A 50,211-nucleotide genomic window follows, 5' to 3' on the forward strand; every position below is an offset into this window, starting at 1 on the left:
CGGAAAACGACCAGGATCTCTACCAGTGGATCTCGGGCCAGCGCCCCGCGCCCGAGACCCACGCCCCGATGATCTCGGAAATCACGCGCGTCGCCGCAAACGGTTGATCGCACGGCAGGAATCCGCCCCGCGGCCGCCGCCGGGCGGATCCGTGCGTTTTGCGCCTTGGTAAGCTTGGTTAACCAACCCTCGGAAATCACTAGAATTTTCCGGGTCTTCTACTCGGTTTAACCCGATATTTGCGTTTATACCCGAAAGCTCCGTTGCAAGAAAAACAGGCGGAGACTGAAATGAGCATTCATTCGTCACTGAATCAGGGGCCGGCACAGGGCTTCATAACGAGTTACCTGGATGCGTTGAGCCTGGTGGAACGACTCCACCGCCTCCTGCTCGACGTGATCAAGGACGAATTCGAGCGGTTGGGCATCATCGACGTGAACGCGGTGCAAGCCTTGCTGCTCTTCAACATCGGCGACAACGAGGTGACGGCCGGTGAACTGAAAAGCCGTGGCTACTACCAGGGCTCGAACGTCAGCTACAATCTCAAGAAACTGGTCGAGATGGGCTACATGCACCACCAGCGGTGCGAAATCGACCGACGCTCGGTCCGCGTGCGCCTGACCCAGCGGGGGAGGGAAATCCGCGACATCGTCGGTGATCTCTTTTCCCGCCACGCGGACGGTCTGCAGGGCAAGGGCGTGCTTTCGGTCGATGGCATCGACGAGATTACCACCGCCCTGCGCCGCGTCGAACGCTACTGGACCGACCAGATCCGCTACATCTACTGAGGCGCCGGGCCGGGCGATACAGCCCGGACGGCGCCCTGGTGGGACGGCGGGCGGGGCGATCTGCACCTGCGGCGCAGGAGCGGCGCCCAGACGTCCCGGCCTCTATCTGGACGACACGGCCAGCACCTGCAATTCGCGCTTCAGCTTGCGCACCATCGCCGCCTCGAAGGCCTCGAAACCCAGCGCGGTCTCGACAAAGGCATCCGGCCCAGCGATGACATAGGCGCGATAGTACGAGGCCAGCGCACCGATCCCGTTCGCATCGCCGGAGGCCCCGATCACCAGCCCGTTGATCGTGATCCCGCCCGGGCGGCTGTCCTGCGGTCTTGGCCCGGTGTTCGACTTGCCGTCGCCCGACAGGTCCAGCACCTGGCGCCAGCAAACCTCCTGTTCGGCCAACAGCGCCGCACCAAACCTCTTGGCTGCCCCTATCGCGGTGGACTGACCCAGCTGCCCCCGCTGCGTCCCCCGCAACAGCGCCGCCAGATCGGCCACATCCGCCGGCCCTTCGATCCGCCGCCAGGGCGCCACCAAACGCTGAGATCCCGGCCCGCTCCATTCGAAAACGGCCAAGGCCACTGGCGCCTCGGGCATCGCCAGCAAGGCGCCCATGACCTCCGGGTCCTCCAGCGCGCCGGCCAGCCCGTCCAATTGCAGCCGGTATTCCTCCGCGTCGACCGATCCCGACACGTCCAGCCCCAGGGCCAGCGCCTGGCGGCAGGCCGCCTCGGCGCCCGCGCCCCAGATCAGTAGCGCCGCAAGGCCAAGCAGCCGGGTCATCCCGGTCCAGGCCCGACATAGGGCAAACCGCCGACGATCCGGTTCTGGACCTCGCGATACAGCTTGCGGATCATCGCCCGTTCGAATCCCTCGTAGCCCTCTGCGGTCTCGATGAAGGCCCCCGGCCCGTGCAGCACCTCGAACTCGTAGTGGTCCACCACAGAGGGGTCGGCCCCCAGCACCGCCAGCGCATTGACCGTGATCCGCTCGAACGGGAAATGCTTGTAGGCCAGTCCGGGCCAGAACCCGTCATTGGTGATCCCGTCGCCGGACACGTCGATCACCTGCCGCTCGCAGGCGGGCGCCTCCTGCATCAGCGTGGCGCCAAAGCCCAGCGCATAGCCCAGCGCCGTCGGGAACCGCCGGTAAGACCGCTGCACGGTCCGCAACCGCGCGGCCACCGCCGCGATATCGCCCGCGCTCTGCAGCAGAACCCAGTCCTGCACCACCACCGATTGCCGCCGCCCGCTCCACTCGTAGACGGCCAGTGCAACGCTGCCGCCCTGCTGCAGGATCGCGCCCTGCACGTCCGGACTGGTCAGCGCCGCGGCCAGGCCGTCGCGCTGCAGCCGGTATTCCGCCTCGTCCACGGAAGAGGAGACATCCAGCGCCAGCAGCAGCGCCAGCCGGCAGGCGGCCTCGGCCCCCGCCGGCACCAGCGCCGCCAGCGCGGCAGCGATCATGCAGCCAAGGCGGCTCACCAGTGACCCGTGTTGCCCATGCTGGCCCAGGGTTCCTGCGGGGCCAGCGCCTCGCCTTCCTGCAACAGTTCAATCGAGATGTTGTCGGGCGAACGGACAAAGGCCATGTGCCCGTCGCGCGGCGGCCGGTTGATCGTCACGCCCGCGTCCATCAGCGACTGGCACATCTCGTAGATGTTGGGCACCGTGTAGGCGAGGTGACCGAAATGACGACCGTCCGAGGGCAGACCGTCATCTCCGTCCCAGTTATAGGTCAGTTCCAGATCCGCGTGGCCATCCGCCTGGTCGGGCGGGCACAGGAAGACCAGCGTGAACCGGCCCTTCTCGTTCTCGCTCCGGCGGCGCTCGACCAGCCCCAGCATCTTGTAAAAGGCGATCGACGCGTCGAGGTCCTTCACCCGGACCATCGTGTGCAGATACTTGATTCCCATTTTGTCCCTTCCGGCCCGCCCGCGCGGACCGTCTTTCAGAATACCGATTTCAGACCCAGCCGCAGATCCGTGCCGCGGGTCTCGTAGATGGTATAATTGGAACTCCGGTCGCGGAAGGAAACCCCGATTTCCGGGGCAAAGCCGTAGAGATCGTAGTTCGGCAACAGCAGGTCCAGCGAAACGGTCAGTTCCTCGTCCCGCCGCGGCTCGATCCAGAAGGTGGTCGGCCCCATGTCGAAATCCGTCACTTCCCAGGCCAGGGTCAGCCGTGGCAACACGCCCTTGACCGGCTTGCCCAGGCGATAGCTCAGCGCCGCGCGCGCGCTTTCCCGCGCCACCAGCCGAGAGTCCGAAGCCGTGTCGGTCACCAGCAGGTCCAGCCCCAGCGTCGACCGGCCATAGGCCCGTGTCAGCGTCAGGCCCAGTTCGCGGGTCTGTGCATCCCGCACCGCCGCATCGTGCCGCTCCTCGACCTCGTAGCCATAGCGCAGCGCCCCGATCAACCCCGGCGCAATCGTCTGGCCATAGCTCAGGTCCAGTCGCGCGGCATCGGCGAAAAGCTGTCCGCCCAGCCAGTGCCGCGTCACCGACAGCTGCGATTTTCCCAGCCAACTGCCATCCTGCCCACGCGCCTCGTAACCCAGGCTCAGCGCCAGCGCATCCTGCCTGTAATCCGCGTCCCTGATCCCCGGCACCTTGTCGCGCGCCTCCTGGGAAAACCGCACGCGCTGGAACTCTGTCGAAAGGCCAAGGTTCAGCCGCCGGGTCTCGCTCAGCGGGACACGGCGGACATAGTCGGCGCCCAGGACATAGCGTTCCCCGGACAGCGGCACCGCCGAAGGATTGACGAAAGGCAGCCCGGCAAAGGTAAATCGGTTGGTCCTGGGGGCGCCGTTGAGGTTGTCCGACGGTTCGACCGACAGATCCAGCGACAGCCGCCAGGGCGTCAGCCGCCGCAACTGGCGGAAATCGCGGACCGCCACCGCCTTCAGCTGATCATCCGGCGCCATCTGCGCGGCACGCCGCAGCCAGAGCTGCGCAACACCTGGCCGCCCGCCAGAGGCGCGGGCCTGCGCCATCAGCATCGCGGAAAAGAACCGCTCGCGCTCGTCATTCGTGCCGCCAAAGACGAGGCGCGCAGCCTCCGCCGCCTCGGCGCTGCGGCCAAGCTGCGACAGGGCGCGGGATTTCATCATCAGCGCGTCGGTATCGCCGGGCGCGCCCAGCAGCACGCCCTCGGCCAGCACCAGCGCCAGTTCCGCCTGTCCGGCCATCAGGGCACGCGCCGCGGCGCCGCGCGCCTCGTCCACGCTCATCCGGACCGCCTCGGCCCCGGCCGGGGCCGACATCAAGGCCATCCCACCGGCTAGGATGGCCGGTCGCAAGGCGCGCATCAGGTGGGCCACCAGGCGCATGGGTCAGGGGCGCGTTGCGATGAAACCGCCGGTCTCGCGAATATCCTCGGTGAGGAACTCGCCCGTCGCCGGGTCGATGCCCACCGGGCCCTGTCCTTCGATCACCACGATGCCGACAACCTCCTCGCCGTCAGGCCCCGCGAAAAGCCCCGACCAGGTGCCCGTCTGGGTCACTTCGCCGTCCGAGCGTATGGCGCTGGCATCGGAAGAGTTGATCGTCCAGGTGTCGAAGTTGATCTCGGCCGTGGCCAGCGACAGGAAATCCGCACCGCTCAGCGCGGCAATGTTCACGCCGTTGGCATCAAAGAACTCGCGGCTGACGATAACGCCTTCGACGGCGCCGGAGATGTCCGGATCCTCGACGTCGACCTCGATCCGCGCCAGGCCGGACACGTACTGGATTTCCGTATCCGGTGAGCCATCGACGACAACGGTGCGGACCGCGGCGTATTCGCCTGTGAAGACATAGGAATCCGTCCCCTTCGGCAGTGCGCCGCTGCCTTCAAGCCGCTGCGCCGCAGCCCCGCCAAAGCCGAACGACAGGTAGCGGTCCGTGCCGACGGCGCCCACCTGGCTAAAGCCGCTGGGCGAGCGGCGGAACACCGCGAAATACTGCGACGTGCCCGAAGGCCCTGCCGTGTTGCGGTAGGCGTCGAACCCGGTGCCGCCGGGATTGAGAATGGCGCTGAGGCGCGTGTCCTTGCTGTAGACGTTCGCACCGGCCACGGCCTTGTCGCTGTCGAAGGGCAGCTCGTTGAAGACCAGCTCGCCGGTGTCCGGGTCGAATGTCATCTCGTCGACGCGCAGATCTTCCGAGGCGTCATCCAGCTCGCTCGTGTACAGGTTGTCGGGATCGGGATCCGCGTCGGGATCGGTGCCACCGCCGGTCCCGGGATCGGGTTCTGGCACCAGCGGCTGCGCCCCGGTTCCGATTCCCGACCCGCCGTCGCCGGTCAACGTCGCGCCGTCACACGCGGCAAGGACGCCCGCGAGAGCGAGCGCTGCAATAATGCGATACATGGGACTGCCTCAGGTCTTGCCTTTTATTTTGTCCACAGCGTGCGTGTCACGGTTGAAAAAGTCAATCTTGGCTTGGCGAAGCGGCTGGATGTGCGGCATAATCGCCCCACAGCGGGGATTTCTGGAATGGCTGACAGGCCCCACGCTCAGGGGCGATTGCCCGGGCCACCTGTCGGCGTGCTTTCAGATCGGCAACCGGAAAGGTATGCCCGTGCACGTCACCTGTCCGATGTATCGGGGCACGGCGCGCACGGTTTTTGCTGCGCCGCATGGCGCCAATGAATTTAAGACGCGAGGCAGCTAGGGCCATGACCGGCGAGACCACAGGCACGAGAACGGCAGGGCCGACCCTGATCGTCGAGGACAACGCCTTTCTCTCGACAGAGCTTTTCGAGGCACTGCAAGAGGCCGGGCTGAACCCGCTGCCGCCGGTCAGCCACTACACCGCCGCGCTGTCCAGCCTGTCGCAGGACACCCCGCGCCTCTGCGTGCTCGACCTCGACCTTGGCCGCCAGATGAGCTCGAACGTGGTCATCGGCGAAGAGGGACGGCGCCTGCTCGCCATCCTGCACGCGCGCGGCTGCCGAACCGCCGTCTACAGTGCCTATGTGTCGAACCCGCTGGGCCTGCGCGACATCGCCCCGGACGTCGAGGTGCTCAGCAAGAGCCAGCCGGTCGAGGAACTGGTCCGCGTGCTGCGCAACCTCTCCGGGCTCGAACCCGCGCCGGCCTGATCATCCCGCGCCCATCCGCGAGATCGTGACACAGAGCCCCTCGGGGCGATAATCCATCACCACAGTGGCCTGCAACTGGCGGCCCAGGATCGTGCCCAGCAGGAAGGCGCCAAAGCCGGTCCGCCCGGGCGGCACCACCTCAGGGCCGCCGGTTTCGCGCCATGTCATCCGCGACAGCCCCTCGCCGCTGGTCACGACATCCAGCACCACCCGGCCATCCGGCACGCTCCATGCCCCGTATTTGACCGCATTCGTGCCCAGTTCGTGCAGGGCCAGGCCGATGGCCTGCGCCTCCTCGGGCGGCAGGGCCACATCCTCTCCCTGGTAGGTGAACCTCTCGTCGCTCAGATCCACAAAGGCGGCCAGGCTGGACTGCGCCAGCCCGCGCAGGCCCTGCCAGTCCCAGCCCCCGTCCGACAACAGCTCGAACGTCCGCCCCATCGAGGCCAGACGCTGCGACAGGCGGCTGGCCAGTTCGGTCTTGTCGCCCGACCGTTGCGCGGTGAACCGCGTCACCGCCCGCACCACCGCCAGCATGTTCTTGACCCGGTGCTGCAGCTCGGCGGTCAGCAGGTCCTTCTGCTCCTCCAGCGCCCGTTCCGAGGTCACGTCACGCACCGCGATGCCCGCCGCCGTCACCTCTCCGTCGCGCAACACCGGAAAGATATCGCCGACCAGCCGCCGATTCTGCGCGGCCGTAATCTCGATCCCCTCCAGCGGCGCGGCGCCGTCCAGGACCGCCTCGATCCGCGCCGCGAAATCACCGATCTGCACCGGCACCGGGGTATCCCCCGGCGCAAGGCGCAGCGCGTCCGGGTCCAGCCCGAACAGCTCGGCCAGGAACCTGTTGCCGCGCAGCCAGCGCATGTCCTTGCCGATCATCCCCAGCCCGACAGGCACACCATCGTAGATTGCCTGCAACTCGGCATTCTGTTGTTCCAGCTGGGCAGAGGACTCCAGCAGTTCGCGGTTGAAGGCCTGCAGCTTGCTGTTGATCAGCTCCAGCTCCCCCCGGCTGATCCGAAGTTCCCGGTTCGAGGATTGCAGTTCCTCGTTCAGCGCCAGCAGTTCCCGGTTGGCGCTGCTCAGCGCCATCTCGGCGCTTTCGGTCCGCCATTGCAGCCGGTCCAGCCGCCGCTGCCAGGGCACAGTGCCCACCCGCTCCAGGACCGGCAGATCGCCGTCCACGCCGTCGCACAGCACCACCAGATAGCGACCGGCCTGCTCCGCCGAAGCCGTCACGCGAACCTCTCCCTTGGCGTCCGCTCCTTCACCGGCACTGGTGCGTACCGCGATTTCGCGCCCCTCGTCGCGCACCTCCGCCAGGGCCTCCATCGCCGCGCGGGCGCGGGCCGGGTCGCGCAGATCCTGCAGCCCATAGGCCACGCCTGGCCGCACCGGCGAAAGAAAGGCCCGCATCGGCGCAGACACATGAATGAACCGCCCGGTATCATCGACCGAGGCAAAGACCGTCCCCAGCATCTGCAAAACGCCACGTTCGGCCAGCGCCGTTTCGGTCAGCCGCTCGCCGGGCCGGTGGCCGCGCATGGCAGAGACCCGCGCCCCGCCGTGGGTTTTCCGGCGCCGGAACAGCAGGCCGTCCTCGCCCAGCGGCTCGTATCCCTCCGGGTCCAGCAGCGGGGCCATTTGCGGCAAGACCGCAAGAAACCCGTCTGCCTGCAGGCCATAGTCGAACCGGGCCAGCGCCACCTCCGCCTTTTCGGGGCGGCCCAACAGGGCGGGCCGCAGGCAGACCACCAGGTCCAGCCAGCCAAAGGGCGCATCCGCATAGAGGTCGTGCTCTGCAAAGACGCAGAGTTCGCGCAAGGCGAGGTCGACCGTGTAGCCGCCGTCGCCGCGCCGCAGGAAACGCGCCCGGCGGCCCGGATCCAGCGCCGCCGCCGCTTCGGCCCCATAGTCGCCCGACCGGGCCTTTCGCAGGGCCAGAGCGTCCGTGTCAGTGCCGAATATCTTCCAGGGGCGCCGGTCCTGCCGCTCTGTCGTCAGCTCGATGATCCTCATGGCAAGCTGGTAGACCAGGTCACCCTGCCCGCAGCCGGGCACCCAGACACGAAATCCCGCCTGCTTGCGCTGCAACAACGGGATCAGCACCAGGTCCCGCAGCCGGTCAATCACCACGGCGTCGGAAACCTCCTGCGCGGTGCCCTGCATGACGTCCCGCGCCAGGCGTTGCCGCTCTGCCGGATCGCGGCGCAACTGGGCCAGGTAGACCTCGGGCGCCAGCCCGCCCTCGATCGCCATGCGGCGCAACATCCGGGCTGCAAGCAGCGCGGGCCTCGGCCGGTCCGCAAAACCCAGCAACCGCGCGGCCCGGTCCAGCTGTTCGTTGCTTGGCCCGTCGCCGGCGGCCTGGGCAACCCGCGCCTGGTGGATCGCCGTCACGACCCCGGGCGCGTCCTCTGCCGTCACCTCCCGATCCGCCAGCGTGGCAGAGCCAACCGCCAGCACGACGCCCCCCGCAGCCTGCAGGGCCCGCGCCCCCAGGGTCGGCAGCGTCACGCCGCCGGGCAACAGCACCGCGATCCCCGCCGGTTCGCTCTCCGCCAGGCTCGACAGGCAGTCATCCAGCGGCGAGGCATCCTCCGGCACCAGCCGCAGGACACCGCCCGCCACCCGCGCGCCCTGCCCCCCCGGCACGACCAGCACCCGGTCCGCAACCGGCGCCAGCCCATCCTCGGCCATGTCCACGGGCACCCGGGCCACGACACGCAGCGCGTCCAGCAGCTCTGTGTCGGCGGGCGTCCGGCGCATCGGCAGCACCACCCAGCACAGGCCGCTGCCCGGGCGGATCGCTGCCACGCAGGCGACCAGCGCCTCGCGCGCATCCGGCGGCGCGCAAATCGCGGCGATCATCATCCCTGGCGGCCTCCGGTCCCTGCCTCGATACCCCGCTGGCAGCTTGGCACAGCCGCCCCGATCCCGCCAAGCGTCCCGCTTCCGCCGCCCCGCGAAATACCCTATGCCAAGGGGACCGCTTTCCCGGAGGGACACCATGCAGCAATACCTCGACGCACTCCGCACGGTCCTCGACCACGGCGAAGAGTCAACCGACCGCACTGGCACCGGCACCCGCAGCTATTTCGGCCTGCAATGCCGCTATCCCCTGGCACAGGGCTTTCCGCTGGTCACGACCAAGAAACTGCACCTGCGCTCGATCATCCACGAGCTGCTCTGGTTCCTCTCCGGCGACACCAACATCACCTACCTCAAGGACAACGGCGTCTCGATCTGGGACGAATGGGCGGATGAGAACGGCGACCTCGGCCCGGTCTACGGCCACCAGTGGCGCCACTGGCCCGGATACAAGGGCGAGATCGACCAGATCCAGACCCTGCTGCACCAGATCCGCACCACCCCGGATTCGCGCCGCATGATCGTCTCGGCCTGGAACCCGGCGGATGTGCCCGAGATGGCGCTGCCGCCCTGCCACACGCTCTGGCAGGTCCGCATCATCGGGCGCAAACTGCACCTGCAGCTCTACCAGCGCTCGGCCGACATGTTCCTCGGCGTGCCCTTCAACATAGCCTCCTACGCGCTGCTGCAGGTCATGCTGGCCCATGTCACCGGCTACGAGCCCGGCGATTTCGTCCATTCCATCGGCGACGCGCATATCTATTCCAACCACATGGAGCAGGTGGCGGAACAGCTCTCACGCACGCCCCGCCCCCTGCCCCGGTTGGAGATCGCGCGCGAGGTGACCGACCTCTTCGATTTCCGGTACGAGGATTTCTCCTTCCCCGGCTACGACCCCCTGCCCGCCATCAAGGCCCCCGTGGCCGTCTGAGGTTTTCATGATCACGCTCATCGCCGCCCACGACCGCAACCGCGCCATCGGCAAGGACGGGGACATCCCCTGGCACCTCCCCGAGGACCTCGCCATGTTCAAGCGCGAGACCCTGGGCGGCGCCATCATCATGGGCCGCAAGACCTGGGACAGCCTGCCGTTCAAGCCCCTCCCCAAGCGCCTGAACATCGTCGTCTCCCGCGATACCTCGCTGCACGAGCATGTCGTGGGTTCAGTCGAAGAGGGGATCGCCCTGGCGCAGTCGCTTGGCTATTTCCGCATCTACGGAATCGGCGGTCAAAAGATCTACGAGGCCATGCTGCCGCTGGCGCATCGGCTGTTGATTACCGAGGTGGATTTGGAGGTCGAAGGGGCGGATGCGTGGTTTCCGGAGATTGGGGAGGGGTGGCGGGAGGTAAGCAGATCAGCTTTGGCTGTTGGAAACACGTCAATTTCGTTCATTGAGCGCATCTTAAATTTATGAACAAACAGCTTGTCCAGGATACCAGCGGAACATCAAGCCGCCAACCCACGAATAGATTAGGTCGGCGCGTTTCTTGCAGAGGGGCATCATTGGCTCTGCTTCTTGCTCTGTCATTTTCAGCAAATGATGCCGCCGCTCTTGGTGAGAGCTTACTCAAGCATGAGTTTTTCTTCTATGCGGCCAAGTTCATTTGCTCGTCCAAGGCCATTCCTGAACCTGAAAGCCGTTGCTCACTTGGCCAAGGCACCAAGCTGATCCGCCGAAACACGCTCTTCGGCTTCAGACCTGGAAAAGCAACATGCCGAAACTTTCTCCTCATCGACGATCAAGAGTCTTTGGAAAGAAAGAACAGCCGCCAGATGCGCTACAATGACCGGTATGCATCAGATGTTTTCCGGACATATGTGCGCACCAGCTACTCTTTCTTCCAACTCAGGCGACCCCGACACTATGCGACCATTGCGCATATCGGAAATGACGTAGACTTAGATCAACTTGTAAATCGTGACACCAGATCTTTTCAAACAGATCTGTTGGAGTACGTGAAAGAATCAGACCGGCAAACCGGCTGGGAAGCTCATACTGCAACACTCGGAGCAAAGCTATTTTCCCCGGGAAACGCGCTTGTGTTCGCCAGTTCGACAGACTGTGACGGTTTCACAATTCTTAACTTTCGGGTCAACGAGCAAAACACCAAAGCGAAAGCCGATAAGTGACAAGCGCCATCAATCCCCCAAGGCGCGGAACAAGGCCGAAGGCCGCCGCGCCAGCGTCATGCTAAAAGCATGCCTCCGGCATGACCCGCCCCGTCCCGCCAAAGGCGGGCCAATCATAGGCCGCGCACCTTTGGTGCGACGGGCGGCGCTTTGTCGACGCATGCGCAAACCTCCAAGGTCCTTCGGATGTGTCACGATAAACCGCACCCGCTCTACCCTTAGCGGCGCCACCCCGCAGGTCGGCGCTCCTGCGTCTCCGCACAAGGCTCGGACGGTCCCGCCTCACCAACCCCGTCCCGGGCTTGACCCGGGACGTCGCCCCACAGGCGCCCCCCAAAAAACACCGCGATTAACCAAATCTCCCGCAACGTCAGCCAAACCCCGGCCCGCGTTTTGTACAAAATGCTGAATTCGACGTACGAAACGTACAAAACGTACAAACCAGGCGCCCCAGGGCCGCCACTCCGCATCCCGCATCACCGCAAGATATGGTAGGCTCCCCCGGTTGCCTCCCCCAAGGCACGGTGCCTTAACCCTATCGCGCGCCCCGTTTACCCGGGCGGGACGCTCTGCCATAATCGCCGCCAACCAATCAGAACAAACCGAGCACGCATATGGCCGACGATCTCCTCCATTCCGCCGCAGAACCCGAGTATGACGCCTCCTCCATCGAGGTGCTCGAGGGGCTGGAACCCGTGCGCAAACGCCCCGGGATGTATATCGGCGGCACCGACGACCGCGCCCTGCATCACCTCGTGGCCGAGGTTCTGGACAACTCGATGGACGAGGCGGTGGCCGGCCATGCCAACCGGATCGAGGTCACGCTGCATTCGGATTTCTCCATTGAAATCAGGGACAACGGTCGTGGTATCCCGATCGACCCGCACCCCAAGTTCCCCGGCAAATCCGCGCTCGAGGTGATCCTCTGCACCCTGCACGCGGGCGGCAAGTTCTCGGGCAAGGCCTATGAGACCTCCGGCGGTCTGCACGGTGTCGGCGCCTCTGTCGTCAACGCCCTGTCGGATTCGATGGTGGTCCAGGTCGCCCGCAACAAGGAGCTGTACGAACAGCGTTTCTCGCGCGGGATTCCCCTTGGCCCGGTTGCGAAAATCGGCCAGGCCCCGAACCGCCGCGGCACCACGGTGATCTTTCACGCGGACGAAGAAATCTTTGGTTCTCATAGGTTTAAGCCCTCCCGCCTGTTCAAGATGGTGCGGTCCAAGGCCTACCTTTTCAGCGGCGTCGAGATCCGCTGGAAGACCGAGATCGAGGACGGCGACACGCCCACCGAGGCCACCTTCCACTTCCCCGGCGGCCTGTCGGACTACCTGGTGGAAACGCTGGGCAGCGCCTCGACCTACGCCGACAAACCCTTTTCCGGCATCGTGGATTTCAAGGAGAAATTCGGCACGCCGGGCAAGGTCGAATGGGCGATCAACTGGACCCCCTCGCGCGACGGGTTCATCCAGAGCTACTGTAACACCGTCCCCACCCCCGAGGGCGGCACACATGAGGCCGGGTTCTGGGCCGCGATCCTCAAGGGGATCCGTGCCTACGGCGAGCTGGTGAACAACAAAAAAGCCAGCCAGATCAACAGGGACGACCTGATCACCGGCGGCTGCGCGCTGGTCTCCTGCTTTATCCGCGAGCCGGAATTCGTCGGCCAGACAAAGGACCGCCTCGCCACGACCGAGGCGCAGCGGCTGGTGGAAAACTCCGTCCGCGACCACTTTGACAACTGGTTGGCCTCGGACACCAAATCCGCCGGGGCGATCCTCGATTTCCTTGTCCTGCGGGCCGAGGAACGGCTGCGCCGCCGGCAGGAAAAGGAAACCGCCCGGAAAAGCGCGACCAAGAAACTGCGCCTGCCGGGCAAGCTGACCGACTGCACCAACAAGAACCGCGAAGGGACAGAGATCTTCATCGTCGAAGGCGATTCGGCCGGAGGCTCTGCCAAGGGCGCCCGTTTCCGCGAGACGCAGGCGCTCTTGCCGCTCAAGGGCAAGATCCTGAACGTGCTCGGCGCGGCCTCGAACAAGCTGTCCTCCAACGCCGAGATCCGTGATCTCTGCGAGGCGCTTGGCGTCGGATTGGGCCCCAAGTTCAACGTCGACGACCTTCGCTATGACAAGATCATCATCATGACCGACGCGGACGTCGACGGCGCCCATATCGCGGCGCTCCTGATGACCTTTTTCTACACCCAGATGCGCCCGCTGATCGACCAGGGACACCTATATCTCGCCTGCCCGCCGCTCTACCGGCTGACGCAGGGCGCGAAACGGCTATACGTGGCCGACGATGCCGCCAAGGAGGCGGCGCTGGCCAAGGGGCTGGGCGGAAAGGGAAAGATCGACGTCCAGCGTTTCAAGGGCCTGGGCGAGATGGACGCCAAGGACCTGAAAGAAACCACGATGGACCCGGCGACAAGGACCCTGATCCGCGTGACCATCGACGAGGACGAACCGGGCGAAACCGGCGATCTGGTGGAACGCCTGATGGGCAAGAAGCCGGAGCTGCGCTTCCAGTATATTCAGGAGAATGCGCGGTTTGTGGAAGAGTTGGATGTTTGATGCGCGTAGCAGCCGCTATTTTTACCTGTTTCTATCGGGGGTTTATTGTCGGCCTCATCCACACGAATTGGTCTGAATTTCGAACCTTAAAGCCAAACGAATGGGGGGGACTTTCTAGCTGGAACTGTAGGCCCCCTTGCATTCGCTTGGTTGGTTTTCAGCGTTATCATGCAAGGCAGTGAGCTTGAAAACTCCAGGACAGTGCTCCAACACCAAGCACAAGAGCTTGCTTCTTCAGCACGAGCCCATCGAGATCAAGCTCAGGCCGCCAGTGATAGCATTGCACAACAGAATCGCGTTTACACCGCATCACTCTGGTTAAAAACAAGAAATCTAGAAGTAGTCATAGCGGAGAAGCTAGAGATACTGAGCAAATTTCTTGACAATCAGGAGCCACGCTCACCGCTGCTAAGCTCTGATTTTAGGGAGCTTCTGGAGAGTATGCGCGTCTCTATATTGAAGCCCTATGGGATCAAAAACTCAACTACAAAAACCCCCAAAGATGAATACAAGGATATCAAGAGAGCTTTTCAAGAGAGCTTCCCGATACCGGACTTGGAAAAGTATTCGAATGATGAGCGAAAATCTGCCCTGGCGTATAGCCTTGACAGGCGGGCTACCGCTCTTCTTGAAAAAGTCCTGACAGAACAAGAAAAGTCCGAAACCAGAAAAAGAAAAGACGAAGCCAAGAATCCGGAAACAACACCGGAAGCAAGAAGTAGATTAAGCTAAACTTGAAACCTACCAAACCGACACAGCGCCAGAGCCGACGCGTGCGGTGGCTCAACCACGATTGATCGGCGGCGATTTATCCCCGAGTTCGCGCGCGAAATCCGAGCACAGGACAAACGGCAACGTAGAGCCGCCGCGTGGGCGCGCGTCGGCTCTGGCGCGGCGGGCCTGCGGCCCTTGTTCCGCGCCCTGTTCTGCTGCTCGCAAGTAACCCGTCTGGGCAAACCACTCAGCCTTCCCCAACTATATTTCCCTCTCACCCATCCAACCCCTTGCATGTCGCCCCCGCCCGCACACATCATGAATTGCATCCTGCAAGATGCCTCATCGGTGACATCGCCCTGACATGTGTCAGGCAACCCTGCCCCCTCTGAGCGTCCACCCGCCCGGCATTCCGCCGCGCGGTGTCGAAAGAGGTACTCCCATGTCCAAGGAAAAGAACCGCGGCAACCGCGAAGCGAAGAAACCCAAGAAGGAAAAGGTCAAGGTGCTGGCCACCTCGAACAGCAACGCCGGCAAGGACCCGGTGATCGGCGGCAAGGCTGTGAGCGGCGGGCCCAGCGGCAGATCCGGCGGCAAGGCCGCGCGCGCGCACTGAGCGGCGCGAAACCCACCGGGTGCGTGTCCCCACGCACCCGTCACGAACACTGCGGACCCTGGATTCCACCACGCCCTGTTCGGGACACCTCCCCATCCTGACGGACGGTCATTTGCCGCTGCCGCCGATTACGTCGACACGACCGAAGCCCGACAGGCCCAGGGCAGGCCATTGCTGCTTGCCAAGCGACCCGCCCCCGGCCAATCTCACATCATGCGCATTGCCCTCTTTGCCCTTTTGATCCTGACAGCCTGCGGCCGCTCGGCCACGCCGAACGAAACCGCTTTTCTGCGGGCCTTTCACGGCGACGACATCGACCCGAAACGAATCCGCTTGATCGATGGCAACCCGGCAGGCGCCGTGACCTATGACATCCCCGTCCGTCCCCGCACCACCTGCCAGGAACGCATCTGGCCCCCGATCACCAAGACCCGCACGGTGACGGTATCACCGGCGGCCACCGTGCTGTTCAACAAGGTGCTGCTGCGGGATGACGTGTACAGGGAAGACTTCCTGGCCGGCTACCCTGACCGGATCGACCTGTTCGATGCGATGCTCTTTGCCCATGAGGCGACCCATGTCTGGCAGTGGCAGAACCGCAAGCTGACCGGCTACCACCCGCTCAAGGCGGCGCAGGAACACAGTGCCTCGAAAGACCCTTATCTTTTCGACACCGAGGCAACGCGCGATTTCCTGTCCTTCGGCTATGAACAGCAGGGCAGCATCGTCGAGGAATACGTCTGTTGCCGCCTGCTGGACCCGAACGCGCCCCGCACCGCACGGCTGCGGGGAATGATCGGGAAATACATGCCCGTAGACCGGTTGGACGCGGCGATTGACCGGCCCACCGTGATTCTGCCCTGGAAAGGGGCGCAGACGACGGGCATCTGCCGCAGGACCGGCGGCTAGTCCTGCTCGATCCGTTGCAGTTCCAACAGGTAGGCGACCAGATCCACCACCGGCTGAGATGTCAGGATCGGCTGGCCCGCCTGTGTCTTCATCGGAACGTCGAATGACCGTTCGAAGAAATCGCCGAAGACCGGCATCGGTGAGCCATGCGCCACCAGCGGATCACGTCCGTCGATCCGCTGGACGACCCGCGCCAGGGGAAAGACGCCTCCATTCTGGATCGTAAGTTCGGTCAGGTTGGTGGGTGGGATCGTCAGGACACCGGCCATCGGCCCGTCCCCCTTGCCTTCCAACCCGTGGCAGGTGGCGCAATGGGTGTAGAAATGCGCGCGTCCGATGTCGGCGTCCTGGGCGAAGGCGGGCGCGGCCATCAGGCTCAGCAGGGCAAGGCGGGCGATCATGGCGTATCCTCCTGGTCAGCAATGCCGCGACTGTGCCACAGCGCGACAGGCAGGAACATGACGCTGGTCAATATGGGCAAGGCGTTGCCCCGCCCTATCTGGATGCCAAACGGAGGGTAGCGATGCGGATGATCCTGGTGATGATGCTGGTCTGGGCCGGGGTGGCACAGGCCCAGGACACGGACCTTGAACTGGTGCTGCTGGCGGATGCCTCGGGCAGCATCGACCAGCGGGAAATCCAGTTTCAGCGACAGGGTTACGCAGAGGCGATCACCGACCCCGAGGTGCTGACCGCCATCGCGAACACCGCTTACGGACATATCGCCGTGACCTACGTGGAATGGGCCGCGAACCAGGCCGTCGTTGCCGACTGGACGCTGATCGACGGGCCAGAGAGCGCTGCGGGATTCGCCGCAGAGTTGATGGGCAAGCCACGCCAGGCCTACGGGCGCAACGCGATCGGCGCCGCGCTGGACGAGGCGCTGCGCCTGATGGACAGCAATGAATTCGACGGCTGGCGGCGGGTGATCGACTTTTCCGGCGACAGCGTAAATTCCTACTCCGGCCCGCCAATTGCCGAGGCCCGCGAAAGGGTTCTGGCCGCCGGTGTCACGATCAACGCCCTGCCGATCCTGCGCCCGGGCGATCCGGGCCGCGCGCATGGCGGACTCGAGGCGCTGTATTCCGAACGTATCATCGGCGGGCCAGGCGCTTTTGTCGTCACCGCCGAAAGCCGCGAGAGTTTTGCCGAAGCGGTCAAGCGCAAGCTGATCCTCGAAATCTCGGGCAGCATGCCGGGCGGAGCATTTGCCCGGCGCTGACCGGCGACCCTAGCTGACCGCCGTCAAATGTGCCGCCGGGTGGCCCGCCTCCTGCGGCCAGGCAATCGGCTCGCCATCGCGGCGCAATTCGGCATACCCTCGTCCGAACCGGCGCGGATGCGAAACCAGTTGCAGGCTTTGGCCGTCGAAATCGCGAAAGCCCATCTGTGCACTGCGGTTGTCCTGTTCCAAGCGATCGCGCAGCAGGTGCAGGGCAATGGCCTGCCCCAGGCGCAGATCCTGGATGTTCTCGGCCGGGAAATATCCGCCGGTGACGCACCGCATCAGCCCGATATTCGCCGCCAGACGGTCGGTCTGATCCTCCAGCGCCAGCACGGGGCCGCCCTGCCCCACTGCCTGCAACTGGGTCCGCCGCGACGTGTCGAAGACGGCCTTGACCAGCGTGGCCAGAACGCCCGCGACAACCGCATGGGCGCCCAGGTCGGAGGGTGTCAAATGCTGACGCTCGGGGCCGGCCAAGGGCAGGAAGAGCGACGCCTCGAACCGCTGCGGCCCGCGCCGCGCGCGGTTCGCCCGGCTGACCCAGTGAACCAGGTTGGGGGCGGCACTCACCAGTTCCTCTGCCGCCGCACGATGGGCATCGCTTTCCGGGGCAGAGACGCCCTCTTCGCTGCCCAACCAGACGGTCATCCGCGCCGCCGTGACCGCCGGGCGCGGCATCCGGCCCTTTTCCGAGACCTGGGCACGGGCAAACCGGCTGGCAAGCGCCTCGCCCTCTGCCATCAGCGCAAAGAGGCGCGACCCGGTCCACGTGCCGGGCAGACCCGGTGCCATGTTCGTCCCCCGTGCCAACGCAACCAGCGTGGCGTTGTGAAAGGGACGCGCGGGCGGCGTTCGGTGCAGCGTCTCGGCGCGATCCCCCAGGCTGGGGTCCTGCTGCGAGCGCACCGCCGCCCAGGGCAGGCGCAGACCGGCCTGGCTGTGCTCGGCACACCAGCCGATCCATTCCGACATCGCCGCCTCTTCGGTCGGCCAGACACCGGCCTCGCGCTTGGGATGCGGCTCCATGTGGTCACTGTCCCAGAATGCCGAAAGAACCGGACCGCCACCGCGCAGGACAACACCGCCCCGCAAGAGTGTTTCCAGCGTCAGCTGGAAATCCGCGTTGCAGCGAAGGGCCCGGCGCTGGCTGGCCCCCATCTGGCCCGGTTGCACGTCCGGCGATCTGTCCGGTCCTGTCCCGGCAAGCGGCACGCGCGCATCGAACCAGCTGAGATTGCGCAACTCGCAGAGCAGTTCATGCATCGTGAACCGGGTGGCCCCGTCGATCCTGACGGCGCAATGCGGGTCCTGCAGCGCCTCGGCGCGTAGATCCTGAACCAGCCCCAGGGCAAAGAGCTCCGCCATGTCGGCGGCCAGCTCCGGCGCCGACAGGTCGGGCGGCACGGGCATCGCGATCCGGTCCCGAAGCGACCTGCCCCGACCGTCCCCGTCGATCACACCGAACCTTGTCGCGGTCCCGTTGCGTTTCATGGTCTTTCCCCCAGCCCGAAGCATACTGTTGCACGACTTGACCGTACGTTAACCCGACCATGCACATGCCCCCGTGAACGGATCGCAAATGCTGCGCAATTCGCGCGTGAAACACGCATGAAAACCCGCTGAAAACTCGCGACGTGCTTATCCGGTTGGCGTGAATTCTGCGCAAACCCGACAGGCACCGATCCCACTTCCTTGACCGGTGAGTGAAAAAGACCTTTGCTGACCCGGCGGATTTCGCGTGCAGGATCAGGGGGATCGACATGGGACACAGCTGGACGGATGCCAGAGAGCACACGTTTCGCGATGCCTGTCTTGACTGGTCACGCCTCATCGGGCTGCGCCGCGACATGCTGCCGCCGATGCGCCCGGACCGCGGGCCCGATTACGCGCCGCTTTTTGTGCATCTGCACTCGACCGATGACATGCAGGCCGCGCGCCGCCGTCTGCGCGATCTCGTCGGGCAGCAGGACTCGCCCCTGCGGATGGACGATACCGAACTTGCGGCGCTTGTTGCGCGTATCGACGATCCGCAGACGCACCCGAACCTGCCGGACAGCTACATGCTGTACCGGCGCATCGGCACGGCAGACAGCCTGCATGATGACCTGTTCGAGGTGATCGACTCGGGCTGTCCGGTTCAGATGGCGGACGATCCGATGCCGCCGGAACCCGCCGGGCCGGTGCCGCCCTCACCCAAACCCGGCGCGCCGATCGTCGCGATCATCGACGACGGCATCGGCTTTCTCAATGCGCGTTTCTGCCGGGGTACCGCCCCAAGGCGCACGCGGTTTCACGCCCTCTGGCTGCAGGCGCTGGAACAACAGGCCCGGACACCCAAAGGCACGCTGGCCGGGCGTATCCTGGACGCTGCGGAAATCGACGACCTGCTGGCGCGCGGCGACGAAAGCACAACCTACGCCGCGCTGAACGCCGCGATCTACCCCGACAGGACCCGCGACGAGACCGGGTTTGCCACCACCCACGGCACCCATGTCCTTGACCTGGCCGCCGGGGCCGATCCCGAGAATGCCGATGACCCGGCGCGCGACTGGCCCCTGTTGGGCGTTCAATTGCCCCCCGAAAGCATCGACGACACCTCTGGCACCTGGGTCGAAAGCTACCTGGTCATGGGTCTGCGCTGGATCCTGCGGCAGGCCGCCAGGGTGGACGCCACGGCGCCCGTCATCGTGAACGTCTCGCTGGGCGTGTTGGCAGGTCCCAAGGACGGCACGCAGTTCGTCGAACACCAGATGGCCCGCGAGGCACAAACCTGGGAAGAGGTCACCGGCCAGCCGGTTCGGCTGGTCTGGGCCTTTGGCAACAGCTATCGCAGCAGCCAGGTCGCGCGGCTCACCCCCACCGAGGTCCCCGCGCAACTTGACTGGCGTGTGCAGCCCGATGACGAAACCGCCAGTTTCATCGAGATCCATTGTCGGAACGGTGCGTCTGCCGACCTGCAGCTGGGGCTGACCGCCCCCGATGGCACGACCTCGGGTCTGGCCCAGCTGCAGCCGGGCGAGATCCGGTCGCTCGAACGGGAGGACGGCGCAGCGCTGGCCCGCATCTATCATGTGCCCGCGCGCAAACGCGACAAGCAGACCGAACAACAGGCATATTACGTTCTGGCCCTGGCCCCCACGCGCGGCCAGAAGGCCGGAGAGCCGGAGGCTCCCGCCGGGGCCTGGATCGTTTCGCTGCAAGGCTCGGGCGAGGTGCTTGTACAGGTCCAGCGTGACGATGCCATCCGCGGGTCGGAAGTGCGCGGACGGCAAAGCTACCTCGACCATCCCGCCGCGTACGATTGGGACGAAAGCCGCGCGGGCTATGTCGCCCCCGGCGCCGGTCCGATCAGCGATGAGGGGTGTCACAATGCCTATGTCGCGGCGGACTGCCGGCAGGTATTCAGCGTAGGCGCCGCACAGGCCTCGGCCTGGACAGCCTCGTCAGAGGTCGGGAACTATCGCCCCGCGCCCTACAGCGGCGAGGGCGCATCGTGGTCCCAGCCCGGACCCAGTGTCGCCGCCAGAATTGGCACCGGGCCGTTTTCGGCGGGTATCCGGGCATCCGGAACGCTGAGCGGCAGCACGCGGCGGCTGGCGGGGACCAGCGCCGCAGCGGGCCGCCTGACGCGCGCCCTGGCCCTGTCGTCGACCCGGATCGTCGCCAATGCCCAGAACCCGACGTCGACCCGGCTGGAGGACATCGATCCGGCCTACCTGGTGCCGACCGGCACGCGGGACTCGCGGCTGGGTGAGGCGGTAGTGGAATTGCCGGACGCCCTGCCCGCCAGCTAGACGCCGGTCACCACTCGTCCTTGGCCTCGTCCCACATCTTGGCCAGCCATCCGGGCACCAGCCCCGTCGGCAGGGACAAGGTGCCCGAGGCGATTTCCTGCCCGTTGTCCAATGCCTCGGCCATGCGCGCCAGGGTAAAGTCCCCGTCGTAGCCCGCGCCGTGGAACACGCGCGTCCGGGTCTGCGGCGTTCCCTCCAGCAGGTTGATCAGCGCCTCGGCCACGGTCACGCCCAACACCGCCCCGGCCATGCTGTCGGTGGGAAAATGCACGCCCGCGACGGTCCGGTTCATCGCGATCCGTTCGGCGTGGCGGTACAACTCACTGCCCGCCTTGATCTGCTCGACCGGATCGACCGGCGCGTTCAGGAACAGCCGAGACAGCAGCGTGGCGCAGGCAAAGGCCTCTGTCGCATGGCCCGAGGGCCACGAGCCATGCCCCGGCGTCTGGATCAGCGGCTGTACCTTGCGGGACATGGCGATGGGGCGGGCCACGTCGAGCCCGTGTTTGAAGGGCATCTCGATCACGGTGCAAAGCCGCAACATTGCCTGGTTCAACGCCAGCGTCCACTTGGTGGCGTCCGGCGCCATGTAACCGACGAGGCCGAAAAAGCTCTGGATATCGCCGGTCTGCATGATGATCTCGTTCAGGCGATCCCCGCGCAGGTCGGCGTAGGTCCGCAGGTAATGCAGCTGCTTGTCCGCGAGGAACGTGCTTGTCGGCGCTTCGAGCGTGACCAGCGGGTCATCCCCCAGCGCCACCGTGCCCGTCGCAGGCTTGCTCTTGGCCACGGGCTCCAGCGTGACCTTGAACAGCCCTTGCAGGCAGGCATCCATCACGGCACGCCGGGGTCCCGTCGCCATCGCGGTGAGCGCGTCCCAGCCGCTGCGGCCGTCCTGTTTCGGGACACGGTCCGCCGTGCCGTCCCAGTAGCCCACGGTTCCGTCCCGCGCCTGGCCCAGGGCGGCACTGGCAAAGGTGTTGTCCGGCCCCGCCTGCGAGTTTTCCGCCGCCTGGCTGTTCTGCGAATTCTGCGAGTTCTGGGAATTTTGCGAATTCTGACTGTTTTGGGAATTCTGCGAGTTCTGCGAATTGTAGAGACCGGAAACGGGCATGACATCCTCATGAAATTTTGGGCGAAGCTTTTGGCACTGCCTGCCACAGGTCAAAGCCTAACTGCCAATAGGGGCAATCGTTAACGGAAATTTCACGTCCGTTGCCGCGCTGTCACGGCGGTGCTAGATTTTCGCAAGTTGCGAGGAGAGCGCATGGCAGGGCCTGCATCCCAGAGGATCACCATCACCGTGCTCGGGCCTTTCCTGGTCCGGGATGCGGACGGCGCTGCGCTGCCCATCAAGGGGGCCAAGAACCAGGCGCTGCTGGCGATGCTGGCGCTCAGCCCAGATATGACCCGCCCGCGCCGCTGGCTGGAAGACAAACTGTGGTCGACCTTCGGCCCCGAACAGGCCAGCGCCAACCTGCGTCAGGCCCTGTCCAAGTTGCGCAATGCACTTGGCCCGGCGGCCGAGGTGATCCGGGCGGACAGGTCCTCGGTCACGCTGGACCGGCGCGCCGTCACCGTCGACCTGCACGAAGAGGTGGTGCCCGAGGATGACCGCGTCGAGCTGTTGCAGGGCATCGACGTGCGCGACCCCGAGTTCGAGGACTGGTTGCGCCAGGAACGGGCTGCGCTCTTGTCGAAACTGGCCTCGGCCAGCCCGACCGACAGCCGCGGTATCCTGATCAACTGCCGCGCCAGCACGGAGGCGCCGGGACGAGAGAGGATGCTGGGCGAGGTCCTGGCCAACCAGATCGGCGAGAACATCGCCGAGCAGGTCCGCGCATGGCGACAATCGGATTCGGACATGCCCCTGCACGAGGGCGCCCCGGTCAGTGACGTGTCCGTCAGCACCCAGTTGATGGAAAATGGCGACGGCGGACACGCGCTGTTCATCAAGGCCACGCATCAGCCAAGCGCGCGCATCCTCTATTCCAAGCTGCAACAACTGGATCGGCTCGAGGACATCCTGAGCGCGGAAATCGACGTCTCGCGCACCGTCTTCGAGGCCGCCGACCAGATCATCGGCAAGCTGCCGCATGTGCTGGAAAAGGACCGCCCCGAAACGCGGGCGACGGCACTGTCCCGCCTGGGGCTCTACCGGATGTTTTCCTTCGAGAAAGACGCCCTGCGCGAGGCCTACGGGCTGATGGACCAGGCCTTTCGCCGCGATGAAAACGGAATTTACCTGGCCTGGGCCAGCATGATCCGGCTGACCCAGATGATGGAATTGGCCGAAGACGACCAGGAGGGCCTCCTCGAAGAGGCCGTCGACCTGCATTACCGCGCGATGGAGCTGAGCCCGGACAACGTGCTGGTCCATGCGATCATCTCCAAGGTCCGCGGCACCGCACTGGGCGATACCGCCGGTGTGCTGGACCTTGCGCAGAACGCGGTCGAACGGAACCCGGCCAACGCCTTTGCCTGGAAATCCCTGTCCGAGGCGCTGATCCTGTCGGGCGACATGGAAGGCGGATTCACCGCCTCGGAACGGGCCTGTCGGATCGCGCGGACGTCCCCGTTCAAACACTATTGGGACACCGGCCACTGTATCGTGGCCATTGCCTGCAACCGCCCGCAGGAGGCGATCGAGGCCGGCGAGGCAGCGGTGCGCTCTGCCCCCTTGTCCCGGCCCGGCCACCGTCACCTGCTGGCGCTTTATGCGCTGGAGGGTCAGTTGGACAAGGCCCAGGCCGTGGCAGAGAAACTTGCCAAGATCGAGCCGGGGTTCTCGCTGGACAGGCTGGTGAACGACGACAGCTACCCGGTGCGCACGCTGCGCAACAAGGGCCTGCTGGAACCGATCCGCGCGCTGCTGTGACACGCGTCGATCACCCTCACAGCCGCCCCGGGCTATCGTCAAAAGCCTGACTGAGCGTTTTCCCGCCAGAGACAATCCCGACGGCTTGCAACGAATTCCCCCCTGCTCGCCGAACAATTGCGACCGGATCAAGGCCGAAAGGCGATCTTAACCCCACGCCGTCTATCAAACGGGGCATCAATTCCCTTGTTCCGGCCCACTCCGGCCACATTCCTGCGGTCTTTGATGTCAAGCGCTAAGCGCCGACAATTTTCCGCGGAACGGGGCCATTTGAAGGGACCCATTCGGTAAAGGCAAGGATCGCTGGCATGGCGACGTACATTGTTACGGCTTCGAACTGGAATTCACCCTTCTTCTGGGGCAACGTCTACCAGAGCAGTGCGGGCCACACGCTGGATTTCTCGAACCTGGGCTCGAACTACTCGGTGTCCTACAACGCCGGGGTCGGCGAACTGCAGATTTCCAACGGCTCGACCACCTATACCGTCGGCGACATCTGGCACAGCGGCTTTCCCGACGCGCGGCTGGGTGGCGGCACGCAGTTCGAAGCCTTCACCAACATGATCCTACCCGAGGGGTCGGATTCCTATGCCGGCAGCGACCGCGGCGAGAACATCGACCTTGGTGGCGGCACCGACACTGTCTTTTCGCTGGATGGCAACGACACGGTCAGCGGGATCGACGGCGATGATTTCGTCAACCTGGGTGACGGCGCGGACATCGCAAGTGCCACCGGCGGCAACAACACACTGATCGGCGGCGACGGCAATGACACGCTTGGCTCGGACACGGGATCGGACGTACTGCATGGCGGCACGGGCGACGACGTGATCGACGCCCTGGGCGGCGACAACACCATCGACGGCGGAACCGGTGCCGACAGCATCACCACCGGCGCCGGCGCAGACGTGATCACCGGCGGATCCGGCCAGGACACCATCAGCGCGGGCGATGGCGACGACGTTATCTATGGTGACGGCAGCGACGTGGGTGCCAGCGCGGGCACCCTGTCCTCTTTCGATTTCACCGCGATCAGCGAAACCGGCGACGCCGGCACCGGCGTCGTGGGCATGTATGCCGTCTACGACAACATCGGTGTCACGGATGAGGGCATCGTCGTTCAGGCCCGGTTGACGATTCTGGACGCGGACGATCCAAACATCCAAATCGAGTTCAACGACAACTCGGTCTACATCAACCGTGATGCCGCCGCCGAGGCAGGCACCGGCGTTACCCTGGGGTTCGAGTTCTATGACCAGGCCACCGGTGAGCCGATCAAGATCACCGGCACGTTCACCTTCCAGGACATCGACACCACCGCCGAAAGCGTGACCGCGCAGACGGCAGACGTGGAAAGCCTGGGCCTCTCCTCTGCCAGCACCAACCTGACCGCCACCGACGACGGCGAGGAACTGGGCGCGCAATCCGACAGCACCAGTTCCGACAACGTGGACCAAAGTCACTGGGCCCAGTTCAGCTATTCCGAACAACAGGAACTGGTCTTTGTCGTGACCTCTCGCGGCGCCGGGACAAACTATGCCTTCACGACCACGGGTTTCACCGACGCGCCGACCGTCGTTTCCGCCACCCCGGAAACACAGGATGACCTGATCGACGCCGGCGCGGGCGATGACCTGGTCTATGGCATGGCGGGCAAGGACACTCTGACCGGTGGCACTGGCCAGGACACGCTGCACGGCGGGGCCGATGCGGACTCGATCCATGGCGGCGCCGACGCCGACGTGATCGTCGTGACCGATGGGTTTGGTGCCGACGTGATCCGCGGTGGCGAGGCCGTCAGCACCGGCACCGATTTTGACACGCTGGATTTCTCGGACATGAGCGTCGGCATCGACGTGACCATGACCGGCGACGAAGCCGGCACCGCGACGGACGGCACCGATACGCTGAGCTTTGCCGAAATCGAACGCCTGACACTGACCGATCAGGATGACGATTTCTTTGCCCAGTATGGCCCGGCCAGCACGGGCATCACGGTCGATGGCGGCGCCGGGAACGACTCCATCGTTGGCACGCAGGCCGACGACGTGATCGACGGCGGCACCGACAATGACACGCTGCGCGGCGGCGATGGTGCAGACACGATTACGGGGGGCGCCGGCGACGACAGCCTCTATGGCAACGAAGGCGGCGACTCCATTTCCGGGGGCGCGGGCGGCGACTCGATCTATGGCGAGACCGGGGACGATTATGTGTCCGGCGGCGCGGGAGACGACACGGTCGAGGGCAACGAAGGCGACGACACACTTTATGGTGGCGACGGCAACGACTGGATGCGCGGCTCTTTCGGCAACGACGCGCTTTATGGCGGTGCCGGGGACGACTATCTCTGGGGCGGTTGGGGTGACGACACCTTTCACATCGAAAACGGGTTCGGCAACGACACCGTGGACGCCGAGGGCGTGGATGAAACCGACGGCGACGTGCTGGACCTGTCGGCCGTCACCGACGACCTGACCGTCGACCTGACCCATGTGAATCCCGAGATCGGCACCGTCACCGACGGGGCCGACACGCTGAACTTCAACGACATCGAAACCATCGTCCTGGGGGCAGGCAAGGATAGGCTGGTGCTTGGCAACAGCTCTGGCGAGGACATCGTGACGGGCTTTGCCGCGCCGACGGACCTGGGCGGCGGCGCCTACGCGGGCAATGACATGCTGGACGTGTCGGGGATGACCGATGCGGGTGGCGATCCAGTCAACGTGGCGGACGTGACCGTGACCGATACCATCGGCGACGGCTCCGGGGACGCGATCCTGCTCTTTCCCAACGGCGAAAAACTGATCCTCGTGGGCGTCAGCGCCTCGGCCGTCTCTTCCCCGGAACAACTGATCGCGATGGGCATTCCCCCCGTGCCCCCTGATTACGTCGTCTCAGGCGGCATCGGCGATGACCTGATCAACGGCGCCTATACCGGCGACCCGGAAGGCGACCGGATCGACAATGCCGACAACGCCACCGGGGACGATGACGACGTTGTCCTCGCGGGGGCTGGCGACGATACGATCGACGCGGGCGCCGGTGACGACACCGTCTACGGCGAGGCCGGAGATGATGAGATCTTCCTCGACGCCTCGCTGGACAACGACAGCATCATCGGCGGCGAAACCGGAGAGACCGAAGGCGACCGGATCAACTTCTCGGCCATTTCGGACGACATCACTGTCACCTTCACCGGCGAAGAGGCAGGCACGCTTACTGACGGCATCAGCACGACCCAGTTCGCCGAGATCGAACGTTTCCAGATGGGCACCGGCAACGACAGCGTGATCGGCTCGGACGGTGCCGAGCACATCATCGGCAACTACGGTGACGACACGATCCTGGCCGGCGGCGGCGACGACACCATCTTTTCCGGGTTCGACAATGACAGCGTGTCCGGCGGCGATGGCAACGACAGCCTGCTGACCTCGTCCGGCGCCGACACTGTCGACGGCGGGACGGGCGATGACACCATCGACGTCGGCGCCGGCGACGGTGAAATCGACGTGGTTGTGCTGTCGGACGGGTCGGGCGACGACGTCGTGTCCAGTTTCGAGACCCCGACCGACCTGGGCGGCGGCGCCTACGCGGGCAATGACCTGCTGGACGTCAGCGCGTTGACGGACCTGTCCGGGAACCCCGTCTCGACAGAGGACGTGACCGTGACCGACACCGTGGGCGACGGTTCGGGCCATGCGATCCTGACCTTCCCCAACGGCGAAAGCATCACGCTGGTCGGTGTTCCCGTCGCCGAGGTGCAAAGCCCCGAACAACTGGCCGCGATGGGCATCCCGCTGTTCACCGGCGACTTTATCGTCGAGGGTACTGCCCTGGGCGAAACCATCGACACCGGTTATTCGGGCGACCCCGACGGCGATTTCATCGACAATGGCGACGGCATCGGCGGCTCGCAGGACGACACCGTCCTTGCCTACGGCGGCGACGACATCGTGCAGGCGGGCCTGGGCGACGACAGTGTTCTGGGCGGCGCGGGCAAGGATACCCTGGACGGCGGCGCCGGGGCCGACACGCTGGAAGGCGGCGATGGCGCGGATGTCCTTTTGGGCGGCGCCGGCGACGATCTCTTGTCCGGTGGCGCCGACGAAGACCGGATAGTCCTGCAGGACGGCTTTGGCGCCGACACGATTTCCGGCGGAGAGACCGTCACCACAGGCAACGACGAGGATACGCTGGATGCCTCGGCCCTGCCCGGCGCGGTCACCGTGACCTATTCGGGCGACGAGGCCGGCACCATCAGCGATGGCACCGACAGCGCCGAATTCTCGGAAATCGAAGCGCTGTCCCTGGGCGGTGGCGACGATACCGTCGACGGAACCGCGGACAGCGCGGGGATAAGCATCTTTGCCGATAGCGGTGACGACAGCCTGATTGGCGGCAGCGGGAACGACACGCTGGATGGCGGCACCGGGGCCGACACCCTCATTGGCGGTGCGGGCGCCGACAGCCTGACCGGCGGCGATGGCGCCGACACGTTCACCCTTGGGTCGGGCGATTTCGCCTCCGGCGACGGTGGGGATGATGTCTTCAACGCCAGCGCGGATGACATGAACGGCGCCCATCTCACCGTGACCGGCGGCGAAAGCGGAGAGACCGCAGGCGACACGCTCAACATCACCGGCCCGGCCAAGATCACCATGACCGGTGCGGAATCCGGCAAGGTCGAATGGCTGGACGGGTCCACCCTGACCTTCTCAGAAATCGAGAACGTCAATTACACGCCCTGTTTCACGCCCGGCACCCTGATCAAGACCAACAAGGGCGAGGTCGACGTGGCCGACATTACCCCCGGTGTCCGTGTGTTGACCCGCGACAACGGCTACAAGCGCGTGCTTTGGGCAGGGGCCAAGACGATCGGCGCCGCAGACCTGGCGGCGACACCGGACCTGCGCCCGGTCCGGATCGAGGCAGGGGCGCTGGGACGAGGTGTGCCGGAACGCGACATGCTGGTGTCCCCGCAGCACCGGGTGGTGATGGCCGGCGCCGCGATCGAACTTCTGTTCGGCGAGGACGAGGTGCTGGTGGCCGCCAGCCACCTGGTCGGCCGCCCCGGTATCACGCGGGTCTGTCCGGTCGAGGGCGTGACCTATGTGCATTTCATGTTCGACGCGCATGAACTGGTCATGTCCGACGGCGCCTGGACCGAGAGCTTTCAGCCCGGCGACCTGTCGCTTGCCGGTCTGGACGCAGGGCCCCGCGCGGAACTGCTGGCACTGTTCCCGGAACTGTCGAATGCGCCCGGACGGGGCGCCTATACCGCCGCGCGGGCCGCGCTCAAGGCGGAACAGGCACGGCTGCTGCTCGCGGCGTGACTGTCCGGCGTCTCCTTCCGGGGCCGCCCAGTTTTCAGCCCAGCGCCTGCAGCAAGGCGCGCGAGGGCTCTCCGGTCACGGCCAGGCCCCTTGACTGCTGGTAGGCTGTGATCGCCGCCTCGGTCTTCTTGCCGATAACCCCGTCCGGGGTGCCCGCGTCGAAACCGGCGCGCGTCAGCCCGCGTTGCAATGCCTTGCGATCCTCCAGCGTCAGCCCGTGCTTGTCGCGGCCAAAGTCGCCCACCAGCGGCCCCGCTCCGTCCAGCCGATCCGCAAGATAGCCGACGGCCAGCCCGTAGTTCTCGGATGGGTTGTAGCGCAGGATCATGTTGAAGTTGTGGAATACGAGAAAGGCCGGCTTTCCCGCGCCCATCGGCGCCAGCACCGCGGCAGTACCGTGATCGGGCAAAGAACCGCCCCGGGCCGGGCGCACGCCCAACTCGCGAAAGCGCGAAACCGCCGCCCGGTTCTTGCGCCCCAGAGGGCCGGAATAGCCCTGCGGCAGGCGGACCTCGATGCCCCAGGGCTGTCCCCTGCGCCATCCCGCGCGGGCCAGGAACCGCGCCGTGGTGGCGAACGCGTCGATCGGATTGTCCGACCATATGTCGCGTTTACCATCACCGTCGAAATCGACCGAATGCTCCTGGTAGGCGTTCGGGATCAGCTGCGTGTGCCCCATTGCGCCCGCCCAACTGCCCACCAGCTGCTCTGGCCGGGCGTCGCCGGTCTGAACGATTCGCAGGGCATCCATCAGGTTCGACTCGAAGAACCGCCCGCGCCGCCCCTCCCAGGCCAGTGTCGAAGTGGCCGAGATCACCGGGATCTTGCCGCGCTTGGTGCCAAAGTAGCTTTCGACCCCCCAGATCGAGGCCATGACCTTGGCCGGAACGCCGTACTCTGCCTCGACCCTCTGCAGCGCAGCGCGCTGCCTGGCAAACTCGCCCCGACCAAACCGGATCTTGTCCTCTGGCGCGACGATGGCCAGGTAGTCCTCCAGCGTGCGGCTGAATTCGGTCTGGTTGCGGTCACGTTCGATCACGCCCGGCAGAAAGCCCTGTCCGCGAAACGCGCGGTCCAAAGTCGTTTCCGTGATCCCCCTGTCCCGGGCGCGCGCCCGGAACTCTGCGATCCAGCTATCGTAGGCGGGATTGGGCTGCGGGCGCAGCCCCGGTTCCAGCGCCGGGTCGGGTCGCGCCACCTCTGGCAGCCCGCCACCCGGTAAGCATCCCCCCAGCCAGATCGCCGAAGCCCCCAGTGCAAAACCCCGTCTGGAAAGGCGCATGTCCTGTCTCCTGCCCTATTGTTGCGCGCAAGCTAGACCGGCACCCGGGCCAACTGCAACCGCGTGTCAGGCAGGATCCCGCCGAGCACGGGTCAGAGCTGGTTCAACCAGATCCCGGCGCCAATCACCGCAACCAGAACAAGTGGCAGCCACCAGCGGTTCCAGATCGGGGTTGGTCGAAAACAATAGCTGCACGAACTCACACCATAGCGAAGTTGATGATTGCAGCTGCAGCGGAAAATACGAATTTCCTTGACCATGAAACCAACCTCCCAAACCGAGCAAAGAATAGTGTTTGTAACCCATTTTGCCACTTTGACCAGCAAAGTGGACAAGAATCTGTCACATTCCCCGTGTTTCCCGGGCGTCAACGCGACAGCACTTGACATCCACTCGACGCCTCATGCGGAGTTCGCGCCGCTTGGTCAGCCCTTTTCGCCCTGGGATCGCGTGCTTGTGTTCCGCTCTGGGGAGCAGCCATGCACCGCCGTGGCTTTGGCCACCCATCCTGCCGCGTTTTGCTGGTCTCGGAACCGTCACGCGTGTCCCCACCGTCAATGGCGCCCGCTGTGCCACGGCTCACGAGCAGACAAACCCGAACAACCCCTGGGCGAATACAGCTAGGATGCGAGGCCGGATTCCGGCAGCGCGTGATCGACACCCAACACAACCAGAACGCTAGGTGCCGGGTCGTGTCCGACGTTCAGCGAATGCCCGCGCGAGGCGCAAGGCACCGTCCAATGCCGTGCCTTGGGGCTGAACGATGCGCCCTTGCAGATCGGGAAGATACGGCCCGTACGCCGGCCCAAGCCCGCCGGTCAGGCAAACCGGCGCCCGCCCCGAAGGATCCAGCACGCCAATGCCACGCCCGAGGTATGCCGCCCCTGCGGTCATCAATGCCACTGCCTGCGCATCGGTATCCGCGGCGGCGACGACACGCGGCGCCCATGTCGCGTATTCGCCCGGGGTCGCGCCCGTGGCAAAGGCCACGATTTCCAGCGCCCCGCCGAATTCCGCCAAAACGGAGGCAGTAAGGTCCGAATGCGTTTCAAGCCCGTCGTGGCATAGCAGAACCCGTTCCATGAGCCCGCGCCCCAACCAGGCCCCCGACGCCTGGTCCGACACCTGCAGGCCCCAGCCGCCGATCCGCGAGATTTCACCGCTGCGGCGCCCCGCCATGACCGATCCCGTCCCGACCGAAACCAGGATGCCGTCACCAGACCCCAGGGCGCCGGCCAGTGCCGTTTCCAGGTCATCGCCCACGGTCACATGGGGCAGGCCGCATTCCTGGGTGATCCGCGACGTCACCTCTGAAGTCAGGGCGCCCGCAAGGCCCAGGTGCGCCACGAAACGTTCCCGGCCCTCCGCCTCCAGCCCGGCGGAACCCAGCGCGGCGCCGATCGCGACACGCGTGTTGGCAATGCTCTGGACAAGATCGCTGGTCGCATTGGCCGGCCCGGCGCGTCCCTCTCCCAGGATACGCCCCTCGTAACTGGCCACCACCGCACGGCAGCCAGAGCCGCCTCCGTCCACGGCGATCAGGTAGGGGTGCGCAGGATGTGACATGCGCGGATCATTGGCACAGCGCCGCGGCGCGCAAAAGCCCGAAAGCCTGCTTCAATCCTCCAACACTTCCGACAGGCGCTTCAATCCAAGCCGCAGACCGTCCAGCGCCTCGGGGCCCAGCGCCTCTTCAAGATGTCGATTCCGGGTCAGGAAGCGCGGGCGCACCTCGTCAAGCTTGGCCAGCCCCGCGTCGGTCAGCGCGACCAGCTTCTTGCGGCGGTTGTCGCTGTCATCCTGGAAGCGGACCAGCCCCTGCCCTGCCAGAGCATCCGCCGTCCGGCTGATCTGCCCCCGGTCGATACCGCAGGTCCGGCTGAGCTCGGAGATCGAGATCGTTCCCCAGGTGTCGACGATGTTGAGGATCCTATAGGCCGTCAGGTTGATCGGCTGATCGCGCAGCAGGTCAGCCCCCTGATGGTCGAGCGCCCGGGACAGGACCGCAAGCTGAAAGGTCAGGCGCCCTTCAAGGTCCCTGACCTTGCGCAACTGGTCTTCGAGATCCGCCGATGTAAGCCGCATGTTGCATGTCTCTTATATTTGTTGTTCAATCAACATTATTCGTGTAATTGCTATTCTACTCGATCATTCGAGCAAGACAACCACGGCGCCAAGACAGAGGGAGGGACAACAGATGCGCAAGACGCCGAACGTCCTGTTCCTGATGGCGGATGAACACCAGGCCTTGGCCCTGTCCTGCCTGGGGCACGACGTGGTGCAGACACCGAATCTCGACCGGTTGGCCGAGCGTGGCACCCTGTTCGAAAACGCCTATACGCCCAGCCCGATCTGCGTGCCGGCGCGCGCCGCACTGGCCACCGGACAGCCGGTGCATCAGACCGGCTACTGGGACAACGCGACCGCCTACGACGGGCGCGTGCCCTCCTGGGGACATCGCCTGCAGGCCGCCGGGGTGCCCGTGACCAGCATCGGCAAGCTGCATTACCGCGACGACAGCGACCTGACCGGGTTTGACCGGCAGATCCTGCCCATGCACATCCAGCACGGGATCGGGCAGGTCTGGGGATCGGTCCGCAACCCCCTGCCCGACCACCCCCACGGCGGTGAGATGCTGGGCGGGATCGGCGCAGGCCTGTCGAAATACAACCGCTACGACATGAACGTGGCAGAGGCGGCAGAGGGTTTCCTGTCCGAACGGGCGCGGGACGAGTCCCCCTGGGCGGCTTTCGTCAGCTTTGTCGCGCCGCATTTCCCGCTGATCGCACCACAGAACTACCTTGATCTGTACCCGGCCAAGGACATGCCCCTACCGCCGGTCCGCCCGGCCAACGGCTTCCCGACCCATCCCTGGGTCGCACGCATGAACGGCATCGAGGATTCGGACACACAGCTTGGCAATGATGATCGCCGGCGCGAGGCCATCGCCGCCTATTACGCGCTCTGCACCTTTGTCGATGCCCAGATTGGGCGCGTTCTGGACGCGCTGGAGGCGGCCGGCCTCTCCGATGACACGCTGGTCATTTATTCCTCAGACCACGGCGAGCAGCTGGGGATGCGCGGGCGGTGGGGCAAGTCCACGCTGTACCGGGAATCCACGCAGGTTCCGCTGATCGCGGCGGGTCCGGGCTTTGCCCCGGACAGGCGTGTCACGACCGCCGTCAGCTTGCTGGACATCGCGCCGACGATCACCGCCGCGCTGGGCCTGTCGCCCGATCCCGACTGGACCGGGCGCCCTCTGCAAGACATCGCGGCCGCCGCACCTGACCCCGACCGCGTCGTCCTGTCCGAATACCACGCGGTCATGTCGCCCTCGGCCGGGTTCATGTTGGCCAATGGCCGGTGGTGCTATCATCACTACATCGGCTACCCGGCGGAATTGTTCGATCTGCAACGTGACCCGCTGCAGACCCGTAATCTGTCAGGCCATCCGGAATTTGAGCTTGTCGAAAGGTCTTTGCGACACATCCTGTCGGATCACTGTGATCCGGCAGAGGTGGATGCCCGCGCCAAGGCCGACCAAGACAGGCTTGTGGCCCGGTTCGGCGGCCCTCGGGCCGCCTATGAAACAGGCCCCTCGGGCGCCACGCCGGTGCCCGAAGGCTGACTTGCCAGAAGAGAACGGTTGAGGAGGAGAACCGGATGACTTTCGCACGATTGAGGACCGCGCTTGCCGGCGCCGCGCTGATGCTGGGCGCCCTGCCCGCCGCAGCCCAGGACTGGGAGCCGCAAGGCCCGGTCAAGATGATGATCGCCTTTTCAGCCGGGGGCGGCGCCGACACGCTGGGGCGCCTGCTGGCCGAGGAGCTGAACACCCGCCACGGCTGGGAAATCATTCCCGAAAACGTCACCGGCAAGGGCGGTGTCACGATGGCCGTTGCGCTCAAGGATGAACCGGCGGACGGGCTGTCTATCGGGATTTCCGTGACAGAGGCCACGGCATACGCGCCGCAGACCATGCGCAGCCCGGCTTACACCCTGTCCGACTTCACCTTTCTGTCGACCATCACCGGCACCCAGATGGGCATCATCGCCAAGTCCGATCGCGGGTGGAGCACCCTGTCGGACGTGATCGCTGCGGCAAAGTCCGGCGAGACGATCACCGTTGGCGCCATGAGCCAGAAACTCGCCGATGCAACCTATGTGCTGGCCAAGCGCAACGGCATCCAGTTCACCACCGTGATGACCGGCGGCGGCAAGGCCAGCCTGAACGCGGTGATCGCGGATGACGTCGACATCGGCTGGTCGGCGGGCGCGCAGACTGCATCGGTCAGGGCCGGGGACGTGGTCAACCTGGCCTCTGCCGAGGCCATGCCGCTGAACGTCTCGCCCGATGCGCCGCTGCTCAGCGCCTACGACATGCCCTACACCTTTGGCGTCAAGTTCCTGGTGATGGCGCCAGACGGCCTGCCCGCCGAAGTGCGCGAAACCTGGCAGGTCCGGATCGCAGAGGTGCTGAACGATCCCGACGGCAAGCTGAATGCCTTTACCCGCAAGGTGTTTTCCGGCCCCGAGGTGATCCAGGGCGCCGAGCTGGATGCCTACATGCAGAAAAGTTTCGACGCCAATGCCGAGCTGCTGACCGAATCCGCCAAATGACCGCACTCGGCCCGGGCATCCATCGAGGTCCGGGCCGCACCTGTCGGAGACCGCCATGCCGGACCGAAAGACAGAGCTGATCCTCGGAGCGGTGCTCTTGCTGCTTGGCCTTCTGGCGGGCGCCGTCTGGGTGCCACTCGACAGCGAGACACCCCCGATCTACGAGTTCCGCCGCCAGACCTATATCGGAGACGCCCTGCTGCCGATGCTCGCGGCGCTGGGGATTGCGGTCTGCGCTGCCGTCCATGTCGCGATCACTTTGCTCGAACGCGGGACATCAGATCGGGGTGGCCCGGCGTTCGATCGCCATGCCGCCCTTTTCCTGTTGTCCGTCTTCGCGCTGATGGCCCTGTCCGGGCTGGTGATGTTCTGGTCCGGGCCGCTGGCACTGGCACTGTTCGGGCCAGAGACCGATCCCCCCGCGACCTATCGCCTGATGCGCGGCACCGCCCCGTGGAAGTACCTTGGATTCTCCCTTGGCGGCACGCTGCTGGTCTTCGGGCTGATCTCACTGCTCGAAGGGCGGATGCGGGCCGGTCGCCTGCTGATCGCCGTGCTGGCCGTGGCTGCGCTGATCGCGGTTTTCGATCTCCCCTTTGACACGCTGTTGCTGCCGCCGAACGGGGATTTCTGATGGGGGTCTTCGACTATGTCTGGGCCGGTGTGCTGGCTGTCTTTGCCGGGCCCGTGGCCTTCGAGGTGCTTGGGATCGGCGTTCCCATCACCGTCCTGATGACCGCCGCCGGGTTCCTTCTGGGCATCATCGGCGGCGCGACGCCCGGACTGGCCGGACCCTTCCTCATGGCGGTATCGCTGCCGATCCTTCTGTCGGTCTTCGGCTTCACGCCGGATGCCTTGCTGCCGGTCCTGGGATTTCTCGTGGGCGTGATGAAGGGCGCCACCGTGGGCGGCGCCGTTCCCGCGATCCTCTTCAACACGCCGGGCACGCCGGACGCCATGCTGACCACGCTGGACGGCCACCCGATGGCCCGGAATGGCCAGGCGGGCAAGGCGCTGCGCACGGCGCATTTCGCCTCGGTCACCGGCGACACATTCTCGGACCTCGTGCTGTTCACCTGCGCGCCCTTCCTGGCCATCGTGGTCGAGGCCTACCTGGGTTTCGGTGAAAAGGCGGCACTGATCCTGCTCAGCCTCGCCTTTGTCGCGGCAGTCGTCGGCGCCTCCCCCATGAAAGGCCTGATCGCCGCCTTCCTGGGCCTTTTCATCGCCTCGGTGGGCACTGGCGAGGACGTCTATTCGCGGCTGTCGCTGGGCACCGACACTCTGTCGACCGGCTTTCCCCTGATCACCGCCGTACTCGGCGTACTGATCCTGGGCGAAGTGCTATTTTCCTTCGAACAGATGTGGCGCAACCGCCGCGATGACCGTCCGGCCGGGGAGGCTCCGCAATCCGGCGACAACCGCCTGACATGGGGGGAACGGCGGCGGCTGATGCCCTTCATCTCGGTCTCGGCACTGATCGGAACCGGCATCGGCGCACTGCCCGGCATCGGGTCGACCCTGGCGGCGACACTGGGCTACGCCACCGGACAGAAGATGCACAAGGGGCCGGTGCCGTTCGGCAAGGGCACCCCCGAAGGAGTCGCCGCCACCGAGGCCGCAAACAGCTCCGTTTCGGGCGCCAACCTGATCCCGGTGCTGTCGCTGGGCATCCCGGGCAATGTCGGCGCGGTCTTCCTGATCCTTGCTGCCGAAAGCATCGGCGGTTTCAATCCCGGCCCCTCGGTCTTTCGCTTTTCCACCGCCGAGGTGAACCCGGAACTGGTCATCGCCTTCGGCCTGTTCACCACGATGATGCTGGCCAACGTGCTGAACTGGATCGTGGGGGGGCATATCATGCGCGCGACAGGCGTCATGGCCCGCATCCCGAAACCCGTGCTGATGCCGATCGTCCTGCTGCTGACCCTGACCGCGATCTACGTCCAGGAAACCGATTTCACCGCGCTCTACTTCGCGATGGGCTTTGCCTTCCTGGGCTGGGGCATGCGCAAGCTGGCGGTGCCGGTTCTGCCCTTCGTGATCGCCTTCATCCTTGCCGGCAACCTCGAACAGACGGTGCGGCAGGCCTTTGCCGCGTCCGGAGGCGACCCGCTGTTCCTGTTCAAGAGCCCGCTTTCGGTCGTCTTCCTGTTGCTGGGCCTGCTGGTCATTCTCTTCTTCCTCCGCAAGCCGGCCTCGGAGGGCTCTTGATGACCCGCCCCAACATCCTCTTGATCACCGCCGACCAACATCGCGCCGATTGCCTGGGCGTCGCGGGTCGGCGCGTCCGCACCCCCAACCTGGATCAACTGGCACAAGAGGGCACGCGCTTTACTTCGGCCATCTGCCCCGCGCCGGTCTGTCAGCCCGCCCGAGCCTCGATCCTGACCGGCCAGCTGTGCCGGACCCACGGCGTCCACGACAACGGGATCGACCTGGACGAGGCCATCGGCACGGCGGGCTTCGCCGGGACACTGGCACGCGCAGGCTATGACACGGCACTTTTCGGCAAGGCGCATTTCTCCAGCTACGACGCCCGACAGCCGACCGGGCGCCCGGAATGCGCGCTGTCCTCGGTCGATTACGGCCCGGACTGGTTCGGCCCCTACATGGGGTTCGACCATGTCGAGATGATGCTGAGCGGGCCGTCGAACCACCCGCCGCAGGAACCGCCGCGCGGGCTGCATTACGAACACTTCTTCTACGCGGACGGACGGGGCGCAGAGCGCGCCGCGCTTTATCAGGCCGGGCCGCGCCCCGGTGCCGCGCAGACCTGGCATTCGCAACTGCCGGTCAACTGGCATTACACCCCCTGGACCGCGGATCGCGCCATCGACTGGCTGCGCCACGGGCGCGACCCGGGCAGGCCCTTCTGCGCATGGGTCAGTTTCGTCGATCCGCACCACCCGTTCGACTGCCCCGAACCCTGGTCCCGCCTGCACGCCCCGGAAGATGTCGACCTGCCCCCGCACCGCACCCGCGATCTGGACAACCGCCCCTGGTGGCACCGCGCGGCCCTGGAGGACAAGCCAAAGGGGGATGCCGACGAGGTCCGCGTACGGTCGGAGTATTCCCGGATCGCCCCCCAGTCGGATCAGCAACTGCGCCAGATCATCGCCAACACCTACGGGCAGATCTCCTTCATCGACGCGCAGGTCGGCCGCCTGTTGAGCGCCTTGGCCGAGATCGGAGCGGATGGGAACACGCTGGTCGTCTACACCTCGGACCACGGCGACTGGCTGGGCGATCACGGGCTGATCCTGAAAGGCCCGATGCCCTATGAAGGATTGCTACGCGTGCCATTCCTGATGCGCGGTCCGGGCGTTCCGGCGGGACAGACCTGTGACGAACCGGTCTCGACCCTCGATCTTGCCGCCACCTTCCACGAGGTGACCCAGGTCCCGCCTGCCCTGCCCCAGCACGGACAGTCCCTGATCCCGGTCCTGCAGGGCGCACCGCGCCCCTATGCCATGATGGAATGGGAGCTTTTGGCAAACCGCGTGGGCGTGCCGCTGTCACTGCGCACGGTGCGCACGCGGACCGCGAAACTGACGATGGATCTGCAAAGCGGTGCGGGCGAGATGTACGACCTCGCGCAGGACCCTCACGAGATGCACAACCTCTTTGATCGACCTGCGCATGCGGGTTTGCAGGACGAGTTGACGGCGATGCTGCACAGTCGTCCCGACGACATCACGCCCAACCGTCAGGCGGTCGGTCCCGGTTGAGCCGCCGGGCCCGGCGCCCGGCCTTATTGCCCGCGTGTCGTGCAGCGCAAAGACGGGTCGGCGGGCGGGCGCCTTTGCGGCACAGCCGCAAACAGTCCCGTCCCGCCGACCGGTCGATCACCCGGGTGTCCGCTCCGCCCAGCCGGCAAAGACCTTCTCCAGCGCGACGACCACGTAGTAAAGCAGGATCCCCATCAGCGCGAGCGCGATGAGCACCGCGAACATCAGCGGGTAATCCGAGTTGGTCTTGCCACTGTCGAAGAGCGCGCCCAGCCCGCGCCCGTGGGGCGAGACGATTTCCATCAGGTTGGTGCCGATGAAGGCCAGCGTCACCGCCACCTTCAGGGCGCCAAAGAATTCCGGCAGGGTCTTGGGCAGGGCAATCTTCCAGAAGATCGTGGTCTGCGAGGCGCCCAGCGAGCGCAGGATGTCGCGGTATTCCGGCTCCAGCGTCGACAGGCCGATCGAGACCGAGACGGCAATCGGAAAGAACGAGATCATGAAGGCGATCAGCACCGTGTTGAAGTCATGCGCGCCCACGAAAAGCAGCGCGACGATGGGCACCACCGTTGCCTTTGGAACCGCGTTGAACCCGACCAGCAGGGGATACAGCGCATCCCGCATCACGCGCGAGAACCCCATGACCATGCCCACGAGCACGCCAAAGATGATCGCGACCACCAGCCCGACCACCGTCCGCCACAGCGTCTGCCAGCCCATCACCAGGAACAGGTTCCAGTATTTCGCATAGGCCGGTGGCAGGTCCGAGGGCGAGGCCATGACATAGTTGGGCCAGCCGTTGGCCCAGACCAGCAGTTCCCACAACAGGCCAAAGACAATCATCGCGGCGATGGGGACAAGGATCTTTTGCAGGGTCATTGTGCCGCCTCCGCCGGGGATCGCCCCTGGGCGATCTGGATCTGGTGCCGCAACACGTTCAACGCCTCGGCGCTTTCGGGGGTGTAAAGATGTTCGATGTCGCGATCGCCGGTCAGATGCACGTCCATGACATATTGCGTCCGCGCCGGACGGCCGGACAACACCACCACCTGGTCGGCCAGAAAGATCGACTCGCGCAGGTCGTGGGTGATGAGCACGCCGGTAAAGGGTTCCTCGGCCTTGACCTTGTGCATGGTCTGCCAGAGGTCTTCGCGCGTGAAGGCATCGAGCGCGCCAAAGGGTTCGTCGAGGATAAGCACCTCTGGCTTGTGCACGATGGCCCGGCACAGGGACGCGCGCTGACGCATGCCCCCCGACAGTTCGCTGGGCCGCTTGTCCTCGAACCCTTCCAGGCCCACCAGCGCCAGCAGGTGCCGCGCGCGGTCTTCCTGCTCGCGTTTGTTCATCTTCGTCGAGACGATTTCCAGCGGCAGCATGACGTTCTGCAGAATCGTCCGCCATTCCAGCAGGACCGGGTTCTGAAAGGCCATGCCCACGGTCGAACGCGGCCCCTTGACCCGCTCTCCATGCAACCAGACCTCGCCCTCGTCGGGCTTCATCAGGCCGGCGACCAGCCGGGTCAGAGTGGATTTGCCACAGCCCGACGGGCCGACAACGGCGACAAAGCCGCCTTCGGGCACGCTCAGTTCCAGCCCGTCCAGCACCGGCAGCGGCCCGGCCTGGGTCTTGTAGGCGTGCCTGACGCCCTTGATCTCGATCAGCGGTTGCGACACGCGGCGCTCCTTGCACAAGAAACCCGCGGCGCAGAGGCTGCGCCGCGGGCCGGGTCAGTCGATCACTTCAGCATCCGTGCCGCGGCATCCGGCAGGTAGGCGTCGGTGAAATAGAGCGATGCGTCGGGCGCGTTCTGGAACTCGTAGGTCTCGGCCAACTGCTCCAACGCCACGTCCAGGCGGGCCGGGTCGATGCCGCCCATGCCGTTGGTTTCGGCGAAATCGGTCAGCACGTTGGCGTCGATCGACAGTTGCAGGCGGCGCTGTTCCAGGTCCGCGTCGGCGGCAGGGTTGCGCGTCATCAGGCTTTCGATGGCGCCCGCCGGATCGGCAATGGCGTCTTTCCAGCCTGCCGCGATGGCAGTCAGGAAGCCGGTGATGATCTCGGGGTTCTCGGCGGCGTAGTCCGTGTTGACGATGATCGCGTTGCCATAGAGCTGCAGGCCGTGATCGGCCATCAGGATGGTCGAGATGTCGTCCTCCGGCACGCCAAGGCGCACGAGGTTCAGGTAGGACGAGAAGGAAAAGCCGGTGATCGCGGCCACGTTGCCTTCGGCCAGCATCGGCTCACGCGTGGGGAAGCCCACCGGTTCGACGGTGATCTTGGACATGTCCAGGTCGTTTGCCGAGGCGAAGGCGGGGAACTGCGCCCAGGCGCCATCCGGCGGCGGCGCGCCCAGCACCTTGCCTTCGAGGTCCTTCGGCGCCTCGACACCCAGCGATTTGCGGCCCACCACGGCAAAGGGCGGCTTGTCGTAGATCATCATGACCGCCGTCACCGGCGCGCCGGGGTTCTGGTCAAGGAACTTGATCAGCGAGTTGATGTCGGCAAAGCCCACCGGAAAGGCACCTGTCGCCACCTTCGGGATTGCGTCGAGCGAGCCCTGACCTGCGGAGATTTCGACCGAGAGGTCCTGTTCGCCGAAATAGCCATCGTCGATGGCGACGAAGTAGGGCGCCGCAGGGCCCTCGAACTTCCAGTCCAGCGCAAAGGGCACGGCGGTCTCCGCAAGTGCCGCACCGGACAGCGCGACGGTCGCGGCAAGGGCCGCGAAGGTCTGTTTGATCATTGGTCTCTCCCTGTTGGCAACCGGACGCGAGACTGCTGCAGCCCGCGGGCAAGAGGAACGCAACTGGCGCGCCCCGTGCCGACGAAACAGGCAACTGCCTCTTTATTGGGGGAAACTGTGCAGTCTGCCCGTTGCTTGTGCAACCTTCATATCCGTGCAGCAGGCGGATCAGGCCTGGTAGGGCCCCCCATCCGCATCGTCGCCCGAGGCCACCATCAGCGCACGCAGGTCCGGAATCTCGAAGACACGCCGAGTCAGCGGACGGATCAAATCATCGCGGACCAACCCCGCAATCTGCCGCGACACGGTCTCGAAGGTCATGGACAGGAGGTCGGCCACCTGTTCCCGGCTCAGCATCATGTCGACGACACAGCCGTTGTCCGGCGGCTGCGCGGCCTGGCGCATGGCAAGCAGGACCAGCAGGCTGGCCAGTTTCTGCCGCGCGGTCCTGTGGCCCAGAACCCCCAGCCAGCGCCGCGCGGCGTCCAGGTCGTCCAGCGCCTTTTCCATCATGCTGGCCCGCATCCCCGGGACCTGCTCCAGCAGATCCTCGAAGACGTCGGCCCGAAAGGCGCAGGTCTCGACATGGGTCAGCGCCTCGACATCGAATGTCACCTTGTCGCGCCAGGGTTGGCCGATCAGGTCGCCCGGCTGCAAGAGACAGACGATCTGCCGGGTGCCGCGTTCTTGTGTCCGGCTCATCGTGGCAAGCCCGCTCAACATGGTCGCCACCTCGACCAGTTCCGATCCGGCCAGCGCGATCCGGTCTCCGGGCGCGAAACTGCGATAGGTCTTGCCGCGCGCAAGAGAAGGCAGATCCGCCGCGCCCGCACCGGCACATACACCCACGGCACGTACCGGGCACAACCGGCATTCTGGCAAACCACCGTAGGCAAAGGCTTTTTGTTTCGCGCGCATGCCACGCCTCCTTGCAGGCGTCCTGCCCTTGGTGCCGCAAAGGTAGAAAAAGGTGCGCGAGGGATCAATCTTTGGAAGGGCGCCGAAACAGCGCAGGGCAGGACATTTTCGGGTGTTCAATTGGGCCGAACTAGGCGCCGGAAAACGCCCCCGAAAGGCATGGCGGCCCCCTCGGTCTGTGCAAGACCGAGCGGTCCGCCGCACCTGTGCCTGTCAGTACCCGTCGTAGCCAGGTTCGCCTGGTTTTGCGGGTGCGATGACCGGGGCCTTGGGCATCCCCTCGCGGTGCATGCGGGCGCAGGCGGCGAATTCCTCGAAGGGGCCATCGAAACCGGGCAAGGGAAAGACGTAATCCGAAACATGGGACATGAACCGGCGACCGTCGCCCGCCTGACGTACGTTGATTTCGTTGTAGATCCAGGTCACGAAACGATGCGCTGCCGCGTAGTCCAGCGTTTCGGTCCAGGTCGCGCGCACATCGCCGTGGTTCAGCGCGCCGCCGGGTTCGGAAACCGCGCTGTCGTGAAAAGCGGTTTTCGGCGCCATCAGGGTAATGCGGATCTCGTGGTCGTCCGTAGGACGCCGGGATTGCGACTTGGCATCGTAGACAATCTTGAAAAAGACGTCGGCATCCGCATCCACCAGGGTCAGCTCGCAGTCGCCCTTGCCATAGACATTCGGGACGGAATGGGACCATTCGTAGGCCAGGGCGGGCTGGGCGATGCAAAGCAGGAGGGCCGCTGGGAAAAACGTTCTGAAGCTCATTGGAAAAGTCTCGACTCATCTGTTGGGCCGGGGGAATTCCGGCCGTGTTGGGTGGATACCTCCGCGCCTCCGACAGCGCGGGGTTCTCTCCATCGTAGGGCAGATGTCTAAACCGGAGTTGAACCGATCCGACTGCCGGCCACACTCAACCACGCGTCCGCCCTGAAATCCACAGCCGCTCCATCACGAATGCCGGACCGGGACCTCAACGCATCCGGACACCGGAGGCAGACAGCAGCGCGCGCAGCGTTTCGCGCTTGCTTTCCGGGTAGAAAAGCTCGGCCTCCAGATAGCCCTCGACGGTAAAGTCATTGTGCAGCATGCGCAGCCGCGCGGCGGTCTCGACCGCCCGGTCCGGTTGCCCGCGACCGGCCTCAAGGCCAGACAGCAGGGCAAGTACCGGGGGATAGCCCGGCGGCGCCCGGTGCAGGAAGTTCCGCGCGGCCTCGGTATCGCCCTGGAATACTGCCGCGAAAGCAGGACCAAGATTGTACCAGTCCGGCGCCGCATCGCCCTTCATCTCCAACGCGCGTGCGCCCCACCGGGCGGCTTCGGCGTAGTGCTCGGTGGTCAAAACCCCCTGGATCGAGGCCAGGGCCAGCCCGTCAGCATCGCTTGCCAGCTTGTCCGCTGCCTCACGAAGCCGGCGCAGCGTCTCGGTCCGGTTGCCGCGCAAGGCCGCCGTCCAGCTTCCCGCCAGAAGGCTCCGGCCCGATCCCTCGCCAAGGTGATAGGCTTGGCGGCCACTGTTGGCGCGCGCATCGCGCAGGGCCTTTGCCTCGTCTCCCCTGACCAGCGGGATCATCGCGCCCAGCACGAAGGACAGGCCGGCCCAGGCCTCGGCATTGCCAGGCTCGATTTCAAGCGCGGCGCGAAAGTGGCGCTCGGCCTCGGTGAAGGCCGGACCGTTGAAAGCGGTGAACCGATGCCCACCCAACTGGATATGCGCCTCGGGGCTGGCGTCCTCGGGTGGGACGCCGACAAGGCCCGTGCCCAGCCCGGTAATCTGGCCGCTCCAGGGGTTTGCCAGCTCATTGGCAAGGGTCGCGACCACGTCGTCCTGCAAGGTCTGCAGGTCTTCCCTTGGGCCGTCCCAGCGCCGGACCCAGACGATCTGGCTGGTGCTCGTGTCGATGAGATGGCCGGAAATGCGCAGCCCGGCCCCAGACTGCTGAACGGTCCCACCCACGACAAACCGCGCCCCGTGCGAGGCATAGGCCCGCAGCGGCGCCTGCCCCGGGTCTGGCCCTGTGTCCAGAACAGAGGGCGCCAGCACGGACACGGTGTCGAGCTCGCTCAGCGCCACGATGATGTCGCTTTGCAGACCGCGGGAAAACGTCTGCAGGTCCGGCGCGTCGCCGAGCACGTCAAAGCCCAGAACGGCCACAGCCGGGCCCTCACCCTGAGGCTGTATCGAGGGGGCAGGTCCGGAGGCGCGCCCGAACAGCGTGAAAGTCCCCGCGCCGACCACCAGCACCAGCGCCAGAACGCCCGCGATCGCCCAAGGCGGCGGTCGCCGGGACGGGCGCGCCGCGCCCGCATCCTCCGGTGCGGCAGGCACAGCCCCTTCGGGCAAAGCCGGAACCATGAGGCAATAGCCCGTTCCGGGGTTCGTCTGCAGCAGCGCATGATCCTTGTCCCCCAGGGCGCGGCGAATGGTCGAGATCGCCTGCGTGATGCTGTCATCCGACACCGCCGCCCCACCCCAGACCTCTTCGATCAGCACGTCCTTGGACACTTGCCCGGGGTAGGCCCGGGACAGGGTCATGAAGGCGGCAAAGCTCTTGGCCCGGATCGCCACAGGTTCGCCATCCCCAAGCCGCACGGTCCGGCTCCGTTCGTCGAAGTAAATGACCTCTTGCGCAGTCATCGGCGCCGGTTCTCCGCAGCAAGTTCGAGGGCGACACATCATGGCCCAGTCGGCTCAGGTTACACGGTTTCATCCGGGATTCAGGTCATTTTTGCCGGATTTCAGGGGATTTCGGGTGGTTTCGGGTCATTTCACCGGGTCCGTCAGGACATTTCAGCGGCCGGACCCGCAAAACGATTTCACCGAAACGCAACGACGCCAGCCCCCTGCACATATCGGAACACGGCGCCGGAGCACGATCAAAGGATTACGAACAATGAATACCTTCAAAAAGGCACTTACCCTCGTGATGACCATCGCCTCGCTGGAAAGCGGCATCGTCACCGTGGCCGATGCCAGCCCCCTGAACGTCCAGGCCAAGCGCCCCGACCTGCAGGAATACTGCCAGAAATATCATCGCGCCGATGCCCGGCTGACCTCTTATTCGGCGCTGGCGTGGAAGTGCTACAAGTCGCCGACGCAGACCTGGGGTATCTCGGTGAACCGCGCCTGCCAGGATCAGCACGGCCTGCCGAAATCCCGCTATACCTCGGCCGGCGATCCCTATTCCTGGTACTGCTACAAGCCGCGCCCTAAGGCCCCCGGCGTCGACCTGACGCGCTACTGCAAGAAGCACTTCGGTCAAAGCGCCCGTGCCAAGCTGGTCGGCAAGACCGCCCTGGACTGGGTCTGCGCCTCTGGTCAGCACAACCGCTGGGGGATCTCGGTCTCGACCGCCTGCCGCGAACAGCACGGGCTGCCCAAGGCCTCCTACGGCAACCGCAACGATCCCTATTCCTGGACCTGCCACCGCTAGGTGGCAGGCACGGCCCCCGCTTTCGAGGACACTGACATGACACGCCTGATCTCTCACCTGCCCCTCGCCCTTGCCGCGACGCTTGCCTGCGGACTGGCCGCCCTGGCCCCCGCCCACGCCGAACCGGCGATGCTTGCCGCCAATTGCGCCGGCCTGAACTTCGCCGACGTCCTGTGCGAGGCCGTGCGCTTTTGAGCGCGGCCCCGCTTCCGGACCTGAAAGGAAAGGACCCACATCATGCTGACCCATCTCGCCGTCGCCGCCCTGACCCTCTGGCCCGTGAACGGCCCGGCCTACAGCATCACGGATTTCTCGAAGGACTGTCGCCTGTCAGGCGGCAGTCCCCGGGTTTATGCCCGGACCGTCGTCTGCGAAGACAGTGCCGGGCGCGACATTCATTGCCTTCGGACCGGCCAGACCGTGACCGGCTGCACCTTCGGCAGCGCAGCGGCATCGGGCCAATTCGAATAATGCACAAGGTTCATGTCCCGCATGAGGCAGGACAAGGTTGTACACCCCGGCAAGCATCGCCAACTTGCGAATGACCCGGCAGCCCGGGACGCAGCCATCACAAGAGACCTGCCATGAAAATCATCCGCGCCGGCAGCACGCCCTCTACCAAAGGTCCCGAGGAGTATTTCATCGGCACCGTGCGGATCGACCCGATGTTCCAGGCTGATGCCCCGGGACGCACCGGCGGCGCGCATGTGACCTTTGAACCAGGCGCCCGCACCGCATGGCATACCCACCCCGCAGGCCAGACCATCATCATCACCTTCGGCCGTGGCCGCGTGCAGCGCGAAGGCGGCCCGGTCGAGGAAGTCACCGCAGGCGATCTGGCCTTTTTTCCCGCCGAAGAGCGCCACTGGCACGGCGCCGGGCCGGAAAACGCCATGTCGCATATCGCCATGCAGGAAAGCATCGACGGCACGCCGGTCACATGGATTGAAAAAGTCTCGGACGAGGACTACGCCGGCTGAGCCGAGCCAACTGGTCTGGATCACGCGTGATCCCGGTGGCGATCCCTGAAGGACGCCTTAAAACCCAGGGAAACAAAGGGAGCGACGCGAAACCGGCCCGCGCGCCCCTCATTGAAAAGCAATTGAAATTTTCGGGGCAAGTAAACCGCTCCGAAGCAAAGGAAAACCCCGGAGCGCGTGCAGGCGCTGCCGGGATCGAATGCATTCAAGACGCGGGACAGTTTCCGGCAATCCGGGCGCCGCAACTGGCGCCCTTCCCGGAAACAACTGTCCATGATGCGCCGTCTCGTTGCCGAGTTGTTCGCGCATGGCAATGAAGAGGAGGAATGCCCCGCCATCGGGTGATGACCTGTCGTGCCGCCGTCGGATGGCTCCGGCATTGGCAGGCATCACTTAGTCCCCTGGCAACGAGCACACCCGGAACACGGGGCACCTCACGCCAAGGGGCCGCTCCATCCGCGCTTCTGACCTCTGCGCGACAGCAGAGGGAATGACGCTCCGGGGCTCTCACTCGGCCCGGTGGCAAGCGGTTCCGACTGGCATCACCACAAGCGCGCCAACAAACCCACCGGCACAGGCCAAGCGAGGCAGGCGACCGGCCCCCCGATACGGGGCAGCGCGCGTCTACGGAGCCAGGAAGCGTCGGACCTGTCCTAAGGCTCAAGGATCATCCTTGGCATTGATGGGAGCAGGAGCGAGTGGGGGTCGTACGTCCAAATGCGAGGTGGGGAAATATAACTGACCTTTATTCGGAAAAGGCGAGACGACCATGAAAAGCAATGAGTTCATTTCGACTGCCTGTTCGGTCGCAGTGCAAACCGCCGCGGACGGCACGTTGGCCGATTGCCGACGTTTCGGAACAGATCCGGCAGTCTCAATGCTGGGTCTGATTGCCACTGGCAACGAAATCGCCCGGCTGGCGGCAGAGGTTCTTGAGCAACTCGAAAAGGAGGTCACCAATGGCAACGACCGTCGGTGATATTGCGGTTGAAGTTTCGGCGGACATTGGCCCCTTGCAGCGCGAACTTGCTCGGGGGCCAAACAGCCTGAACAGGTTCGGCGGCGATGCGAAGTCGGCTGGCGTGACGTTCGCCAGGATGGGCGCCAGCGTAGCGGCGATCTCTGCCTCTGGACCAACCTGATCCAGCCGTTTTGATTGCTGCCGGCGCTGGCAATTGCCGGCCTCTCTCGCCAAGGACATCATGGGCTACTGTCTCATTCTCCTCGTGATCACCGGTGCGGCACCTGGCCTTGAACTGTCTTTCCTGCCCTGAGACCAGTCGGAGAATTGCAGCGGGCGGCGTTCTTCGCCGCCCGCAACGCGGCCGGTTGCGGTCTTTCGGGGGCATTGCTTTGCCCTTGCCTTCACGCACGAACGCAAAAGGCTTTTGGCTAGGGTTGTCGTGATAAGCTGCCCTCGGAAATATTGAAACGCTGGCATCACGCGCCCGTGGCGCGGCGAAAGCCCCATCAATGTGGACGGCCTGGCGAGCCGGATTGGTTTGCTCCCTCGGGTGTTTCATCTATGCAGCGAGGCAATAAGTTCGGGAAAACAAGAGGAAAGAGCCTCGGCGAAGGAACAGACGCCAAGGAACTGCGCGGTCACAAAGCTGTTTTCGCTCCGAGGTCGTTGCGCCGGGGGCCGGAGCGGCGGGACCGCTCCGGTCGTTTTTGTGTTCGATTCAGGCCGCCGGAAGGGCGATGGCACGGGCGGCGGCGCCGTCGCGCGCGCCATAATGGCCCAGCACACTGGCCGCCTGCCGCGCGCCCATGCTACCGGCGCGGTCCACGGGTTGCCCCTGGGCCAGTCCGGCCAGAAAGCCGCTGGCATAGGCGTCGCCCGCACCGGTGGAATCGACCACCTGCCCGACGGGTGCCGCGGGCAAATGGTGGCGACCATCCGCATCGGCCACCCAGGAACCCTTCTCATGCTCGGTTACCGCGGCGACGGATACCTTGGACATGGCCCAGTCCAGCGCCGCCTCGGCGCCGTCCCGTCCAGCCAGCGCGCCGATTTCGACATGGTTGCCGATCAGGACATCGACATGGCGCGAGACCGTGTTGCGTATCACACCGATGTTTCTCTCCACACACCCTGCATCCGAGGGCGTCAGCGCTACGGTGGCCCCGGCAGCCTTGGCCGCCTGGCACAGCGTTTCGATCACCGCCGCGCCATGCGGCGCGTCCCAAATATAACCCTCGATGAAGAGAATATCGAAATCCTCCGGCAGCGCCGCGCGTGCCTCGAAGGGCATCAACGTGGTCGCTGCGCCCAGGTAGGTGCTCATCGTCCGTTCACCGTCGGGGGTGACAAGAACCACGCAGCGCCCGGTCCCGTGATCGTCGTTCCGCGCGACTGCGACCGGCGCAGCCAGCCCGAGGCCCAACATTTCCTCGAGGAAGGTCTTGCCAAGATCATCGTCTGCAACCTTGCCGATGTAAGTCCCCCGCACCGGCGTTTCGGCCAGATGGGCGATGGAATTGGCGACCGAGCCGCCGGATTGGCGGACACCCGGTCCGACCTCCTTGAACAGGGCGTGTGCTGACTCGGCCTCAACCAGATGCATCCCGCCCGGCGTCAGACCGTGGCCTCTGACCACCTCGGGCGGCACGGCGGCGACGACATCGACCAGGGCATTGCCCAGGCCCACGATATGCGGTGCGCCTTTGCTCATCACGACCTCCCTCAGTACCGGTAGTGCTCGGGCTTGAACGGGCCTTCGGGCGCCACACCGATGTAGTCGGCCTGCTCCTTGGACAGTTCGCTCAGCTTGACGCCGATCCGCTCCAGGTGCAGCCGGGCGACCTTTTCGTCCAGGTGCTTGGGCAAGATGTAGACCTTGTTCTCGTACTGGTCGCCGTTCTTGTAGAGCTCGATCTGCGCCAGAACCTGGTTGGTGAAGGAGGCCGACATCACGAAGGACGGGTGACCCGTGGCGTTGCCGAGGTTCAGCAGACGGCCCTCGGACAGCAGGATGATGCGGTGCCCGTTGGGCAGCTCGATCATGTCCACCTGTTCCTTGATGTTGGTCCACTTGTGGTTCTTCAGCGCGGCGACCTGGATCTCGTTGTCGAAGTGGCCGATGTTGCCGACGATCGCCATGTCCTTCATCTCGTGCATGTGCTCGATGCGGATCACGTCCTTGTTGCCGGTGGTGGTGATGAAGATGTCGGCACTGGACACCACGTCTTCCAGCGTCGTCACCTCGAAGCCGTCCATCGCCGCCTGCAGGGCGCAGATCGGGTCGATCTCGGTCACTTTCACGCGGGCACCGGCGCCGCGCAGCGAAGCGGCAGAGCCTTTGCCAACATCGCCGTAACCGCAGACCACGGCGACCTTGCCGGCCATCATCGTGTCGGTGGCGCGGCGGATGCCGTCGACCAGCGATTCCTTGCAGCCGTACTTGTTGTCGAACTTCGACTTGGTCACGCTGTCGTTGACGTTGATCGCCGGGAAGGGCAGCTGGCCGTCGCGCACCAGCTGGTACAGGCGGTTGACGCCGGTGGTGGTTTCCTCGGACACGCCCATGATCTGGTCGCGGGTCTTGGTGAACCAGCCGGGGCTTGCCGCCATGCGCTTCTTGATCTGC

Annotated in this window: 44 protein-coding genes (1 of these 44 only partly in view); 24 read left to right on the forward strand and 20 right to left on the reverse strand. The window is 65.2% G+C overall.

The genetic code is table 11. The annotated features are described in order from the left end of the window. Positions 1-107, forward strand: partial view of an FAD assembly factor SdhE gene (locus G9Q80_RS23555; RefSeq protein WP_043144934.1) — the 3' end only. It extends 166 nt beyond the left edge of the window; only the last 107 of its 273 coding nucleotides appear in the window; the start codon falls outside the window, past its left edge; the stop codon is at positions 105-107. Between the two features lie 183 nt (positions 108-290). Continuing rightward, positions 291-788 (forward strand): MarR family winged helix-turn-helix transcriptional regulator, encoded by a 498-nt coding sequence (locus G9Q80_RS23560; RefSeq protein ID WP_043144932.1) that lies wholly within the window; start codon positions 291-293, stop codon positions 786-788. A gap of 102 nt (positions 789-890) precedes the next feature. On the opposite strand, the gene G9Q80_RS23565 is transcribed toward G9Q80_RS23560, so the two are convergent. From G9Q80_RS23565 to G9Q80_RS23585, 5 genes are all read right to left on the reverse strand, one after another. After that, complete coding sequence (locus G9Q80_RS23565; protein WP_043144931.1) at positions 891-1,568, reverse strand: DUF1194 domain-containing protein; 678 nt, start codon at positions 1,566-1,568, stop codon at positions 891-893. After that, the gene (locus tag G9Q80_RS23570; RefSeq protein ID WP_069210353.1) at positions 1,565-2,251 is read right to left on the reverse strand and encodes a DUF1194 domain-containing protein; all 687 of its coding nucleotides are present in this window, start codon (positions 2,249-2,251) and stop codon (positions 1,565-1,567) included. Before G9Q80_RS23570 ends, G9Q80_RS23565 begins: the two co-directional genes overlap by 4 nt. A gap of 14 nt (positions 2,252-2,265) precedes the next feature. Continuing rightward, positions 2,266-2,700: a VOC family protein gene (locus tag G9Q80_RS23575; protein ID WP_069210346.1), complete on the reverse strand. Its 435-nt coding sequence runs from the start codon at positions 2,698-2,700 to the stop codon at positions 2,266-2,268. 35 nt (positions 2,701-2,735) lie between these two features. After that, positions 2,736-4,049, reverse strand: a complete 1,314-nt coding sequence (locus G9Q80_RS23580; RefSeq protein ID WP_157903844.1) for a surface lipoprotein assembly modifier — start codon at positions 4,047-4,049, stop codon at positions 2,736-2,738. Between the two features lie 69 nt (positions 4,050-4,118). Then, positions 4,119-5,135, reverse strand: a complete 1,017-nt coding sequence (locus G9Q80_RS23585) for a hypothetical protein (protein WP_088715558.1) — start codon at positions 5,133-5,135, stop codon at positions 4,119-4,121. A gap of 308 nt (positions 5,136-5,443) precedes the next feature. On the opposite strand from G9Q80_RS23585, the gene G9Q80_RS23590 reads away from it, so the two are divergent. Beyond that, positions 5,444-5,869, forward strand: a complete 426-nt coding sequence (locus tag G9Q80_RS23590) for a DNA-binding transcriptional response regulator (protein WP_069210349.1) — start codon at positions 5,444-5,446, stop codon at positions 5,867-5,869. Here the strand turns inward: G9Q80_RS23590 and G9Q80_RS23595 are convergent, their stop codons facing one another. Next, positions 5,870-8,746: a CheR family methyltransferase gene (locus G9Q80_RS23595; RefSeq protein ID WP_088715557.1), complete on the reverse strand. Its 2,877-nt coding sequence runs from the start codon at positions 8,744-8,746 to the stop codon at positions 5,870-5,872. Positions 8,747-8,882: 136 nt separating this feature from the next. Between G9Q80_RS23595 and G9Q80_RS23600 the strand changes: the two genes are divergently transcribed. The 7 genes from G9Q80_RS23600 to G9Q80_RS23630 all read left to right on the forward strand — a co-directional run bounded on the left by G9Q80_RS23600 (position 8,883) and on the right by G9Q80_RS23630 (position 15,686). Beyond that, positions 8,883-9,674, forward strand: coding sequence for a thymidylate synthase (locus tag G9Q80_RS23600; RefSeq protein ID WP_088715556.1), 792 nt, complete (start codon positions 8,883-8,885; stop codon positions 9,672-9,674). Between the two features lie 7 nt (positions 9,675-9,681). Further along, positions 9,682-10,158 (forward strand): dihydrofolate reductase, encoded by a 477-nt coding sequence (locus G9Q80_RS23605; protein WP_088715555.1) that lies wholly within the window; start codon positions 9,682-9,684, stop codon positions 10,156-10,158. Between the two features lie 89 nt (positions 10,159-10,247). Next, on the forward strand, positions 10,248-10,874 hold the full coding sequence (locus G9Q80_RS23610; protein ID WP_133066416.1) for a hypothetical protein: 627 nt from the start codon (positions 10,248-10,250) through the stop codon (positions 10,872-10,874). A gap of 614 nt (positions 10,875-11,488) precedes the next feature. Then, entirely contained in the window at positions 11,489-13,447 is a 1,959-nt protein-coding gene (gene parE / locus G9Q80_RS23615) for a DNA topoisomerase IV subunit B (RefSeq protein WP_043144921.1), read from the forward strand. Positions 13,448-13,615: 168 nt separating this feature from the next. Beyond that, the gene (locus G9Q80_RS23620) at positions 13,616-14,179 is read left to right on the forward strand and encodes a hypothetical protein (protein ID WP_133066415.1); all 564 of its coding nucleotides are present in this window, start codon (positions 13,616-13,618) and stop codon (positions 14,177-14,179) included. 424 nt (positions 14,180-14,603) lie between these two features. Beyond that, complete coding sequence (locus G9Q80_RS23625; protein ID WP_088715554.1) at positions 14,604-14,777, forward strand: hypothetical protein; 174 nt, start codon at positions 14,604-14,606, stop codon at positions 14,775-14,777. 213 nt (positions 14,778-14,990) lie between these two features. After that, a complete protein-coding gene (locus G9Q80_RS23630; protein WP_088715713.1) occupies positions 14,991-15,686 on the forward strand; it encodes a hypothetical protein in 696 nt (231 codons plus the stop codon). Here the strand turns inward: G9Q80_RS23630 and G9Q80_RS23635 are convergent. Continuing rightward, positions 15,683-16,087, reverse strand: coding sequence for a c-type cytochrome (locus G9Q80_RS23635; RefSeq protein WP_043144919.1), 405 nt, complete (start codon positions 16,085-16,087; stop codon positions 15,683-15,685). The genes G9Q80_RS23630 and G9Q80_RS23635 overlap by 4 nt on opposite strands. A gap of 122 nt (positions 16,088-16,209) precedes the next feature. On the opposite strand from G9Q80_RS23635, the gene G9Q80_RS23640 reads away from it, so the two are divergent. Further along, positions 16,210-16,908, forward strand: coding sequence for a DUF1194 domain-containing protein (locus tag G9Q80_RS23640; RefSeq protein ID WP_043144918.1), 699 nt, complete (start codon positions 16,210-16,212; stop codon positions 16,906-16,908). A 9-nt stretch (positions 16,909-16,917) separates the two neighbouring features. Here the strand turns inward: G9Q80_RS23640 and G9Q80_RS23645 are convergent, their stop codons facing one another. Continuing rightward, a complete protein-coding gene (locus G9Q80_RS23645; protein ID WP_088715553.1) occupies positions 16,918-18,402 on the reverse strand; it encodes a bromoperoxidase in 1,485 nt (494 codons plus the stop codon). Positions 18,403-18,671: 269 nt separating this feature from the next. Between G9Q80_RS23645 and G9Q80_RS23650 the strand changes: the two genes are divergently transcribed. Next, a complete protein-coding gene (locus G9Q80_RS23650; RefSeq protein WP_088715552.1) occupies positions 18,672-20,705 on the forward strand; it encodes a S8/S53 family peptidase in 2,034 nt (677 codons plus the stop codon). Positions 20,706-20,712: 7 nt separating this feature from the next. Here the strand turns inward: G9Q80_RS23650 and G9Q80_RS23655 are convergent, their stop codons facing one another. Further along, positions 20,713-21,819: a phosphatase PAP2 family protein gene (locus tag G9Q80_RS23655; RefSeq protein ID WP_088715551.1), complete on the reverse strand. Its 1,107-nt coding sequence runs from the start codon at positions 21,817-21,819 to the stop codon at positions 20,713-20,715. A gap of 153 nt (positions 21,820-21,972) precedes the next feature. On the opposite strand from G9Q80_RS23655, the gene G9Q80_RS23665 reads away from it, so the two are divergent. Continuing rightward, a complete protein-coding gene (locus G9Q80_RS23665; protein WP_088671207.1) occupies positions 21,973-23,583 on the forward strand; it encodes an AfsR/SARP family transcriptional regulator in 1,611 nt (536 codons plus the stop codon). 308 nt (positions 23,584-23,891) lie between these two features. Further along, the gene (locus G9Q80_RS23670) at positions 23,892-28,919 is read left to right on the forward strand and encodes a Hint domain-containing protein (protein ID WP_088715550.1); all 5,028 of its coding nucleotides are present in this window, start codon (positions 23,892-23,894) and stop codon (positions 28,917-28,919) included. Between the two features lie 34 nt (positions 28,920-28,953). Here G9Q80_RS23670 and G9Q80_RS23675 read toward each other — a convergent pair whose 3' ends face one another. The 3 genes from G9Q80_RS23675 to G9Q80_RS23685 form a co-directional block, all read right to left on the reverse strand. Continuing rightward, positions 28,954-30,201 (reverse strand): lytic murein transglycosylase, encoded by a 1,248-nt coding sequence (locus G9Q80_RS23675; RefSeq protein WP_088671209.1) that lies wholly within the window; start codon positions 30,199-30,201, stop codon positions 28,954-28,956. Positions 30,202-30,879: 678 nt separating this feature from the next. After that, entirely contained in the window at positions 30,880-31,767 is an 888-nt protein-coding gene (locus G9Q80_RS23680; RefSeq protein WP_088715549.1) for a glucosamine kinase nucleotide-binding domain-containing protein, read from the reverse strand. 51 nt (positions 31,768-31,818) lie between these two features. Next, positions 31,819-32,286, reverse strand: coding sequence for a MarR family winged helix-turn-helix transcriptional regulator (locus tag G9Q80_RS23685; protein ID WP_069208178.1), 468 nt, complete (start codon positions 32,284-32,286; stop codon positions 31,819-31,821). Between the two features lie 112 nt (positions 32,287-32,398). On the opposite strand from G9Q80_RS23685, the gene G9Q80_RS23690 reads away from it, so the two are divergent. From G9Q80_RS23690 to G9Q80_RS23710, 5 genes are read left to right on the forward strand one after another with little or no spacing between them, the layout of a single operon-like run. Continuing rightward, entirely contained in the window at positions 32,399-33,829 is a 1,431-nt protein-coding gene (locus G9Q80_RS23690) for a sulfatase family protein (protein ID WP_088715548.1), read from the forward strand. Positions 33,830-33,864: 35 nt separating this feature from the next. Next, positions 33,865-34,821 carry a Bug family tripartite tricarboxylate transporter substrate binding protein gene (locus G9Q80_RS23695; protein ID WP_088715547.1) on the forward strand — a complete coding sequence of 319 codons (957 nt, stop codon included), beginning with the start codon at positions 33,865-33,867 and terminating at the stop codon, positions 34,819-34,821. Positions 34,822-34,876: 55 nt separating this feature from the next. After that, a complete protein-coding gene (locus G9Q80_RS23700; protein WP_088715546.1) occupies positions 34,877-35,455 on the forward strand; it encodes a hypothetical protein in 579 nt (192 codons plus the stop codon). Then, positions 35,455-37,032, forward strand: coding sequence for a tripartite tricarboxylate transporter permease (locus tag G9Q80_RS23705; RefSeq protein ID WP_088715545.1), 1,578 nt, complete (start codon positions 35,455-35,457; stop codon positions 37,030-37,032). The genes G9Q80_RS23700 and G9Q80_RS23705 overlap by 1 nt, the downstream gene beginning before the upstream one ends. After that, a complete protein-coding gene (locus G9Q80_RS23710; RefSeq protein ID WP_088715544.1) occupies positions 37,032-38,549 on the forward strand; it encodes a sulfatase-like hydrolase/transferase in 1,518 nt (505 codons plus the stop codon). Before G9Q80_RS23705 ends, G9Q80_RS23710 begins: the two co-directional genes overlap by 1 nt. Positions 38,550-38,666: 117 nt before the next feature. Here the strand turns inward: G9Q80_RS23710 and G9Q80_RS23715 are convergent, their stop codons facing one another. The 6 genes from G9Q80_RS23715 to G9Q80_RS23740 all read right to left on the reverse strand — a co-directional run bounded on the left by G9Q80_RS23715 (position 38,667) and on the right by G9Q80_RS23740 (position 44,845). After that, positions 38,667-39,428, reverse strand: a complete 762-nt coding sequence (locus tag G9Q80_RS23715; RefSeq protein ID WP_043144904.1) for an ABC transporter permease — start codon at positions 39,426-39,428, stop codon at positions 38,667-38,669. After that, positions 39,425-40,222 (reverse strand): ABC transporter ATP-binding protein, encoded by a 798-nt coding sequence (locus G9Q80_RS23720; RefSeq protein ID WP_223306274.1) that lies wholly within the window; start codon positions 40,220-40,222, stop codon positions 39,425-39,427. The genes G9Q80_RS23715 and G9Q80_RS23720 overlap by 4 nt, the downstream gene beginning before the upstream one ends. Before the next feature lie 62 nt (positions 40,223-40,284). Continuing rightward, the gene (locus G9Q80_RS23725; RefSeq protein ID WP_088715543.1) at positions 40,285-41,292 is read right to left on the reverse strand and encodes an ABC transporter substrate-binding protein; all 1,008 of its coding nucleotides are present in this window, start codon (positions 41,290-41,292) and stop codon (positions 40,285-40,287) included. Between the two features lie 168 nt (positions 41,293-41,460). Next, positions 41,461-42,210, reverse strand: coding sequence for a Crp/Fnr family transcriptional regulator (locus G9Q80_RS23730; protein WP_088715542.1), 750 nt, complete (start codon positions 42,208-42,210; stop codon positions 41,461-41,463). A 213-nt stretch (positions 42,211-42,423) separates the two neighbouring features. Further along, positions 42,424-42,975 carry a hypothetical protein gene (locus tag G9Q80_RS23735; RefSeq protein ID WP_088715541.1) on the reverse strand — a complete coding sequence of 184 codons (552 nt, stop codon included), beginning with the start codon at positions 42,973-42,975 and terminating at the stop codon, positions 42,424-42,426. A gap of 205 nt (positions 42,976-43,180) precedes the next feature. Next, positions 43,181-44,845 (reverse strand): winged helix-turn-helix domain-containing tetratricopeptide repeat protein, encoded by a 1,665-nt coding sequence (locus G9Q80_RS23740; protein WP_157903843.1) that lies wholly within the window; start codon positions 44,843-44,845, stop codon positions 43,181-43,183. Positions 44,846-45,101: 256 nt separating this feature from the next. On the opposite strand from G9Q80_RS23740, the gene G9Q80_RS23745 reads away from it, so the two are divergent. From G9Q80_RS23745 to G9Q80_RS23765, 5 genes are all read left to right on the forward strand, one after another. Then, positions 45,102-45,641: a hypothetical protein gene (locus G9Q80_RS23745; protein WP_043144900.1), complete on the forward strand. Its 540-nt coding sequence runs from the start codon at positions 45,102-45,104 to the stop codon at positions 45,639-45,641. 36 nt (positions 45,642-45,677) lie between these two features. Beyond that, a complete protein-coding gene (locus G9Q80_RS23750) occupies positions 45,678-45,836 on the forward strand; it encodes a hypothetical protein (protein WP_157903842.1) in 159 nt (52 codons plus the stop codon). A 42-nt stretch (positions 45,837-45,878) separates the two neighbouring features. After that, on the forward strand, positions 45,879-46,112 hold the full coding sequence (locus G9Q80_RS23755) for a hypothetical protein (RefSeq protein WP_074623648.1): 234 nt from the start codon (positions 45,879-45,881) through the stop codon (positions 46,110-46,112). A gap of 113 nt (positions 46,113-46,225) precedes the next feature. Next, positions 46,226-46,621: a (R)-mandelonitrile lyase gene (locus G9Q80_RS23760; RefSeq protein ID WP_088715539.1), complete on the forward strand. Its 396-nt coding sequence runs from the start codon at positions 46,226-46,228 to the stop codon at positions 46,619-46,621. A 959-nt stretch (positions 46,622-47,580) separates the two neighbouring features. Further along, a complete protein-coding gene (locus G9Q80_RS23765; RefSeq protein ID WP_088715537.1) occupies positions 47,581-47,763 on the forward strand; it encodes a hypothetical protein in 183 nt (60 codons plus the stop codon). A 540-nt stretch (positions 47,764-48,303) separates the two neighbouring features. Here G9Q80_RS23765 and G9Q80_RS23770 read toward each other — a convergent pair. Continuing rightward, a complete protein-coding gene (locus G9Q80_RS23770; RefSeq protein ID WP_088715536.1) occupies positions 48,304-49,296 on the reverse strand; it encodes an adenosine kinase in 993 nt (330 codons plus the stop codon). A gap of 11 nt (positions 49,297-49,307) precedes the next feature. Further along, positions 49,308-50,211: adenosylhomocysteinase (locus tag G9Q80_RS23775; protein WP_168246587.1), on the reverse strand; the 904-nt coding region annotated here is incomplete at its 5' end.

This window comes from Mameliella sp. LZ-28 (assembly GCF_012274245.1).
Taxonomy (GTDB): domain Bacteria; phylum Pseudomonadota; class Alphaproteobacteria; order Rhodobacterales; family Rhodobacteraceae; genus Antarctobacter; species Antarctobacter albus.

What these genes read in the sequence shown, in the direction of transcription:
- G9Q80_RS23655 (WP_088715551.1), bottom strand. Translation starts at nt 21,819, where the DNA reads ATGCCCGTTTCCGGTCTCTACAATTCGCAGAACTCGCAGAATTCCCAA.
- G9Q80_RS23650 (WP_088715552.1), top strand. Translation starts at nt 18,672, where the DNA reads ATGGGACACAGCTGGACGGATGCCAGAGAGCACACGTTTCGCGATGCC.
- G9Q80_RS23645 (WP_088715553.1), bottom strand. Translation starts at nt 18,402, where the DNA reads ATGAAACGCAACGGGACCGCGACAAGGTTCGGTGTGATCGACGGGGAC.
- parE (WP_043144921.1), top strand. Translation starts at nt 11,489, where the DNA reads ATGGCCGACGATCTCCTCCATTCCGCCGCAGAACCCGAGTATGACGCC.
- G9Q80_RS23690 (WP_088715548.1), top strand. Translation starts at nt 32,399, where the DNA reads ATGCGCAAGACGCCGAACGTCCTGTTCCTGATGGCGGATGAACACCAG.
- G9Q80_RS23755 (WP_074623648.1), top strand. Translation starts at nt 45,879, where the DNA reads ATGCTGACCCATCTCGCCGTCGCCGCCCTGACCCTCTGGCCCGTGAAC.
- G9Q80_RS23565 (WP_043144931.1), bottom strand. Translation starts at nt 1,568, where the DNA reads ATGACCCGGCTGCTTGGCCTTGCGGCGCTACTGATCTGGGGCGCGGGC.
- G9Q80_RS23715 (WP_043144904.1), bottom strand. Translation starts at nt 39,428, where the DNA reads ATGACCCTGCAAAAGATCCTTGTCCCCATCGCCGCGATGATTGTCTTT.
- G9Q80_RS23680 (WP_088715549.1), bottom strand. Translation starts at nt 31,767, where the DNA reads ATGTCACATCCTGCGCACCCCTACCTGATCGCCGTGGACGGAGGCGGC.
- G9Q80_RS23735 (WP_088715541.1), bottom strand. Translation starts at nt 42,975, where the DNA reads ATGAGCTTCAGAACGTTTTTCCCAGCGGCCCTCCTGCTTTGCATCGCC.
- G9Q80_RS23730 (WP_088715542.1), bottom strand. Translation starts at nt 42,210, where the DNA reads ATGCGCGCGAAACAAAAAGCCTTTGCCTACGGTGGTTTGCCAGAATGC.
- G9Q80_RS23685 (WP_069208178.1), bottom strand. Translation starts at nt 32,286, where the DNA reads ATGCGGCTTACATCGGCGGATCTCGAAGACCAGTTGCGCAAGGTCAGG.
- G9Q80_RS23560 (WP_043144932.1), top strand. Translation starts at nt 291, where the DNA reads ATGAGCATTCATTCGTCACTGAATCAGGGGCCGGCACAGGGCTTCATA.
- G9Q80_RS23605 (WP_088715555.1), top strand. Translation starts at nt 9,682, where the DNA reads ATGATCACGCTCATCGCCGCCCACGACCGCAACCGCGCCATCGGCAAG.
- G9Q80_RS23625 (WP_088715554.1), top strand. Translation starts at nt 14,604, where the DNA reads ATGTCCAAGGAAAAGAACCGCGGCAACCGCGAAGCGAAGAAACCCAAG.
- G9Q80_RS23570 (WP_069210353.1), bottom strand. Translation starts at nt 2,251, where the DNA reads ATGATCGCTGCCGCGCTGGCGGCGCTGGTGCCGGCGGGGGCCGAGGCC.
- G9Q80_RS23700 (WP_088715546.1), top strand. Translation starts at nt 34,877, where the DNA reads ATGCCGGACCGAAAGACAGAGCTGATCCTCGGAGCGGTGCTCTTGCTG.
- G9Q80_RS23585 (WP_088715558.1), bottom strand. Translation starts at nt 5,135, where the DNA reads ATGTATCGCATTATTGCAGCGCTCGCTCTCGCGGGCGTCCTTGCCGCG.
- G9Q80_RS23670 (WP_088715550.1), top strand. Translation starts at nt 23,892, where the DNA reads ATGGCGACGTACATTGTTACGGCTTCGAACTGGAATTCACCCTTCTTC.
- G9Q80_RS23595 (WP_088715557.1), bottom strand. Translation starts at nt 8,746, where the DNA reads ATGATGATCGCCGCGATTTGCGCGCCGCCGGATGCGCGCGAGGCGCTG.
- G9Q80_RS23640 (WP_043144918.1), top strand. Translation starts at nt 16,210, where the DNA reads ATGCGGATGATCCTGGTGATGATGCTGGTCTGGGCCGGGGTGGCACAG.
- G9Q80_RS23630 (WP_088715713.1), top strand. Translation starts at nt 14,991, where the DNA reads ATGCGCATTGCCCTCTTTGCCCTTTTGATCCTGACAGCCTGCGGCCGC.
- G9Q80_RS23705 (WP_088715545.1), top strand. Translation starts at nt 35,455, where the DNA reads ATGGGGGTCTTCGACTATGTCTGGGCCGGTGTGCTGGCTGTCTTTGCC.
- G9Q80_RS23750 (WP_157903842.1), top strand. Translation starts at nt 45,678, where the DNA reads ATGACACGCCTGATCTCTCACCTGCCCCTCGCCCTTGCCGCGACGCTT.
- G9Q80_RS23695 (WP_088715547.1), top strand. Translation starts at nt 33,865, where the DNA reads ATGACTTTCGCACGATTGAGGACCGCGCTTGCCGGCGCCGCGCTGATG.
- G9Q80_RS23770 (WP_088715536.1), bottom strand. Translation starts at nt 49,296, where the DNA reads ATGAGCAAAGGCGCACCGCATATCGTGGGCCTGGGCAATGCCCTGGTC.
- G9Q80_RS23675 (WP_088671209.1), bottom strand. Translation starts at nt 30,201, where the DNA reads ATGCGCCTTTCCAGACGGGGTTTTGCACTGGGGGCTTCGGCGATCTGG.
- G9Q80_RS23740 (WP_157903843.1), bottom strand. Translation starts at nt 44,845, where the DNA reads ATGACTGCGCAAGAGGTCATTTACTTCGACGAACGGAGCCGGACCGTG.
- G9Q80_RS23745 (WP_043144900.1), top strand. Translation starts at nt 45,102, where the DNA reads ATGAATACCTTCAAAAAGGCACTTACCCTCGTGATGACCATCGCCTCG.
- G9Q80_RS23635 (WP_043144919.1), bottom strand. Translation starts at nt 16,087, where the DNA reads ATGATCGCCCGCCTTGCCCTGCTGAGCCTGATGGCCGCGCCCGCCTTC.
- G9Q80_RS23590 (WP_069210349.1), top strand. Translation starts at nt 5,444, where the DNA reads ATGACCGGCGAGACCACAGGCACGAGAACGGCAGGGCCGACCCTGATC.
- G9Q80_RS23600 (WP_088715556.1), top strand. Translation starts at nt 8,883, where the DNA reads ATGCAGCAATACCTCGACGCACTCCGCACGGTCCTCGACCACGGCGAA.
- G9Q80_RS23580 (WP_157903844.1), bottom strand. Translation starts at nt 4,049, where the DNA reads ATGTCGGCCCCGGCCGGGGCCGAGGCGGTCCGGATGAGCGTGGACGAG.
- G9Q80_RS23620 (WP_133066415.1), top strand. Translation starts at nt 13,616, where the DNA reads ATGCAAGGCAGTGAGCTTGAAAACTCCAGGACAGTGCTCCAACACCAA.
- G9Q80_RS23725 (WP_088715543.1), bottom strand. Translation starts at nt 41,292, where the DNA reads ATGATCAAACAGACCTTCGCGGCCCTTGCCGCGACCGTCGCGCTGTCC.
- G9Q80_RS23665 (WP_088671207.1), top strand. Translation starts at nt 21,973, where the DNA reads ATGGCAGGGCCTGCATCCCAGAGGATCACCATCACCGTGCTCGGGCCT.
- G9Q80_RS23710 (WP_088715544.1), top strand. Translation starts at nt 37,032, where the DNA reads ATGACCCGCCCCAACATCCTCTTGATCACCGCCGACCAACATCGCGCC.
- G9Q80_RS23760 (WP_088715539.1), top strand. Translation starts at nt 46,226, where the DNA reads ATGAAAATCATCCGCGCCGGCAGCACGCCCTCTACCAAAGGTCCCGAG.
- G9Q80_RS23765 (WP_088715537.1), top strand. Translation starts at nt 47,581, where the DNA reads ATGGCAACGACCGTCGGTGATATTGCGGTTGAAGTTTCGGCGGACATT.
- G9Q80_RS23575 (WP_069210346.1), bottom strand. Translation starts at nt 2,700, where the DNA reads ATGGGAATCAAGTATCTGCACACGATGGTCCGGGTGAAGGACCTCGAC.